This is a genomic window from Candidatus Zixiibacteriota bacterium (genome assembly GCA_040752815.1).
In the GTDB taxonomy this organism is placed as follows: Bacteria; Zixibacteria; MSB-5A5; order GN15; family FEB-12; genus JAGGTI01.
Genome location: JBFMGC010000023.1, coordinates 1 through 44,865 on the forward strand (window position 1 = coordinate 1; position 44,865 = coordinate 44,865).

Below are 44,865 nucleotides of genomic sequence, written 5' to 3' on the forward strand. Positions count from 1 at the left end.
GTCGCGCCGGCCCCCCGGGGCCGTCACCCCTGTGGCGGGGAGTATTGAAAGTTCCTTGGATGCGTCATCGCGAGTCCCGGCCGCACTTCGCGGACGGGACGTGGCGATCTCAACCAGCACCTACGTAACATGTTGAGATTGCCGTGCTGCGATGCGGCCGCTTGGACCCGGCGCATCGTCGCCCGCAATGACCCTGCGATAGGCTCTTCCAACAGGCCCGGCGACAGGGGTCCAGACGAGATGGCCGATCAGCCACGTTTGTTGTGTGGGATATTCTCGCTTCGACGCTATGTTTGATGATGACGTCAATCGGCATAATGACTATGACTATATGCAGATGTCGAAACCGCACCGCGCGCCTACGGCGCCCAGGCACAGGTTCCGACCTACGAGTCTTTTGAGACAACCCCCAAAGGATGGGCCACCAGCTCCAATATCGGCTGTCAAACTCAGCTTTCCGACGCGCTGCGCGCACCGAAGAGCGAATACAGCACCGGCAGCACAAACAGCGTAAGCGCGGTGGAGGTCACGATCCCGCCGATGACCACTGTCGCCAGCGGCCGCTGTACTTCTGCACCAACCCCCTGCGACAGCGCCATCGGTACAAACCCGAACGCAGCCACCAGAGCGGTCATCAGCACCGGGCGCATACGCACTATTCCGGCGCGCTGGACCGCCGCGTCGAGTTCCGTGCCCTCGGATCGCAGCCGCTTGATGTGCGAGACCAGCACCAGCCCGTTCAGAACGGCTATGCCGGAGAGTGCGATAAAGCCCACCGCCGCCGAAATGCTGAACGGCATCCCCCGCAACGCCAGTGCGGCTACGCCGCCGAGCGCCGCCAGCGGAACCCCGGTAAAGATGAGAATAGCGTCGCGGAAGGAACCGTAGGTCCAGTAGAGCAGGCCGAAAATCATGAACAGGGCCAGCGGCACCACCACCGCCAGCCGGGTTCGCGCCCGCTCAAGGTTTTCGAACTGCCCGCCGAACCGCACGAAATAACCGGGATCGAGCGGGACTTGCGCGTCGATTCGCTCCCTGAGATCATTGACGAATGAAAGCACGTCGCGATCGCGCACGTTGCACTGTACAACTACCCGCCGCTTGCCCCATTCGCGAGTGATGGTCGAACGTCCGGAGGCCAGCACCGGTGTGGTGACCCGGTCGAGAGTCAGTTGCGCACCGGTGACCGATTGAATCGGGACGCGTTCGATGTCCTCGGGTACGGACGCATACCCCGGGTCGAGGCGGACCTGCAAATCGAAACGGCGCTGTCCCTCGAAAACCTCGCCCACTTTGATACCGCCGATGCTTTCTATGTAATTGAGTACTTCACGGGCGGGGAGACCGAACCGGGACAGCTTGCCGCGGTCGACTTCGATGAGGAACTCCGGCTGGCCGGTCAATTGCTCCACCGAAACATCGGCGCTGCCCGGAATCCGCTCGGCCAATAAGGCGATCTGTTCGGCTTTCTCCTCGAGAACGTCCAGATCGTCGCCGAAGAGCTTGATGCCGACATCGGTGCGAATTCCCGCGAGCAGTTCATTAATGCGCATTTCAATTGGCTGGGTGAACACTTTGTTCATCCCTGGAAGGTCAGCCAGTTCCCGGTCCATGAGGGCGACCAGCTCCTGCTGGTTGCCGGCGCGGGTCCACTCCGAGCGCGGTTTGAGCGTGGCGTAGACATCGGTAAGTTCGAGACCCATCGGGTCGGTGGCCAGCTCGGCCGTGCCGGTGCGTGACCAGATCTGGTCTATTTCGTCGGGGAAAGCGGCCAGCAGGGCGCGCTCGATGGTCTCGCCCCCCGAGGATGATTGCTCCAGCGAGATTCCGGCGAGACGAATCACGTTGATAGTCACCGTCCCTTCGCTCAAGCGCGGAACGAATTCAGCACCCAGCCGAGTGAAGAGGAGCAGACCGCCCGCCACCATTATGACGGCTGTGCTCAGAACTGCCGGGCGGTGTTTCATGGCGAACCGCAAGGCGGGCTGATACAGGCGCTGCACCCAGCGCACCAGGAACGGTTCGCGCTCGCTTCCGTGACGCTTGAGAAACACCGCCAAAAGCGCGGGGATAACGGTGAACGAGAGCACCAACGAGCCAAGCAGGACGAAAATCACGGTCAGCGCCATCGGGCGGAACATTTTCCCCTCGACACCCTGCAGGGTTAGTATCGGCAGGTAGACGAGCATGATGATCAGCTCGCCGAACAGAGTCGGTTTGCGCACCTCGAGGATGGCATTTCGAAGTATTTCGAGCCGGGACCCATTCGCCTGCGGCTGGGTGAGTCGTCGCACCGAGTTTTCTACCTGGATCACGGCGTTGTCGACCGCGAGTCCGAAATCGATCGCGCCCAGGCTCATGAGGCTGCCGACTATTCCGAATCGGCTCATCATATCAAAGGCAAAGAGCATCGAAAGCGGTATGGCCGAGGCGACAATCAAGCCGGCCCTGATGTTGCCGAGGAACATGAACAGCACGGCGATTACCAACACTGCGCCATAAGTCAGGTTGTGGGTCACGGTCGAAAGCACCTGATCGACCAGGTGAGTGCGGACATACACCGGGCGGGTCTCGACACCGGCGGGAAGTGACTTCTTGATTTCTTCGAGACGTTCGGCCAGCCGGGCCGCTACTTCGTGCGAATTCTGGCCGGAGATCATGAAACCGAGTCCGAGCACAACCTCGCCGGTTCCCATGTAGGTGGCGGCGCCTCGTCGGATCTCGTGGCCGATTAGAACGTCTGCGACATCATCAACATGAATCGGAACATCGTTGCGAGTCTCGACCACGAGGTTTCTGATGTGATCCAGGCGATTGACGACACCGATCCCGGCAACAATTGTCTGCTCGCCGGCGCGTACCATCTGGCCGCCGGGGACATTGCCGATGCTCTCCTGCACGGTCTCGATGAGATCCGTCAGGCTGAGGCGATACTGGGCGAGCCGGTTGGGGTCGACAAGGATATGGTACTGGCGTTCGAAGCCACCCCAACTGTTGATTTCCGCCACGCCGGGGACAGATTGAAGCTGCGGTTTGATGATCCAGTCCTGAATGGTGCGGAGTTCGGTGTGGTCCTCGGTCTTCCCCAGGACGACATAGTGGAAGATTTCTCCGAGACCGGTCGATATCGGTCCCAGCCGGGGCGCCTCGACATCATCGGGGAGATCGATACCCGGCAGCCGTTCGGCGACCTGCTGGCGGGCGCGATAGATATCTACTTCGTCATCAAAAATGAGATTGACCTGCGAGATGCCGTATTTCGAGATCGAGCGGACATCGCTCAGACCGGTCAGGCCGGAGAGTTCGCGCTCGATGGGGAAAGTGATCTGGCGCTCTACTTCTTCCGGCGCCCAGCCGGGAGCCGAGACATTGACCTGCACGAGGACCGGTGTGGTATCCGGGAAGGCGTCGAACGGCAGGTTTACCAGCGCCGTCAGTCCCAGCACGATCAGGAGCAGGGTTAGAGACAGAATCAGCCACCGGCGGCGAATACTGAAGTCGATTAAGCTGGTCAGCATCGGCTGCTCTACTCTCCGGCGCAGCCGGCGCCGAGACTTTCTTTCTTCAGCTCAGTCTTGAGCAGGAAGCTCCCGTCGGTTACCACCAGATCCCCCGCCGCGAGTCCGGAGCGGACCATATAATGGTCACGATCACCGCGATCAATAGCCACTTTGTGCGGGCGATAGCGGTCAACCGCCTCCTGCAAAAACACAATGTGGCAGCAGCCTTCCCACTGCACGGCATCCTTGGAGACCAGCAAGGCCGAGGAACCGCCCGGCTGCTGCAACTGAATGCGTCCGAAGAGATGAGCGCGCAGTTCCGGATCGGGGCGCGTCACCCGGGCCCGAACGATACCGGTGCGCGTGTCCGGTTCGAGATACTGCGACACCCAGATAACCTCGCCCTCGGTGCGAGCGAGCGCTTCACCGTCGACCGAGAATGTCACCTTCTGACCGAGGCGAAAAGCGGTCAGGTCCTGTTCACGGACATGAGCCTGGATCCAGAGGGCGCTCGGTCGGCCCAGCAGTCCGAATGCCGAACCGGCCGGCAGTTGCTCGCCCAGGGGAGCGCGGCGCTCGAGGATAGTACCGGCCATGGCGGCGCGAATAAGCCAGCGGGGGCCGGTATCGCGGGAATCCAGCAGGTTTTGCAGGTCGGATTCGCCCAGACCTGCCGCACGAAGCCGCCCCACCGCGCCGTTGACCTCCGACAAGGCCGCCTTCTCCGACGCCTCAACGTCCTGGAGCTCGGACTGGCTGATGAGATCTTTGAGGGCAAGTTCTCGGGCGCGTGTTAACTGCTGCTGGTCGCGGGTCCAGTCGGCGTGAGCGGTCAGGTAGTCTGACTTTAGCTGCGCCACCTCAGGGGATTCCACATCGGCCAGAGGCTGTCCCTCGCCAACCTGCTGCCCGGGATCTACCAGCCACCGGATGACGGTGGCGGGCACGGTGGTAGTAACCGCCGCAGTTCTGGTTTCGTCAAACACGATCTCCGCCGGAGCCTCAATCATAACCGCCGCCGCCATAGCGGGCATCGCCGGTTCGACCTTGAGGCCAACGCGCTCGGCTGTACGTTGGGAAGCAAAGCGGATCACCGCCTTATCCGACGTGCAGCCCGGTTCGTTGGCGGGGAAGAAAACTGTCGCGGTCACCGGCTCAGCAGTCACGACTTCGACCGGTTCCTGCGGAAACGTCAATGACGGATTGCACTGACGGCAGTGCGACTCGGGCAGATTATGCTCGCCGCACCAGTTGTGGTTCGCTCTGAAAACGTCGACCAGTTGCGGATTACACTTCGTGCACTCAGATTCCGGGACGCGATGCTCGGCGCACCAGTCGGTTCCACGGTCGGCGATGTCCAGCGCAGCCTCCTCGGCCCTGGGCTCTTGCCCGATAGCGCGCGCTTCGCTGATTTCCGGGCGCATGTTAACCGTATTGCCGCGAAACAGCCCGGAAAGGCCCGTGCCGATCACGATTCCGAGCGAAATGAGCGCCAGGTATGCCAATGTTCTTCGCATAGCTTTTGATTCTCCACGCGGGAGTCGGGCCGGGCAACGTAGATGCGCCGGGGCCGATGTACCCGCTACAATTGTTGATTGGGTGTCCGCCGCGAAGGCGGAAATAGAGCTACGCGATCAGACGAGGAGGGTGATCGCGCCCATCGATATGGGGCGGACGCAAGTCGACAAGAATATCGCTGACAAGCCGTTCAGCCTGCAGGAAAATCTCGGACCCGACAGGACTCCCGGGTGAGGTGGCCAGTGGCTGGTAATGGCAGCCACAGCGCCAGTAATCGCTGCATTCGCTTTCGGCGCAGCAATCGTCGGGGTGAGCGAGCGCTCCGAAAGTCGGAGCTACCAGGGTCAGGATGACCAGAACAGCCGCCAGGCGATGGTAGATTATGTTAGTCGGTTTTGCCAAAGTGCTGACTCACTCTCCAATCAAGACTGAATATATATTAATTGTTCAATCAGTCAAGTGTTCCCGTTGAGAGAAGGTGACAGATCCAGCGACGGGCCTGCTTGCGCCAACGAATCTTATTGATGTCCAGTTGGTTACATCCGTAGTGCAGAGGCTCGAGAGCCTGCAAGCCGGCTGGCGACTGCAAGAACAAAGGATGGCTCTCTAATGGCATGATAAAATTTCGCCGACAAATAGGACCGAAAAAAGAAGATTTGTCTTGATTGCGAGTAGCGGCTGAGTTTATATTCGCAGCGATTGTGTCACAGTACTGTCATGATGCGTGCTGTGCTGACTGGTTGGACTAAATGATCACAACTCGACTGACTTCCGCTCGGACCGTGCGCCGCCGTGAACTTACCGCGCACACGGTGACCATCGTTCTTATTACGCTCTTGTCTCTTCCACTTAAGGGCGAGGAACCGGCCGTTGATGACGGCAGCTGTCTTTCCTGCCACGAGGAATATGATGCCGGGTTAGCAAGAACTGCCCATGCACTCGGACCTACGGGCAGCGGCAAAGTCTGGTGTGTATCCTGTCATGAGGGTGGCCAGATACATTTAGAAGATCCGACTAAAGACAATATCACTAATCCGAGCCGGATGGTTGGCGCGGAAGCGCGGGCTGTATGCTCAGCCTGTCACGACGCCCACAAGCAGCTCGATGATTCTGGTTTCGACGTTCACTCCCAGCAGCAGCTTAACTGCGCCAGTTGCCACAAGGTGCATGGCGGATCGGCGGCGCTTCTGCTGAGCGATCGCGCCGAGTTTTGTCGACCCTGCCATGAAGATGTTGTCGGCTCGATGCATCGCCGCTCGCAACACCCGGTGAATCAGCGGGCTGTTACCTGTTTAAGTTGTCATAGCTTTGTCAAGAGGTCAGACCATGGTGTGGCCTATGACCAGGCGCGTGTTTGCCAGAGTTGTCATCCGGTCCAAAGCGGTCCGTTTCCGTACGAACATCCCGCAACGAGCGCGTCTCTGGTCGAAGGGGGCAGTTGCCTTGAGTGTCATGCGCCGCACAGCAGCGAGAATGACCGCTTGCTGCGCCAGCCCGGAGCGGCGCTGTGCAGACAGTGTCACGTCGAACCGCCGGGCCATCGCAATCTACCGGCCCTGCACGGATTCGTGCGCGATATCGAGGACTGTTTCGCATGTCACACCGGCGTACACGGTTCGATGACGAGTCACAAACTGCTTGACCCGATGCTGCAGGCCCGGCTGGGCAGCCCGCAGGATTGCACTCAGTGTCACGAACTATAAGACTGGGGTGCGGAGAGCAATGAACAGGACAGAGTGTCGAACAAGACATAGCATCAGTTGCCTTCCGGTGATCATCATGATCGGCTTGCTGCCATTCAAATCGCTGGCATCGGCAGGCTCGGGCACCGTCAAAGCCGGATACCTATTTACCGATGAAGTGGGTGACCGTGCTCTGAACCAGGAAACATTCAATGTCTATTCCGGAATGGGGCTCTCACTGGAACGGTTTTCATTCCAGTTTCAAAACGGCGTAAGGGTGACATCTGATCTGACGGACCTGACTCTAAACAACCGCAACCTGACATTCGGAATCGAGAAAACCGGCAAGTTCCGCCTGGACCTGCATAACGATCAGTATAGGAGATTCTACGACTTTGAGGGTGGTCGGTTTACAAGGCGACGCACCACGAGCGCACAACTCTCCGTCCGGCCGATCCGCGAAGTGGAGTTGTACGGCGGCGTTTACCTGATTGACCGTCACGGCGACTATCAGGACGCGCTTGCGGTGACCAGAGGCATTGCGCCAATGGACTTCCGCTACTCCACCGTGACCACCGGGGCACACGTCGCCCACCGGGGGAGAAACATCGATGTGTCTTATCAGCGTTTCAAACTGACCCAGGAGATTCAGTCCGACCCGTCGCAGGTTGATCGAACCGCAGACGCTTTCCGTTTCGACGCTTCCACTCCGGTGCCGAAACTTGATCAGGTCTCTCTCTCCGGCGGATATCAATATCGAAAGGACTACGGCGATCTTCCCGGTGAGATAAAGACCAATCTCGGCTGGGGAGCGGCAAGGTGGGACCTCCCCCGCGATTATCAACTCGAGTATCGCCTGGTATTCGCCCGCACCGATCAGACTACTTTGGACAGGGAGACGGACAACGCCACCAACACCGTCACCATCGGTAAACTCTGGCGCACCGGATATGGGATCAGGGTGGGTTACGAAAACCGGATCGCCGATGATCTGACCAATCGAACCGAAGCGCACGGTCTCCTTGTATCTACCTGGGGACGCATTGGCGCCCGCTTCACCGCGAAGGCGTCAGCTTCGTTTCTGGACAAAGATGTGGTCGACGGAACGACTCTTACAGGCGATCAGTCCTCCAGTCGCTTTAAGATCTCCGGACGCTATTCGGTCCCTGAATACGGCGACCTGTGCGTTCAGTGGTCCAGCCGGGTGACCACGCACGATCCGGTGCCGGTTCTACGTGATTCGGCGGGATACGAGAGCACTGAAACCCGCGTTGATTACCAGGTCTGGTCGACGGTGGCCAACATCAAAGTCAAGCGTCTTGGCTCAGTCAATGTGTCGTATGCTTACTATGTAGGGGAATACCAGAACAACAGCCGTGGTGTGAATTATGAGTTCTCAGACCATATAGTTCAGGGATCGGTGCATCCCAGGCGGTACGAGAACATCGAAGTATCGGCGAGGGGTGTCTATTACCGGAGCCGCCGTGATCAGAATGCTGAGAAATTCAGCGTCGGCTTCGACGCCGCCTATTTCCTCAAGGACGACTACGTGTTGGGTGCGTCCTATGACGCCTTCAATGCCGACGATCTGCTGTTTGTCGGCCAGTACTATACCGCAAACATCGTTAGAGTTTATATCGCCAGAAACGTGACGTTTTAAGATAGTGAGGATGATATGCGTACCAAGTTAATCTGGTTGACAGGGCTTCTGCTCGCGGCGCTGCTGATGCAGTTCGGGTGCGAGCGCAAGACGGTCACGACCACTGAAGTGATCAAGGAGGTGAGTCCGCAAGATGCGGCGTATGTCGGCAGCGCCGAATGCGGCACCTCAGGTTGCCATGAGGGTGTGCTCGCGACGTTTCGCAACACCGGGCATCCCTACAAACTGAATGACGCCGACTCGGCCAGGTTGCCGGTCGGCCAATACTACCCGTTCACGTCGGTCCCGAATCCCTCCGATGTCAGTTGGGATAACATCTCGATGGTGATCGGGGGCTTTTGGTGGAAAGCGCGCTATATCGACAATGAGGGGTACATCCTCACCGGCGCTAACCGCCAGTACAACTTTGAAACCCAGCAATTTGTCTCTTACGATGCAGCCACGGCGCCGCGCAAACCGTACGACTGTGGACCGTGCCATATGACCAATTATGTGGATACGGGCCATCAGGGAGGCCTGCCAGGTCTGGTGGGTACCTGGACATTCAACGGGGTTCAGTGCGAGGAATGCCATGGTCCGGGCGAATTCCATGCCGCCGAGCCATATAAGTTTGCGATGGAGATCGATCGATCATCGGAGGCGTGTGGCAAATGCCATATAAGAGGCAGCGTACAGAAGATTCCTGCGAAGAGCGGCTGGGTCGAACATCACGAACAATGGAACGAGATGTTCCGCACCAAGCATGCCGCGCTGGAATGCGTGGACTGCCATAATCCTCATATAGGACTGCATGCCGATAATCCGGAGCGAGAATCCGCGATAAAAGTGGCGTGTGAAAGTTGCCACCTCGCGGAGACCCAGGGCTTTCTGGCCAGTGGGATAGGCCATGCGGCAAGTGAGGCCGGTCCGGATTGTATCGATTGCCACATGGCTAAAACCGGTAAGTCGGCGGTCGCTAATGCTACCACGTTTACTGGCGATGTGCGCAGTCATAGCTGGACGATCAACATGGATCCGAACGCGGCGATGTTCACCCAAGATGGACTTTTCGCCAACGGCTATATCACGCTTGACTTTGCCTGTCTGCAGTGCCACACATCAGAAACCAAGGAGTGGGCTGCGACCTATGCCCCGCTCGTTCACACTCCGATTGGATCTCCGTCTAGTGGCGATTTCTCGCAACTGGCAAGTTCAACCTTGAAGGGTCACTGATAGTCTTTTAGGAATCGAGTCTGAGTTCGGGCCCCGTGAATTCAACGGGGCCTTTTTCTTGCTACCTTACAACGTTTCGCGGCAGCCCGGTTCGAGATTAGCCGCAGTGACCGATTCGTTCAAATACAGCGCAATCGCCTCGGGGGAGATACACGGACTCACCTTGCGGCGGGCGATGCGCTGGATGTTGAGCAGATGCATGGCGCTGATATTGTCGGTCGTGATGTTCTTGCCGCCGGTGCCGCATCCCAGGGTGAGCGACGGCCTCAGCGCGTTGTAGGTCCCGCCGAGCGCGCCGTGTGATGCCGGCGTATTGATTAGAATGCGGCCGGCGTTCATGGTCGAGGCAAAGTACCGTATCCTCTCCTCGTTGGTAGAGAACATGCTGATGGTGTGCCCCAGGCCGCCATTGACGTTGATCTTGCGGCAGAGCTCGATGGCGGTTTCGATATCGTCAGCCCGATAAAACGCCAGAATTGGCGCGAGTATCTCCAGCGAGAGTGGCGATTGCAGGCCGACCTCGTCCAATTCGGCAATTAGCAGCGTGGTATCGGGTGGGACGTTGATACCGGCCATTTCGGCTATCTTAGTTGCGGGCTGGCCGATCACCTCGGGGCGCATGGTCCGATGCTCGACGTTGAAAGCGATCGGTTCGAGACGCTTGATCTCTTCTTGGGTCAGGAAGTACGCCTTGCGCTCGAGTAAAAGCCGCTTGACCTGCTCGACATGGCACCCTCTGACTACGAGCGCCTGTTCGCTTGCGCAGATAGTCCCGTTGTCAAAGGTTTTGGAGAGGAAGATCTGTTCCACCGTAAACGGCACGTCGGCGCTCATACCGATAAACACCGGCACGTTGCCGGGGCCGATACCGATTGCCGGATTGCCGGAACTGTATGCCGCGCGAACGAGCGCAGTCGAGCCGGTGGCCAGAACCATGGCGGTTTTTTTGTGGCTCATCAGGGTCAAAGTCTCCTGCTCGGTTGACCTGGCCACCCATTGGATGCAGTGATCCGGCGCGCCGGCGCTGAGCGCGGCGCCGTAGCAGATTCGGGCCGCCTCGATGGAGCATTTCTTCGCGGCTCCGTGCGGGCGGATGACAATCGGGTTACGCGATTTGAGAGAAATGAGTATTTTGAACAGGACAGTCGAGGTTGGGTTGGTCACGGGCGTGATTGCGAATATCGGACCGATCGGCTGAGCGATCTCCACAATCCCTTTTTCCGCGTCCTCCGATATCACCCCCACCGTCTTCATATCCTTGATGTCCTCGTAGACGATGCGGGTGGCGATGACGTTCTTGATGACTTTATCGCGCCAGATACCGAGCCGGGTCTCGTCGCACGCCATCTTCGCCAACCGGATGCGGTTGTCGAATCCGGCTTCATAGACAGCCCGGACAATCCGGTCGGTCTGCTCCTGGTTGAGTTTTCGGAAGGCGGCCGCGGCCATCGTCGCGCGGTCCAGGATAGCGTCGATATCGAGCCCAGGGGGGCGTTCGTCGGTCATAATCACATACCTCTCCGGCGATAAGCTGGCCAAAAATACGGCATTGCACGAGGGCCGGACAAGCGGAAAGGGGGCGAGCTTTCTGGTTGATTCGGCCGGCGGCAGCGGACTATTATTGGTTGCCCTCGATACCGAACGGTTCCTGCGATACGCGCAGGCTACAAGCGAGGGCAATTCCAATTGGCCGGTCTGAAAACATGTACATTTTGCAGGACCTGGTACTGATCTTCGCCGCGTCGGTGGCCGGCCTGCTGGTGTGCCATCGCCTGAAGCTCCCGCCGATAGTGGGGTTTCTAATTGCCGGGCTGGCTATCGGCCCGCACGGCTTCAGTCTGATTCACTCCCCACACGAAGTCGACATGCTCGCGGAGATCGGGGTCATTCTGCTTTTGTTCGCCATCGGGATCGAGTTCTCCGTCAAGGACCTTCTGCACTCCAGCCGCTCCGCTCTGTTGGGGGGTGGGCTGCAAGTGGTGCTCACGATCGTTGTGGTCACACTGCTGGTGGCCTGGCTCGATTTCACGCTCAGCCAGGCGGTGTTCGCCGGTTTCCTGGTGTCGCTCAGCAGTACCGCTATCGTCCTGAAGGCCCTTCAGGACCGGGCCGAGCTGGACAGCGCCAACGGGCGCGTCACCCTGGCGATATTGATCTTTCAGGACATAATAATCGCTCCGATGATGATCATCACGCCGGTGTTGAGCGGCGCCGACAGCGGTTTGACTGAGTCGTTGTTCAGGCTGCTCTTCAAAGGTCTAATTGTTGTGATCCTGGTGGTGGTACTGGCGCGATATCTCGTGCCGACCGTGCTCTACCAGGTGGCGCGCACACGGAGTCGCGAGCTGTTCCTGCTCAGCGTAGTGCTGATCGGCATGGCGGTGGCGTGGTCTACGTTCGAACTGGGGCTGTCACTCGGATTGGGAGCGTTCTTGGCCGGGCTGATTATCTCCGACTCGGAATACAGCAGTCAGGCGCTCGAGGGAGTTCTGCCGTTCAAGGCGGTGTTCACCGGGTTTTTCTTCGTCTCGATCGGGATGTTGCTGGATACCTCCACGGTTCTGTCCCATCCGGGTGCGGTTTTCGGCGGAGGTCTGCTGGTCATTCTCATCAAGACGATTATCGCCGCAGGCGTGGCGCTGGCCCTGGGGATGTCATCGCGGGCGGCGATCATAATCGGCCTGGCGCTCGGCCAGGTGGGGGAGTTCAGCTTTATTCTCTCCAAAGTTGGATTGTCATCGGGCCTGATTGACTCCGGGCATTACCAGCTCTTTCTGGCGGTCGCCATTCTGACCATGGGCCTGACCCCGTTCCTGATAAGCCTCGCGCCAAGCGTGGCCGCGGCGGTCTCGAGCTGGCCGTTCCTGCGGCGGTTTGAATCGGGATCGTATCGCGGCCTGGCGGGCGGGCGCGAGGGCGATCAGGCGATTGAAAACCACCTGGTGATAATTGGATTCGGGCTGAACGGCCGTAATATCGCCCGCGCGGCCAAGGCGGCGGGGATCAGGTACGTCATTGTGGAAATGAACCCGGACACCGTCCGTGCGGTGAAAGCCGAGGGGGAACCGATCCGCTACGGCGACGCGTCCAGTCGCGAGCTGCTCAAGGAGGTGGCAATCGAACGCGCCCGGATTGTCGTGATCGCGATATCCGATCCGATTACCTCCCGCCGCATCACCCACACCATTCGCGAGCTCAGTCCGCGCGTGTACATTATCGTGAGGACGCGCTTTGTGATCGAAATGGCCGCCCTGTACGAAAACGGCGCCAACGAGGTCATTCCTGAGGAATTTGAGACCTCGGTTGAGATCTTCACCCGCGTTCTGACCAAGTATCTCGTGCCGCGGGACGATATCGAGAAACTGACCGCGGAGCTCCGCTCACACAGTTACGAGATGTTCCGAAGCCTGACTCCGCGGTCGCCGAGCCTGGGTGACCTGCAGGTGCACCTGTCGGAGATTGAAATAAGCGCCGTCAAAGTGGGGTCAACCTGCCCGGCGCTCGGCCAGACACTCGCCGAGGCGCGGCTGCGCAACCGGTTCGGCGTGAACGTGCTGGCGATCATGCGAGGGGCGAAGTTGATCAGCAACCCGGCCGGTGACGTCCGCCTCGAACCAGGCGACCTGCTCTATGTGGTCGGTACGGCCGCGCAGTGCAACGAAGTGGCTTTGGCGCTGGCGGATTGATGTCAGACTTCAGCCCGGGGAGCGCCGGAAGTAGGTTCGATATTCGCCGGCCGAAACCGCGCGCGTCCACGTGTCGAAGCCCTTTGCTCTGGCCTTGTCGATTAGCGGCGCGGGCTCAAAAGGCGTGATCAGTTCGTATATGACGTCGTGGGGTAGACTTTCGAGATCGCCCAGCACCCGCCCGATTGGTTGAAGACCGGCCTCGATAAGCGGGCGGGCATCGTGGCTCTGTTTTATCGGTTCCTGCCTGAACCACTCCGGCGGGGTGCTCGACACGGCGCTCTCCGAAGGCGGCTCCGCTGATACATCGATGTCGGGCTGTCCCACCGCCTGTCTCAACTGCCGGACCAGATCGCCGACCGGCACGCCGCCTACCCGCGCAGCCTGCGCGAGGCTGGTGACTCGGGCCACTGTTCTGAGCAGGATCGGATTGCGCAGCTTCTTGAACTCCGGGGCGATCGCGATAAGTACTTCCTCGATCTCCGGGTACGCTTTCAGTAATTCGCCGACTTTGGTTTGTGGCGTGATCAGCAGTTTCTCGTCGCTCACAAAGACTCTTCCTTCACATACGAAAGCAGCCGCTGCTGGCCGGTCAGTGAACGTTTTTCGGTCAGGTCCTGACTCACCTCAAGCGTCCCCAGGTACTTCCCCTCGCGATCACGAACCGCAAAATACTCTATATGAATGAACTTCCCGTTCAGCGTGATCCAGAACGGCGCCCGATCCTGACGGCCGGCTTTGAAGTCGGCTATGATCTGCTCCACCACATGCACGCTGTTGGGCGGGTGGCACATCTGCACCTGGCGGCCTATGATCGCCCGGTTGCGCGCGAAAATCCGCTCCCGCCCCTGCGTGAAATACTTCACCGTGTCATCGGCGCCGACAAAGGTCAGATCGAACGGAATTGTGTTGAGGATGACCTCCAGTTCGGTCGGAGTCAGGCTGCCGGTGTCAAAACGGACTCCGGCTTCGTCTACCGGTTCGCGCTGAACCTCGGGCACTCCGCCGGGCGACCACGTGGCTGACGGGTCATAGATGCAGTAGCCGATTTCGGGACTCTGGACATAGATTGCGTACCACTCGGCATCGTTCAGCTTATCGAGACACATCGGAAGGAGGATTTCTTCTTCCTTGAAAATCATCTCTTTGATCGCCTCGGTGGTTGGTTTCAGGACCAGCTCGATCACCCCCTGGGCTTCGCCGGCAGCAAAACTGGGCGCGCCGGCCAATGCTTCTATCGCTCCCTTCAGTAGCTCACGGACTTCGTCATCCTTGCCCCACATGACAGTCGGCGGGCCGGTTATCCCCTTCTTCTCGAGAAACGGAAACAACAGGTTCTCTTTGCGACGGTAGTGTTTGTCGATATCGCTGAGGCGACTGAAACGCACGCGAAGCTGCCCCATCGGCTCGGTGGCATCGGCCTGTTCGGGCAGTCCCGCTATTTCCGAAAACAGCTTGTCGGTCAGGGCAAGTTCACCGGCCAGGGCCTGGTTTTCCATCTTGAACGTGTGCACCGGGTGGCCCGGAGGAACGCTTTTGGCCCCGGAGGTATCTATCGCCCCTTTCATAGCGGCGGAGTGCAGATCGCAGAGACTGAGGATCTCCGACGCAGGCATGCCGTCGGATATCAGTTCCTGCTCCACGGCGACTACCTCATCGTAGGGGACCCGCCCCAGCAGGCGGACCAGTTGCGGCCGGACCTGCTCCGGGGCCTGGCCCTGGTGAAGCTGGAGAATCAGATGCTTTAGAACATTGCGTCTGGCGGTAGTATTGTCCAATAATTCACTCATTACTACGTCTCCTGTGTCTGCAAAACCAGTGTGCAAAACTCCCAGGTGCGACCGGCTCGGAGTGGCTCGGGGCTAATTCGTGACTGTTATCGTTGCCAGGCCACGCCTGGTCCCTTTATAGCATTCACAAGGCACGTAGTCAAGGTATGGGGCGGCGCTGACAATTTCGTGGCCCGGCAGACCAATACGCCTTGCTGAACAGTAAAGTTTTAGGGGTCTCGCTACCGAATGATTGGTTTGACAATTAACATTAGTTGGTTATTTTGCCAAACAGCAAATATCGATTTCGGAGGTTCTATGAACGCACGGATGAAAACCACCTACGCGGCTCGCGCCCGGATCATCAAGGCGCTGGCGCACCCGACCCGACTGCTCATTGTCGATCAACTAGCCCGCCAAGAACGCTGTGTCTGCGAGCTGCGGGATATGGTCGGCGACGATGTCTCGACAGTTTCCAAGCACCTGACAGTGCTCAAGCAGGCCGGTGTGGTGGAAGACGAGAAGCGCGGTTTGCAGGTTTGGTATCGCCTCAGGGTGCCGTGTATCCTGAATTTCTTCGGATGTGTCGAGAGCGTGCTGCAGGCCAACGCGCGGCAGGCGGCCGCTGCGGCGAAGCGGTAGCGGGGCAGGCGAGGACCGCCGATCGAGTTGGGGCAGGCTCTGCCGCCCACATTAAGAAGCTTGACTATGACTGACTGGAAGCACGAATGGAAACCACTGGCAGCTATCGCAGCTGTTTTCCTGCTCGTCTATCACTTGCCGAACGAAAGCGCCCGTTTCAACGGCGCGGTCACGGAAGCTCTTGAATTGACGAGATGGTACGCGCGTGAGCATGTGCTGCTCTGCTTGATACCGGCGTTTTTCATCGCCGGGGCGATCGCCGTATTTGTCAGCAAAGCATCCGTTATGAAGTACCTGGGAGCCGGAGCAAACAAAGTTCTGGCGTATGGGGTGGCATCCGTGTCGGGCACGGTGCTGGCGGTCTGCTCCTGCACGGTGTTGCCCTTGTTCGCGGGTGTTTATCGCATGGGCGCCGGGCTCGGTCCGGCCAGTGCGTTTCTCTATTCCGGCCCGGCGATAAACGTGCTCGCGATCATTCTCACAGCGAGGATTCTCGGGCTGGAACTTGGGGCTGCCCGAGCCGTCGGGGCAGTCGTGTTCGCCATTCTGATCGGTCTCCTCATGCATGTCATCTTTCGGAAGGATGACACCGAGCGCGTGAACGCCCAGATGGCGCTGCCCGAAGAGAAGCCGGGACGCCCACTCTGGCAGACTGGTGTGTATTTCGGCCTCATGATTGCCATCCTGGTCTTTGCCAACTGGGCCGAGCCCGAGGCAGGCGCCGGTTTTTGGACGTGGGTCTATTCGTTCAAGTGGTGGATCACCTCGGTTGCGGCTGCACTTCTGGGGCTGGTGCTCGTGCTCTGGTTTGGATTCAGGGTCTGGCGTGTCGTCGCGGTCGGGCTGGCCGCGGCGCTGACGGCGGCAATTTTCCCGGAGACCCGGCTCACTCCCTTTTCTGTGGCGGTGGTCGGTTTGTCAGTCATTTCGGCCCGCAATAAAGGCGAAGGCGGTGAGTGGTTCGACCAGACCTGGGGTTTCGCTAAACAGATTTTGCCGCTGCTCCTCGCCGGAGTGCTGTTGTCAGGTCTGTTCCTGGGAAGGCCTGGCCACGAAGGGTTGATCCCGTCGGAGTGGATCGCCGCCTCCGTGGGCGGCAACTCCCTGGCGTCGAACCTGTTCGCGTCGGTGGTTGGAGCCTTCATGTACTTCGCGACACTGACCGAGGTACCAATCCTGCAGGGGCTGATCGGCAGCGGTATGGGCAAGGGTCCTGCACTGGCGCTGCTGCTCGCGGGACCGGCGCTGTCGCTTCCGAATATGCTCGTTCTTCGGTCGATCATGGGCACAAGAAAGACAATTGTGTATATTGTCCTGGTGGTGGCCATGGCCACTTTCACCGGAGTCGTGTATGGTGCGTTGTTCTGAGGAGATGGTACAATGAAAGACATAAAAGTCCTCGGCCCCGGATGCGCCCGGTGCCAGGAATTGCTCAGCCAGACTGAACGGGCCGCCCGCGAAATCGGCCTGGATTGCCAGGTCCAGAAAGTGACTGACATTCGTGAAATTACAACCTACGGCGTGATGATGACACCGGCGCTGGTGGTCGACGGCCAGGTCAAAGTGTCCGGAAAGGTGCCATCGCTCGACGACTTGAAAAAGTTGCTGAAATAGTTCAATCCCGAACGGCTTTTCGAGGTGATCAAATGAGGAATCGGATGTGGTTGTCGGTTGCGATTATGTTGTCAACAGGCGTGGTGGCTGTCGCTGAACAGCCCGCTGATGACAAGGCGGTGCGTGCGGTGGATACGGCAACTCAGGCACAAGAAGTGAGTACCGATTCCGCGACGGTCGTAAGTATCATCTACGCCACTTACTTTCACGGCGACGTCCGCTGTGCTACCTGCACCAAATTGGAGGCATACTCGCGCGAGGCGATTGAGGTCGGACTCGAGAAAGAGGTCAGGGACAGTCTGGTCGTTTTTCGAACGATCAATTGGGATCGGGAGGAAAACGCACATTATATTGATGATTATCAGCTCTACACCAAGGCGCTGATTCTGTCGCGGGTGGGCGGAGGCAAGGAGATTGCGTGGATAAACCTCGACAGCATCTGGCAGTTGGTGGGCGATAAAGAAGCTTACGTCAATTTCGTACAAAGGCAGACCAGGGCATTTCTGGCGGCGCCGAGCAAGTGATGGACACGCTGCTGCTTGCGGTCGGGTCGGCGTTCACGCTGGGGTTTCTTACATCGATTTCCCCCTGCCCGCTGGCGACCAATGTCGCGGCCATTTCGTATATAGGCAGACAAGTGACCAGCCCGGCTCGGGTGATTGCGACCGGCCTGATGTACACGCTGGGGCGGAGTGCGGTCTATGTGGCGGTAGGTGCGTTGACTGTAGCCGGAACCATGGCGGTGCCGAAGCTGTCGTTCTTCTTGCAGAATCACTTCAACGAATTTCTCGGGCCGATTCTTCTGGTGGCCGGCTTGATCCTGCTCGGCGCACTGCGCTTCAAAGGAACCGGTCCGGCTGTCGCAGAGGGCACGCAGGAGCGACTGGCTCGCCAAGGTCTTTGGGGCGGCGGTTTGCTCGGTGTTCTGTTTGCATTGTCCTTCTGTCCGGTTTCGGCCGCGCTTTACTTTGGCAGCCTGATACCACTGGCCGTGAAAAGCCAATCGACAATTCTGGTGCCCACCGTGTTTGGAATCGGCACGGCTATACCGGTGGTGGCGTTCGCGGTGCTGATTGCCGTCGGAACCCGGTTCATCGGCGGTGTGTTCAACCGCCTGACTGCGCTGGAACGCTGGGCACGCCTCACGACTGGTGTGGTCTTTGTACTGATCGGACTTTACCTTAGTGCGGTCCATATTCTGGGCGTGCAGTTGTTTTGAAATCGACAATAGAGAGCAGTCGGGAGCGATAAGGTCTGTTGTTGCGCTGTGCGTCTTGCGGCGGCGGGCTGCCCGACCAAAGGGGAGGGTCACCGGGGCGAATTTTCCTGTAAACAGTTGGTCGGGAATTCCCGTATTTGGAATGCGTATCAGAACTACGACAAACTACTACCGACAAAAGGAGTTCACTCATGGCTGACAACATGCCCAAGCACGGGACCTTCTGCTGGAACGAACTGGTCACCCGCGACACCGGCGCGGCCGGCAAGTTCTATTCCCAGCTCCTCGGTTGGAAACTGAACGATTCCGGCATGCCCGGTATGAACTACACGATGTTCAAAGTCGACGGGATGGAACAGAGCGCCGGCGGCATGGTGGCCATGCCGGCCCAGGTCCCCAAGGAGGTGCCGTCGCACTGGATGGCGTACATAACCGTGGACGATATCGACGCCACCTGTGCCAAAGTCAAGGAGTTGGGTGGACAAGTGCTGGTCGGCCCGATGCCGGTGCCGAACATGGGGCGGTTTATCACGGTGCTGGATCCCACCGGCGCGGCAGTTTCGTTCTTCCAGTTCGAGTAAGCGCTGAACGAAGGTGACATGGTTGCTGGTGCCCTCCGCGGCGCACGCTGCGCCGGTCACCTGTAAGTCACCCCAGGCCTGCCGAAGAGTGGCTTTGGCTGACGTGCTATCGAGATCCCTTTACGAGGCGTTGTCGCGCGAGAGTTGTCCCAATCCCACCTTAAATGGTGGGCTACCGGGGCGAATTGCGTGGGCGGCGCCCGTAGCCGGCTAGGCCAACCCCTCCATGAAAAGCGCCAGGTACCGATCTCTGAATTCAGATGCCGACATGCTTTCTATTGATGCCGACAGGCGATCCAGTTGACGGCAACGCGCTCGACTTTGCTCCAACACCAGGTGTCGGTGCTCCGAATGAAAGCGCAGCATTTCCCGGCGGCTGAATCGCTTTCGATAAAGCTGCTGCAGTCGATGATAGACTGCCGCGCGGATCAGGAACCTGTCGCGTCGTGCAGGGTAGGCCAGTTCATGTTCTTCCACGACCGGGAGATGCGGGAATCGTTCCGTAAGAGCACGGGCAAATAACCCCACGCCATCCTCTCTTATCCTGTTCCGGGCGCGATAGAGCTTTACGCGCTCGAGACCGCACGATGGCGACCGGCTTTTGAGAATGAAACCGCTCAAATCGGCGATATCGTCGCACCGCACACGCCCGCGGGCATAACGATTCATTTGCACGGTCCAATCGGTACCGCTGAAAACGCTAACCATGCGGGGTTCGTCGGGCGTTCCCTCGAGGCGCACCGGCTCTCTTGGGACGGGCAGCCCCATCTCGACTTCAGGACACACCGCCACGAATTCTACACACGACCTGAGAGTGTCGGTGATGTACGAATTCCGCTTGTCGCCGCCGTCAAAACGTACCGCGTGGCCCAGCAGGCAGGAACTGACGCCGATTTTGATGGTCGAGTTCTGGGGGGATCGCTTGCTGACTGTGGTCCATGTTGTCTGTTTGTTGGCCATGGTACGGTACGAAATATACAGATTTCCGCAGAGACAGCCAAGATGACGTTTCGTGGATGACAGTTTGGCGGAGGGGGTATGCCTGGTGCCCGGCAGATGCCCTCGTCTGCCGGCGGAGGGCAGGACCTCACGCGAGAGGCTTATCCACTTTGTGCGAGGGTCGTTTCAATCCCACCCGCAAGCTGGCGGGGCACAGTGGCGACCGGGGGCGCCCGAGTCGTCTGGCATCATGAAGGTGAATTCCACGGCCCAAAATGCCGATAATAACGTAAAGTATTCCCCGATGCCAGATTATTGCGTCTCGTGTTGGTGCTTCAAGACGGGCCGTACATGAGCTCCGGGGTCAACAGGTTTCGATTTGTCTGAGCAGAAATCAAAACAGAACCCGCTGGTGGCCGAGTTAGATCGGCTACGGTCGCGGCTCGCCGCATTACAAAATGCGATAGGTTGCCAACTGTCCGCGTCGCACTCTTGCGCGATCGACCCTCCTCCCGCCACATATACGTCCGGACGCTGTATCGGCCATTCGATAGTCGATCTCAGCTACGAGGAACTGTTCAACGCCATAGAGGAGGGAATTGGGATCGTTGACGAGAATGAAGTATTCATATTTGTCAATCCGGCATGCGCCGCCATTTTCGACCAGCCATACTGCGATGCGGTTCTGGGAACAACGGTTTTCGACTACATCAACGACGATTATAGGCCGGTAATCGATCAGCAAACCGCCCTTCGCAAAAGCAACCACGCCACTCGCTACGAGCTACCCATTATCTCCAGGAAAGGCGTGCACAAGCACGTTCTCGTGTCTGCGACCCCCAGGTTCGGTCGGGACGGAGAGTATCTCGGCGCTATTGGCGCGCTGCTTGATATCACCGCGCGGAAGAAGATGGAAGGTTCCGTTCGGAAGGCGGAGGAACGGTACCGCCTGTTATTCGAGGGAGCGGAAGAGGGGATCGTGGTGGCGCAGGGGAGCGCCGTGCGTCTGGCCAACCCGGCGTTTACAAAACTAATCGGGTACAGCCTCGAGGAATTGATGTCCTTGCCGTTTGCGGCTGTTATTCACCCGGACGATCGAGACATGGTTATCGATCGCTACCGGAGGCGGCTGGCAGGCCAACAAGTACCCACCGGCTACGATTTCCGGATTATCACCCGATACGGCGAGACGAGATGGGTGAGAATTCATGCAAGTCTGATCAGGTGGGAAGGTGAAGACGCTATTCTGTGTTTTCTGGCCGATGTCACCGAGTTGAAGAGGTTACAGGAGCAGGCCGAGCGCGCCCAGCGGCTGGAAGCTGCGGGCCGAATTGCCGGCCAGGTGGCTCATGACTTCAACAATCTACTCGGCCCACTGGTGGCCTATCCGCAGATTGTCAGGGAGGAACTGGGAAAAGACCATCCGGCGACGGTCTACCTTGATACCATCGAGTCGGCGGCCGAGCAGATGGCCGAGATCAACCAGCAGCTCCTTGCACTCGGAAGGCGCGGCCATTACGACCTGGAACCCGTTAACATCAATGACGTGATCAGGCTGGTGCTCGACCAGATAGGCCCACGGAGCGCGAGTCTTGTGATAGATACCAGGCTTGCCGATGATCTGCTCGCCATCAAAGCCGGCGCCTCACAGATGATGCGCGTGCTTTTGAATGTGGCAACCAACGCGATCGACGCCATGCCCGAGGCCGGCCTCCTCACAATCTCGACAGAAAACTGGTGCGTGAATAATGCCATTGACTCCCAACTTCAGATTGAGCCGGGGGAGTATGTCAAAGTGACTATCTCTGATACCGGCCCCGGCATTCCCGAATATATATTGGACCGGGTGTTCGAACCCTTCTTTACAACTAAGAAAGCCGATAAGAAGCGCGGCTCGGGACTGGGGCTGAGTGTGGTTCACGCCATTGTGCAGGATCACAAGGGGTACATCGACATCGCCGGCACGCCCGGCGAAGGCACCTCGGTGCATCTGTACTTTCCAGCGACACGGGAAGCAGTCGCCGGACCTGACGAGACAATGATAGTCGGTGGCACAGAGTCTGTGCTGGTGATCGATGATGATGCACTGCAGCGAGAGGTGGTGCAGAATCTGCTTGACCGGCTCGGGTATCGTGCGGAAGCCGTGAGATCCGGCGAAATAGCCGCAACTCTGCTTGGGTCGAGGAAATTCGACCTGCTCCTCATCGATATGACCATGCCGTCGGGAATGGACGGGGTGGATGTCTTCCGACGTGCCGTGCAGTTGAATCCGGAACAAAAGGCGATCATCATATCCGGCTTTGCCGAATCCGAGCGCGTAGAAGAAGCCAGACGCCTGGGGGTGGGCGCGTTTGTAAAGAAACCGCTCACGCTCCGATCGCTCGCTACGGCAGTACGTCGAGAGCTTGATTGCGTGATCGGGAAAACCGAAATCACAGCGACGCCATAATTCATCATTCAGTAGTGGAGTGGGGATCAAAACCCAAGTCGGGTTCCACGCCTGAAAAGTGCCCGGCCCCGCGCAGAAGCGCGGGGTCTTCATGTGCCGGTGGCCTTATAACCGTGCCCGGCAGATGCCCTCATCTGCCGGCGGAGGGCAGTTCTTCGCGCGAGAGGCATCTCAACCCTGCCATAAATGGTGGGCCACCGGGGTCGGTTTTGTAAAAGAGGCTTGTCCATCCCCCTCCAAGGGTGGGGCATCGGGGCAGGAGCCGACAGCGTTGTTCACTTGTAGTTTTCGCTCTCTTGAGTGTGGGAAGGTGCCCATAGTCTCTGTGTACGGTTTAGCGGCGGTACGGGGCGGTCACCGTGATAACCCTGAACCAGAACGACTTGAGGAATCTTTGGGGCACCACCCGATCGGCACGCCTTTTGTCACTACAGGCTTGACCGGCATACTGAATAAGGCTGGAGATATGTATGAAAAATGAACATGGCTTATCGCTTATCGAGGTTTTGGTGTCGATGATCATCCTGGCTGTCGGACTCTTGGGACTGGCGCCGCTGGTGGTTATGTCTATCGAGTCCAACAGCATGTCGCAGGACGCGATGACGGTCAGCAACCTGGCCAAGGAGACGATCGAGACCTACGAAAACGCCCCGTCGCTGCCCCTCCTGCCGTTCGAGAACGAGGAGACCGGCCTGGAGGGCTGCTATAATCGCGCCACTCGCATTTGGGACAACACAGTCGATACGCTGGTGCCGTCGGGCCTGTGTCGCGTGGAAGTGGTGATCTCCTGGGAGGACAAGATGGGCGTGTCGCGCTCGGCGACCTACTCGACTCTGCTTGATAAAGATTAGTCGGAGGTTTACAGATGTTCAGCAAAAAGCTTCGAAATACGGCGGGTGTCTCACTCATAGAAGTGATGATATCCCTTATTCTGACCGGCCTCCTGGCGACCGCGTCGTTTCAGTTCTACTCGTCTATGAACGGCAGCACGCTGACCCAGCAAAACGTCTCCGATCTGCAGCATATCTGCCGCACGACGGTGTACGAGCTGAAGAAGTGCCTGCGCATGGCCGGCTACAAGATCGGCGCCCACGTGCCGTACCAGGTTTCCGGCGATACTCTCTTCGTATATCAGCAGGGCACCCAGCCGGTAGATACGATTAGCTACTTTCTGGTTCCCGCAGCCGTTCCTGACCTGGAAGGCGAACGGGGGCGGCAGTTGTACCGTCTCGTGCGGAGGGTCAACGGCGCGAGCCCCGCGGTGATGTCCGACCAGTTGGTGGGGATTGACTATCAAATAGTCGACTCCGCGAACGTGAATATCACCGTGACCGCGGAGTCGGTGCGCCGCGACCACGAGTATACGGAAAACGACGGTTACAAGAGATACTCGCTCGTGGAGCGGGTGAAAATCAGGAATGTCAATTAACCCGGAGTGACTGCCATGGCAGGCTTGAAGAATTCGCAGGGATCCGCGCTGCTGGTAGTGCTGGCGTTGATACTGCTGGCATCGGTGGCCGCGATGATTTCATTCGATGCGGCCAGTACGGAGATAGAGTTGTCATACAATCAGATACATGAAGACCAGGCGTTCTATGTCGCCGAATCGGGCGCGATCAAGGCCTTCTCGGCGGTCAATGTCGACTCGTCGTGGCGCGCTGGGTTCGAAAATGAGCCGTTCAGCGAGGGGATCTTCACGGTCACGTTGAGAGACTCTGTTGACGACCCTGCCCTGGCGGACACGGTAATTGTTCTCTCAACGGCCGAAGTGGACGGCTGCCGCTCGACGGTCGAATTGACTTTAATTCCCGACATCATATATCCATTCTCGTACGCTCTGTTCGCGGACAGTGCGATAGACATCAAGAACAGCTTCGTGACCGACTCTTACAATTCGGATTCCGGCAAGTACGCCACGACCTATCTCAATGAAGGCGGCGACGTGGGGTCTAATGGCACGATAAGTGTCAACCTGGGCGCGTCTATCGGCGGGGACGTGGCTACGTCGCTCACCGGCGGAGCGCAGGTTCAGTCCGGAGCCACTGTCACCGGTACGGTGACCGATGCCGCGCCGGAAGTCGAACTACCGCGTATATCAGACGAAGAGTTTACCTGGGCGGAATCCGTCAATGCCGCCAAGACCGGTTTGTCCGGCAACTGCACCTACAAATCGGGGACCAACGAGCTTCAGGCAACGGGTCCGTTCACCCTTAAGTCTGGCGTGTACTTTTTCTCAAGCATTACGCTCTGGAACTCGGCTTCGCTGCATCTGGCGCCCGGGGCCGAGGTGACCATCTACGTCACCGGCAATATCGAAGTGAAGAACTCGGGAGAGATCAATCCCGGCGGCGATGCCGGCGACCTGATGATCTATTCCCGCGGAGATCTGATTCTGAAGAACAGCGGCAATATAAGCTGCGTCTTTTACAACCCCGACGGGACCGCCGATCTCCGGAACACCGGTGAATTGTACGGTTCCATTGTGGCCGGTGATATCGTTGCGCACAACAGCGCGGAGTTTCATTACGATCGCAGCCTGGCGACAATCAAGAGAAAAGGCATAGACAACTACGACATGGTAGCCTGGCGCGAGGTTCTGTAAAGCATGTCCACATGTCCTGGTGACATTGAATGGAGATACTACTATGAAGAGGTTAAGAAGTAACAGCGGTTCGGCGCTCCTGGTAGTGCTGGCTCTGATGTTGCTGGTGTCGGCGGTGGGTATCATCACGATCGACACTGCCAATACCGATATTGAGCTGTCCTACAACCAACTCCACGAGGACCAGGCCTTCTATGTCGCCGAGGCAGGCGCCAAGCAGGCACTCTGGGCGATCAACGACAGCAACGCCTGGCGCGACGGCTATGCGGAAAAATCTTTCGGCTCGGGCGTGTACTCTGTGACTCTTACCGATTCGCTGGTAGACACCCTGCTGTTCGATACGGTGATTATACGATCCACCGGTGAAGTCCAGGGTTCGCGAACGACTATCGAATTGACGACCGTGCCGGTATACCGGTACCCGTTCCGGTATGCCATGTTTGCCGACGCCGGAATTGTCCTGGACCGCGAGACCTGCACGGACTCGTACGACTCGGATTCCGGAACCTATGCGGCGACCGTGATGGACTCGCTGGGTGATATCGGCTCAAATGGTACCATCACTTCAGCGCAGCTGGTCGAATTCGGTGGAAACGTATCGGTTGCTACTCCGGGCGGAATCACGCTGGGAGCCGGCAACACCGTCCACGGCGACACGACCTCGACAGCGGATTCGGTAGCTCTCGATCCGGTCCCGTCGACGGAAATGGACTGGGCGCGATCTAACAGCATCGCCCAGTCCGGCCTGAGCGGCGTGGGCTATACTTATAATAACGGTACCAAAACGCTCACCACCGGCCAGAGCGGTACCATAACAATGCAGAGCGGAGTGTACTACTTCTCCAGCATTACCCTGGGGAAGAACTCGAGCATCACTCTTGCACCGGGGGCAAATGTAAGAATCTATGTGGCAGGTAATATTCTGTTCAACCAGGGTTCTGTATTCAATGCCACTGGAACGCCGTCCGACGCTTTGATTTTCTCGACCGGCACCTCGCTTACCTTCAACCAGGACAACGTTTTCAACGGAGCCTTCTACGGACCGGACGCTCACATACAGTATGACCAGACGACCCAGGTCTTCGGAGCCCTCGTGGGCAACACGATCAAACTGGACCGGTTCGCCTGCTTCCACTATGACCGCAGTCTCGCCAAGGTGACCTACGGTACCACCGGTGAGATGATTGCCGTCGCGTGGGGGGAGACTTACTAACTCGGCGCGCAAAACCAGACTGCCATAGCAGGGGCAGAGCCGAATTGGGGCTCTGCCCTTTTTATTGTCGCAAAGCTGCACCGTGAGTGGGGACCCCTGTGGTTTCGACAACCCATCTTGCCGAAAAGTGATTCCTTCCTCCCTGTGGATTCATTATTAATAATGCGAAACGCGGCTAGGGATCAGTGTGATCCAGTCAACCAGAGTGACCATCGGAGAATGTACTACTTATGACCCCCAATCATTTTATTATCGTGTATCGACCACCAAGGCCGACCTTTGCCGAAGATGCAACCGAAAAGGAATCGGCTATAATCGGTGAGCATTTCGAGTTTCTCAAAAGGCTGCTGGCCGACAAAGTGCTTTTGATCGCCGGCCGCACCGACGATGCCAGCATGGGGATTGCGGTTTTTCAAGCTCCTGATCGCCCGGCGGCGGAGAAGATCATGCGGGCCGATCCGGCCGTGAAGGCCGGGGTGTTCAGCGCCGAGCTGCATCGGTATCGGCTGGCTCTGTTTGCGGGGAAGTAGGGCTGGACGACCGAGGCCGGACGAATTCCTGTCATCATCACGCGTCGAGTCCGCGTGACCTACTAAATCGTCTGCGTCACGCGGGCGATTGCCAGGCGACCCAGTTCCGGCGCGCCGACAAACTCGATATGGCGATTGTCCAGGACGTTCTGTACAGTCAGCGTGAAGCGCGTATCCGCCAGCAGGTCGATACCGGATGTCAAATCCACCAGAACATACGAATCCACCCGGCTGCCGATAAACGGGCTGATCATGTTGAAGGCGTCAACATAGCGCAACCGCGCCTGAGCCTCAAATTGCCGCTTCGGACTATTGTACTGCAATGACAGGCCGAACTTGTTCCGCGGAGAGTTCAGGTAGATGTCATGCACCTGTTCGGCGTCTTTGGCGAAAAAGTTCTTGCTGATATACGAATAGCTCCCGCCGATGTCCCAATGGCGATTCAGATGGTAGGCGAAAGAGAGATCGACACCGTAAAGGGTCACGTCGCCGAAGTTGCGATAAGTGACGAGCAGGTCGGTCGGATCGAGCGACTCTTCGGGGCTGACCGTGCCGAACGGGATACGCGCCGCGCCGGAGGTAAACATAGTAGTCAACTCATCGACCGGCGTGCCATTGCCGTTGCCGCCGAAGGAGGGATTGTCTAATTGGTCCAGGGTGGCGCGTGTGGTGGGATCTTCAGCCATGTAGTTGTTCAGGAATTGCGGGCCAAGGTATCCTCCCAGCGTAGTCGGATCAAGAAAGACGTTGGGTGTTTCGACAGTCAGCGGCCCTACAAAACTGTGTTTCTTTGTGCGGTAGGCATCGACAGAAAATCGCAGTCGGTCGCGCAGCACACCTTTATAGCCAATTTCAAAAGTCTGGGTAAACGACGGTTCAAGGGGATCGATATCACCAATATCGCTGACATCCGAGGGATCAAACGTCCGCGTATCGGGATTGAATGTCATCATCGTATTGTTGACACCGGCCACGCTGGCTGGGGTTACACTGTCAACGGCTGCCATCATGGCACCGACCGTGACGGGATCGAGACCGGCCGCGGTCAGGCGCTGCTGCAGACCGGCCCTGACCGCGCCACGCCCAGCCGACCACATAACGTTGGTGAAAACAGGGTCGTCAAATTCGATGTAGTCACTCGTGGTGAGTTCACGCGGATCGAGCGGTGCAAATGGAGAGCGAAACAGGGGGCCGTTTTCGTCTATCCGCCAGTGGAACCCGGTTTCAGGCACGCCATGCACGCGCACGTTTATGTCCGGCCGAAACCCGAGGGCGGGTTCGAAACTTGCGCCTATCCCAAACGGGTCGTATGACTGCATGATATCCAGGTACAGATTGTTAATATCCGGCGTGGCATAGGCGCGGTTGTAAGTAAACCGTAGGCTGTTGTTTTCATCGGGTTGGTAGACGACCGCCGCGCGCGGCGAGAAGACCAGGTCCTTCAGGCGGTTGTGATCGTCTACACGAGCCGCGCCCAGCAGTTTGACATGATCCGAAAGCCGGTGCTCGGCCTGAACGTACGCGCCGACTTCGTCGACATTGTCGTTATCCTCGTTGCGGCCATTGATCGTGTAATCGGTATTGGGGCGGGTGAAGATACCATCCGCGCCATAGGTCAGGCTCCACCGCTCATCGGGTTGATAGCTGTGTTGTACCTGGGCGACCCAGGTGCGCGAGCGATCGACAATCAACTGCCCGGTGTTCAGAAGATAGGTATCACCGGCGTCGCTGGCGTTAACATACCCCTGCACGAACAGATCTTTGTAGCGAAATCGTGTCTGAAAATAGGTATAGGCCCAGTCGATCGCCTGCGCCGCGCTAACGCCGGTCAGCTCGATGCCGTCGCCGCGATTGTAGCCGCCGTTGACAATCAACGATGTGTTCTCGTTGATAAGGAAATCCACCCGCGCCTCGCCGGCCAGCTTCTTGATCTTGAAATCACGCGCGTTGCTCACCAGTCCGCTAACCGTGTCGGGTCCCTGCGGGGTGGGGCGGAACTTGGCGACCTGGTCCGGCTCGGACGGCTCATGGTGTTTCCAGTCGAGTCCCTCGTAGTACTGGCCGCTGAACTTGTAGCCGACCCGGTTATTCACGTTGCCGGCGTGGCGAAACGACCCGAGCATCAGCTCGCGCTCGCCGCCGCCGAGACTGACCGTGGTTCCCTCCGACTCGAACGGCGATTTTGTGATCATGTGCATCACTCCGGCGGCGGAATTCGGCCCGTAAAGGGCCGAGCCCGGACCGGAGACCATTTCGATGCGTTCGATATCGGCATCGACAGTCGGGATGAAATTGTAGGCGTTGTAACGCAGCGATGGCACCCGCGCGAAACGGTTGTCCACCAGCACGAGCAGCGCCGTGGAGAAGATGTTGTTGAATCCGCGCGTGACCATGTTGGTCTGGTTCAGGCCGGTGCGAGCCATGTCCACACCGGGCAAGTTGGAGACATGGTCGGTGGGGGTAAGCGTAGTGCGCTCCTGGATGGTTTCGGCGCCAACCACGCTGACCGCGGCGGGAGCATCGTTAAGCTTCTCGGGTCGGCGCGACGCCGTCACTGAGATGGTATGCAGGTCGATCGCCCGAGGCGTGAGGCCGATCTCACGGCGAATCTGCTCGGAGTCGCTGCTGAACGTCAGCTGAATCGTTGCTGTAGAATATCCCACAAAAGAAATACTGACCAGATATTCGCCCGGCGGAATATTCTCTATATCGAATGAGCCGTCATCGGCCGTGGCCATACCGAGAGTCTTACCGGCCATGCGCACGGGGTGCAGACTCACGGTGGCGCCCAGCAATGGCCGGCCATCGGTTTCGTCAGAGACCACGCCGCTGAACCCGGCGCACAGCGCGCTCAGGGGCGCCGCGACCACCGCCGCAGTGAGAATGGCCACGCACGAGGATTCGAAGGAAGGGAAAGAGAACATCATAACAGCATCTCCTGAAAGTGGGACCTACCTTTACAGACGACAGACTGCACGGCAGAACGTGAAACCGGCTTCGTGCGATCATCAGTCAGGCTGGTAGGTTGTTTTGATAGAAGAGAATATCAGTTAAGGCGAGGACAGGCGCAAGCGGTTTTGCATGGACCAGAATGGGGCGAAAACGCCCTTTCTCGTGGGCCGTTGAATGGGGCGTGTCAAGACGAAGGGCGGCGCTTCCGAGAATGCTCGGGCGGCGCCGCCCATGGGGTAGAAGGGCGCCTTGTGAAGAGCACCTTTACATCATAAGGGCGCGAAACACGACATCATGTACCCCGCCGATCACAACGTCGCGATTATGGTGCTCCATTAGCTGCGCCAACTGACGCTTGCAATTCGAACAGGGGGCGGCGCAGAATTTCGCGCCGGTGTCATCGATCTGTTTCAGTTTCATCTTGCCCGATACTTCCATCCGAAAAGCCTTGATTTCGTCCATGGCCGACAGGCCGCCACCCCCGCCGCAACACCAGTTCAAGTGGCGGTTGGGGGTCATCTCGCGGAAATCGGCGCAGGCCGCTCTCATGATGATTCGCGGCTCTTCCACAATTCCACAGCTGCGGCCGAAGTTGCAGGGATCGTGATAAGTAACCGGTTCGGGATTCGCGCTCCGGTCGAACCGGAGGGCGCCCCGCTTCACCATGTCGGCCGTGTACTGAAGGACATTGGTGATCTCGAAAGGCAAATCGCCCCACCATTTCCCCTTTTCCATCATGAATTTCATGATCCGGTGAGCATGCCCGCATTCGCCCATCATGAGGGTGTTGCAGCCGAGCCGCTTAGCCTCGTCGATGTACAGCTTGTTGTCCTCTTTCATCGACTTGTCGTCGCCCGTGAACAGGCCGTAGTTGGCTCCGTCAAAGGCTCTCGAACTAAGCGTCCAACTCTGTCCCAGCTTGTGAAAAACTTTGGCGATGCCCATGACCGCCTCGGGATTTACGAGGAGATCGCCCGACGGCGGCACGAAGAAGATTTCCGCGCCCATCTCGTCGTACGGTATGCGGACGTCTATGCTGCACTGGTCCTTGATTTCTTCTTCGAGAAAACGCACGGTATCTTTCAGCGCGGCCTCATTGGCGCCATCGGTATTTCCGGTTTCCAGCGATATTTTGACCACTCTTTGCAATCGTTCCGGGGTCCAGCCCAGGCCATCGGCGATCGCCCTGCCCTTGCGCGTGATCACCGAGTTGTCGATACCCATGGGGCAGAAGGTGGCGCAGCGGCGGCATCCCGTACACTCGTAGAAAGCAGTGACAAAGCGCTCCATATCGCCGTTGAAATCCTGAGCGCCGACTGCAGAACCAAAGAGCTTTCCTGAGGTTGTGCAGTGTCGCTTGTAGACGCCGCGCACCAGGTCGGAGCGCCTAACCGGGTTGCGCAATTCGGTCGGCTCACCGTGATAGACCGGACACACCTCGGCGCACGTACCGCAGCGAATGCAGGTTTCCATGTAGAGCCGAAGAGCTTTTGGCCCTCCGCGGATCGCCCGGCAGGCGGCGGTGACGGACTGTTTGAGTGCCTCGCCCTGCACTTTGGGGCGGAGGAGCGGCTCGCTTCTTAGCGTTGATACCGGAACTTCCGAGTGTGACATCACGCACCTGCCTTTCTAAGCTCTCTGAATCAAGGTTTGAGTGAAGAAGATTCCTCCCAGATGCAGAATCTTGCTGAACGGGAGAAACACGAACAGGAGCTGGGCCAGCAGGAAGTGCAGCGTGAACATCGGGCTGCCCGGCAGCGACTCTGCGCTTAGCGAGAACCCGGCCAGTTGCGAGAAGTACCGGCGGGTCAGCTCCAGGTTGAAGTGTTCGCCGAAGCGCAAGGCGTTGCCGGTAACGAGTACGGCAATTATGAGCAGCAGAACCAGCGTGTCGGCAAAATTGGTAACCTCCCTTACGCGTCGAATCGCCAGGCGCCGGGCCAGGAGGACAAGGGCCATGGCCAGGATTAGCAGCCCGGCGGTTCCACCGCTTATTGCGCTCATGCGGTCGGCGTTGATTCCGAGTGCCGCCCACAGGCCGGGGAAATCTGTGAACACGCGTATGTGGCCTACGACGATCAGCGCGAGCGTGGCATGAAATATCCACGCCGACGCCCAGAGAAACTTGTCACCGAGGAACAAACCGGGGAAGAACAAGGACTCCCTGAACACTCCCCAGAACGTAGCCGCCTTTCCGACCGGGGCGGGGAAGAGGGTGATCGCGGCGGGTTGGGGCGTTTTGATCCAGACGCGGATGCGATAAGCCATCGCCGGGATGAAAACCAGTAATGTCAAATAGGGTAAGAACCCGAGGATAAAGAATTCCACAATCAGTTTTCCTTTCTACGGCCCTCAGAAGCGGCCGGCCATTTAGCGGCCGCCGCCGGCCTGTTGGTCAATATGTCTCCAGCCGCGCTCTCAAAGACAACCGTGTGGTCTTGGCAAGCCCGCCAGGCGATACGCCCCCCGGGCGACTCCGCACGGGAACATCTGGCAGACATAGCGGGAACTGAAGCCGGTTGCCTTGCAGATGCGCACGATCGGCGGCCCTTCGCCGGTTTCGACGTAGTAGCTTCTCACGAAGTCGATCACTTTCCAGTGGTCCTCGGTCAAGGGATCGATGTCGTTCTTGCGTGCCAGCTCCTCGGCCACCTCACGTGTCCAGAGCGACATCTGTTTAAGAAAGCCGTCGTTGTCCTCGATGCTTCCCGACGGCATAGCGGCTTGTACCATGACAACTCCTGTTATAGAGGCGTTAGCTATCGTCCGCGCTGAAACCCGGGCGGCAGCAAATGGATTCGCGATTGGCGATCTTGCGATGGGCGCCGGCGCCCCGCGCACCGGGGCGGGAGTTGACCGGCAAGGCAAAAGACGTATATTATGGACCAAGAAGAGCGGCCGCCGGGCCGAGGCCCGGCCGGTTGCTGCTTCGCGACGCGACTTGGCGGGTCGGTTTTAAGCTGCTGATCCCGCCGAGTTGCGTTCTTTTTCTTTCGTCTGTGTCCTGCCGGCTCCTGCGTCCGGCTGCCCTCGAATCCTCCTTTCTGTCCTCGCTTCAGTGCGTGGACAGGTGGCTATCGCCCGACGAGCTTTGTGCCTGACGCCGGGATCCGGCTATCAGCGCCATCAATGTCGAGGCGTCAAAACTCGAATCGACCACCGCGAATACAAGACGATCGCATTCATCCGGCAAATCGCTACGTTTGCCGACCAGTATAATTCTGACGAACGGGATGCGGGGGTCCTCATATATGAGCCGGGCAAACTCCAGACTTCGCTCCGCACCCAGGGAGCAGTCGATCACCATGTAATCGGGCCGGAATTCCTCGACACACATCGAGCAACGGTATTCGCAATCGGTCACTTTCAGGTTGAATCGCGAGGGGTCTATCCCCTCGCGCATTCGTGTGGTAAAGGCGTCGCGGTTCGACACGACCAACACATTCGGCCGCTGGCCGACTACACGTGCGTAGTAGTCGCACTCCTGACACGATCCTTTGCAGAACAAACCGACATACCCGGCCTGCGCGGGAAGATCGTGCAACTCGTAACAGCGGAGCGTGCCCGAGCGATATACGATACACTCGCGGCAGCCGTCGGGGATGCGGCCATCGGTGGAATTGAACTCCCAGCAATACTGAAATCGCGCCGGGCTGTCAGGCGTGGGTAAGGTCACCGGCCGGCCCTCGAGAACCGGCGCCAATGCCGAGCGCGGCACGCGATGGTGCCCGCCCGGCGTGCGCAGCGCTTCGATTTTGCCTGATCTTATCCACTTTAAGACCGTGTCCGAGGTCACCCGGCAAAGGGCCGCTGCTTCGCCGGTCGAGAGCAAGTCGGAGCGCGCTTCAGCTATAGGGGATCTTCTATTGATGCTGGGTCGTGACATCGGTATCGACTTTATCGGTTTTATTGATTCTATCGGATAACCTATGCTGGTTGCTTGCTGCTGTCAAGAAGAAAATGGGCAATTAAGTCTTTGTATGTCTGTTTAGTCTATGATTGCCGAGTTGGTGGCAGAGGCTGGTGTTCCGTAAAGTATATGTATAATCGGCACTTAGCTAAGGCGTAAAGGGTGCCCGCCAGCCTCGTTTCTTCCTGTCAATAAACGAGTTATCAAGTTCACCGGCGGACGGGCTACTGATTTTATGTGAAAAAAATAACAAACAACCTTGACAGGACTCTCCATCGCCGCTATTATCATATCAAGTTGCCTCAGGGTCTTTTGAGAGAGACACCAGGTGGTGTCGACCCGCGCTGCGGCGGGCTGGCGAGCTCCGTAACGTGCAGCGCCGTCGGGCACGGTAGCCCGTCGGCACACGAGGAGTCGGGCGGAGTCGCCCGACAGAATGTTAGGCGACGGGCTTTTTCGACAGACCCCTTGATACGGACTGTTGTGCGAACGATGTGGTGATATAGGGAGTTTCCAGATGGCCTACTTTGAACCTTCGGTCGGCACCGACGAGCATATCAAAGCGGACACGCTGGTGGTAGGCGGCGGTATCGCCGGCATGACCACGGCAATCGAAACCGCCGAGCTCGGTCGGCATGTCGTGCTCGTCGAACGGGAACCGTCGATAGGCGGCCGGGTAGCCGCTATGAATCAGTATTTTCCCAAGCTCTGCCCACCGCAATGTGGTATTGAGATTAACCTCAAACGGATGCGCATCAATCCGTTCATCCGCGTGCTTACCCTTGCCGATATCGAAAGCGTCTCCGGCAAACCCGGCGATTTCGATATCCGCCTGCGTCTGAAGCCGCGCTTCGTAAACGAGCGGTGCAACGCCTGCGGCGATTGCGAGAAGGTGTGCGAGATCGAGCGCGAAGACACCTTCAACTACGGCTTGAAGAACACCAAGGCGATTTACCTTCCGCACCAGTTGGCGTATCCGTACCGATATGTGGTCGATCCGCAATACGTGTCAGACGACCGCATGAAAAAGTGTGTGGAGGCCTGCCAATACGGGGCGATTGATCTCGGTATGAAGGCCCGCACCGTGACGGTCAAGGCCAAGGCGGTAGTGTGGGCGACCGGGTGGCGGCCCTACGATGCCGCCCGGCTGGACAATCTCGGATTCGGCAAATTCCGCAATGTGGTCACGAATGTCATGATGGAGCGGATTGCATCGCCGACCGGTCCAACCGAAGGGAGAGTAGTGCGGCCCTCGGACGGAGCTAATATCGCCAGGATCGGTTTCGTGCAGTGCGCCGGATCGCGCGACGAAAAACACCTGCCGTACTGTTCGGCGGTTTGCTGTCTGGCGTCGATGAAACAAGCCACTTACGTGAGAGCGCAGTACCCCGAGGCGGAGATACATATGTTCTATATCGATGTCCGCTCGCCGGGACGCATGGAAGATTTCTACACGAAAATGCAGCAGGACCAGAAGTTCTACTTCCATCGAGGCAAGGTGGCGAAAGTCACGGAGAACCCGGCCAACGGAAATGTTATCCTCGAGGCGGAAAACACGCTTACTGGTCAAATAACCAGTACCGAAGTTGAAATGGCGGTGCTGGCGGTAGGGATGGTGCCGAACAGCGCCGACAATCCACCGCCGCTCGATACAACGCGTGACGAATTCGGCTTCGTAGTAAATGATCATGGGCGCGGCGTAATCGGCGCCGGCACGACTGTGCGGCCGTTCGATGTCGCCTGTTCAGTGCAGGATGCCACCGGCGCGGCCCTGAAGGCGATTAACGCGGGCGGAGGGAGGTAAGAGCGATGGAACCGAAAACCGGTGTTTATATCTGCAGGGGATGTGATATCGCCAAATCGATAGATTGCGACAAACTGGTTAAAGTCGCCACCGAAGAGGCCAAGGCTGAAGTGGTCAAGGTCTGCGACATTCTGTGCGGACAAGAGGGCATCAATCTCATTAGAGGCGATATCAAAAACCAGGGAATCAATCGTGTGGTAGTGGCGGCCTGTTCGACGAGGGTTTTCCCGGAGCTGTTTGATTTCGGTAAGGACGTGCTGGTCGACCGCACCCCCCTGCGCGAGCAAGTGGCGTGGTGTCACCCGCCAAATCACGAAGACACCCAGATGCTGGCGGAGGACTACGTCCGCATGGGTGTAGCTAAAGTCAAAGCAACCGAGCCGCCTGAGCCGCTGATCGAGAAGACAAGCAAGGACGTACTGGTTATCGGCGGCGGAATGACCGGACTGACCGCGGCGAAGGCGGCCGCCGATGCCGGATACATAGTCACGTTGGTCGAGAGAGAGGCGAATCTCGGCGGCTGGGCCAACCGGTTCAAGAAGATCTTCCCCAAGCAACCGCCGTATCGTGAACTGGAAGACATCGGACTTCCGGAATTGATCGAACAGGTCGAGCATCACCAGAACATCACGGTGCGGAAGTCGACGGAAGTCGCGAAAACAGCCGGCCAGCCGGGGAAGTTCACGGTCGCGCTCCAGAACGGAGGTCAGGCCGAAGAGCTCACAGTCGGTTCGATCATACTCGCCACTGGATGGAAACCGTACGAAGCGGAGAAGCTGGTGCATCTTGGGTATGGGTCATCTCCCAATATCATTACCAATGTCGCGATGGAGGAGATGGCTGCCAACGGCGGAATCAAACGGCCGTCTGATGGTAAGCCGATCGATAGCATCGCGTTCATCCAATGCGCCGGTTCGCGCGATCGAGATCATCTGCCATACTGCTCGGCGGTGTGCTGCCGTGTCTCGCTAAAGCAGGCACTCTACGTCCGGGAGCAGTATCCCAACGCGAAGATCTACATTATTTACAAAGACCTCCGCTCGCCCGCTCAGTACGAACGATTTTATGCACGGGTGCAGGACGACGACGCGGTGTTCTTCACCAAGGGTGAGATTGCGTCGGTGTCCTCAGACGCGGACGGCAAAATCGCCGTTGACGTGAAAGAGACTCTTCTCGGCGAGGATATTCGCATCAAGGCGGACATGGTCGTGCTGGCAGCAGGCATGGTGCCGTCGACCAAGGTCCCTGATGAGTTAGTAGAGGCCGCCAAGCGGGCTGCCGAACCACAGCAGCAAGGAGCCGAACAGCCGCAAACGGCCACCACTGCTGACGGCAAAAAAGAAGCAGCCGGGGCCGAGCTTGGGGCGAAGATACTCAATCTGGCCTATCGCCAGGGAACCGACCTACCGACTCTCAAATACGGCTTTCCGGATTCGCATTTTATCTGTTTCCCATACGAAACCCGTCGCACGGCTATCTATGCCGCGGGTGCAGTAAGAGCGCCAATGGATTTCTCTTCGGGAGCGAATGACGCTTACGGCGCCGCCATGAAGGCGATCCAGGCGGTCGAGGCGATCTCCCAGGGGCGATCGCTGCATCCCAGGGCAGGTGATCTGAGTTATCCGGACTTCTTCCTACAACGCTGCACGCAGTGCAAACGGTGCACGGAGGAGTGCCCGTTCGGAGCGCTCGACGAGGACGACAAGGGTACACCCAAGCCCAATCCACTCAGGTGCCGCCGCTGCGGTGTCTGTATGGGCGCCTGCCCGGAGCGGATTGTCTCGTTCAAGAACTACAACATTAACATGGTCTCACAGATTATCAAGGCAATTAACATCCCGGACGAATTCGAAGAAAAACCGCGCATTCTCGCGTTCGTGTGCGAGAACGACGCCATGCCGGCGCTTGACGCCGCCGCCATGAAGCGGCTGCAGTACAACGCCATGCTGCGCATTATTCCGCTGCGGTGTCTCGGTTCCATGAACACGGTGTGGATCAGCGACGCGCTGGCGTCGGGATTCGACGGCGTGATTCTGCTCGGCTGCCGCAAGGGTGACGAGTACCAGTGCCATTTCATCCGCGGCTCCGAACTGGCCGAATACCGTATGGGGAACGTGCGCGAGAAGTTGAAGCAACTGGTTCTCGAAGAAGAGCGGGTGTTGGTGCAGGAAGTTTCGATTGTTGATGGGGACAAGATCCCGAAGATATTCGATGATTTCCTGGCGACAATAGAGTCGGTCGGCCCGAATCCGTACAAGGGAATGTAGCCGGGATAATCAGACAAGTCCTATCCTCTCTAAGCCCCCGATGAGGGGGCTTATTTTTTGCCGCCGCCTGCTGGAGCCAGCACCCTGCGCTTTTTCGCTTTACACGTCGTGGGATATGATGTACTGTGTGATCAGATCAAGCAACTTGGCAGGACAAGCGAGAATGAGCACTCACCAGTGTGACTGGTAACCGTCAGGATATGGGTGTGAGCTTCGCGGCTGAAGTGATTCATGGATTGGTGCGGGCGACTCTGTCGTGCTACTCTGCCGGCTCGGTCGGTATAGGCAGCTGCTGTGTTCCACATCCCTCGCGGCCGCCTCCGCAGCGACCCTCTCAACGGCCCTTACAATCTGTCTTCTAAACAAGAGCAAACTAGCTGCGAATAAGGAGGCAACTATGTACATACTGCGAATGCGCGCGGCACACTTAGTCATACCGTGCTTCGCCGTACTGCTTCTCGCCGGACCGGTGTTGGCGGGCGCGGAGAATCTAGTCGCTGACCAGGTGAGGTTCACACTAACATATGACTGGGTTGAGATTGACTCGACTACTGACAATCGGAACGAACAGATCGGAACTGTCAGCTTCCAAGTTCGGTTTGACCAGGCCAGGGCGGGCTATTTGCAGGGAGCAACGATCCGACTGCTGTATAACCCTGCTTACTTGGATCTGGTCGATGCCCGTCCTGTCCCCGGTTGGGGCAGTGTGGTTCCGCCGGATCCAATTGAGGAGGCAATCGGTGAACTGATGCAGGTTACTTACCTAATCGATCCTGCTCCCGGCGCCTCTACGATTCCCATACTTACCACACCCACCGATCTGGCCGAGTTCGATTTTGTCGCAAAGTGCCAACCCGGTGCACAAACGAATGCGGTGCAAATTGTCTATTCGTCGGTAATGACCACTGTAGACGATGGGACCGACGTGCATCATGTCACCACACTATCACGTATTACCCATGGCTGGATCAGGACCCGGTCCGATTTGGTCTGGCAATTCAACATTGCTGCTGTCGACTCCAACCGGATTGTCTGTCCTGGCGCCCTTGGGACGGAAATCCCGGTGCCGATCTATGCCCTCACCAATTTCAGGCTGGGTGATATCGAAATGTATATCTCATTTGATAACACCAAACTCACCTTCCTCGGACTGGCGAACTGGGAAGGTTATTTCTCAGATGCTCAGTATGGCTTGGTGGAACCTGGGCTGCTCCAAGTAATACTAAACACCGATGAGGCAGTGCATGCGCGCCATGAGTTTGCCGGCGGCACCAAGATGCTCGACATGCTCTTCTACGTGCTTGGGAACTGGCAAGGATCTTCGGCCAATGTGATATTCTCCACCGTCCCGGACGTTATGATAGCTCAGGGCTCTGGCTATTGCACCGAGATGGAGTTCGGGGGTGTCTACCCCTTTAGCGGCCAAGTGCACATCCCGGCCTACCATGCTACATTCTCCACCGAATTCACCGACGGCGGGACATTGTCGCTGGTCGACGATGAAGTATCGATGATGATCAATCTGACCAACAACTTCCCGGCGGGAGGTGCATGGCACTCGATCATCGCGAACCTGTGCCTGGGTCTGAATCTTGAGAAATCCGGTCTGCTCACTTACGAGGCGATCAACTTCGGACCGACGACCTACGATGGTGAGCTCGGGCAGGAGTTATCGCTGTGGGCCGAGTACAATCCGGGTTTCCTTGGTATGACCGAGACTCCTCAGGATATGGTTTCGTTCAATATCAGGACTGTTTCCGGCTTTACCCCGCCGACCAGCTATGATAACCGGTTTTACCCAATCGTGTATCAAACGGTTTGGGACTCGGACCCGAACTACAATGCCCGCGTGACAGATACAACTGGGCGGGTTACCTTGAACAACTCTGCAGGTACCCTAACGTGGGACAATCCCCAGGTCGAGTACCTCATGGGCGAATACTACTGCAATCCTGTGCAAGTGGGATCGGGTTATATAACCCAGGACTACTTCACCCGCAGTGCTTTCGCGCTTCATGACTTCAGAGTGAAGATCACCGTGACCGGCGATCACCACATGTGGGATATCGCGCCCCAACCCGGGGTAATGGTCGAGAGCTTTGACAATGTCAATTTCAAGTGGGCGATCCTGAAAGCCGGCCCCGAGTGGGCCGATCAGGCGCCGACAAGCACACGCACCAAGTTCGCCAGCATCACTTACGCGTACTGGGGCGGAAGCAACCTAGTGATGGCGCTGGCAGGTCCGCCTCCGCAGGGGCATTGGGTAACCAAGGTCTCGACTGTCGCATTTCAGTTCGATGCCGCATCGGGATACTACATGAAAGACCCGGACTTGGTGGATCAGCACGAGGTGGCGATCGGCAATTCGATTGTCAACCGGTGGTGGGTCAACAACGACGATCCGCCATACGACAACATGACACGTCTGGGTGAATTCGGCACTCCGGTGGCTTATGAGCTGGAGCAGAACTACCCGAATCCTTTCAATCCGTCGACCGAATTCTGGTACGGTCTGCCGGAAGGCGCTTTCGTCGAATTGTGCGTCTACAACATCACCGGCCAAAAGGTGGCCACGTTGGTGAGCGGCTGGCAGGACGCCGGCTATTATCACCAGGTCTGGGACGGCACCGATCTCGCGAGCGGCGTATATTTTTACCGGTTGCAGGCCAACAGCTACGTCCAGACCCGGAAGATGATCTTGCTCAAGTAGACATCACGTCTTGCGTCGGCATCCGTCCGGGCACGGCTGACTGACGGCATGACCACGCAATTGTGATTAGACCCTCCAATTGGGGGGTCTTTTCATATGGTCAATACGCAAAATAGGATAAAAATAGCCATATCTTCTTACAAGATATAGCTAACTTTTCATCGAAGCGACGGCACTAAGCAGTCGGATTTTGTGCAATTCCAGTTGGACACATATAAGTACTATATTATGTGTCAATACGTTACGGAGGGACTTAAGGTATATCGGGGAATTGACGATACACTTAATACGGATTGGGAGCAAATTATTTTTTTCACATTTTCGCCTTGACAGAATCACGAGATTGTGTTACCAAGATAGTGCGATAGTGAAAAATGTAACTAACTTCGGCCGACGGCTCGTCCGCTTCTGACAGGTGGTTGTCAGGCCTCACGGGAGCGCCGACCGCAGCCTTTTCCGGCGATGTGGATAACTAAGCGACTCTAAGATACTCAATCAGATTCAGGAGCTATGATGGCAAACGCATTTCCGAAAACTCCCAAGCTCGACGAGCTTGAGAAGGGTAAATGGCCAAGCTTCGTAACCGAGATCAAAATGGCGGCCAGAAAGAACCCGATGAGTCGGGACCTTCTGGGGCTGCTGGAACGGTCATACGACGAAAAGCTCGGCCACTGGAAACATGGGGGGATTGTCGGGGTGATGGGATATGGTGGCGGCGTTATCGGCCGGTACTCCGACCTGCCGGACGAGTACCCGAATATATCGCACTTTCATACGATGCGTATCAATCAGCCCGCCGGCTGGTTTTACACCAGCGATGCCCTGCGCAAGATCTGTGACATTTGGGAGAAGCACGGTTCGGGTCTTACCAACATGCACGGCTCGACCGGCGACATAATTCTGCTGGGGACCAGCACCGATCATCTCGAGCCGGTCTTCTCCGAACTGCAGAAAATCGATTTCGATATCGGCGGTTCCGGGTCGGATGTACGTACGCCGAGCTGCTGCTGCGGCATGGCGCGGTGCGAGTGGGCCTGCTATGACACGATGGCTGCCTGCTATGACTTTACCATGGCGTTCCAGGACGAAATCCACCGCCCGGCGTTCCCGTACAAATTCAAGTTCAAATTCTCCGGATGCCCGAACGACTGTGTGGCGTCGATTGCGCGTGCCGACATGTCAATTATCGGCACCTGGCGCGACAACATCCAGGTCGACCAGGCGGCAGTCAAAGAATACGCCGACAAAGGCATGAACATCCAACGCGACGTAGTGGGCAATTGTCCTGCCAAGTGCATGGACTGGGACGGCAAGCAGCTCAAGATCGAGAACGCTTATTGCCGTCGCTGCATGCATTGTATCAATGCTCTGCCCAAGGCTCTGGCTCCCGGTAAGGACCGTGGTGCCACCGTACTACTCGGTTCAAAGGCGCCGATTGTCGAAGGCGCATTGCTGTCTTCGGTGCTCATACCGTTCGTGAAGATGGAGCCACCCTACCAGGAGATCAAGGATGTGATTGAGAACATCTGGGAAATCTGGTGCGAGGAAGGCAAGAACCGCGAGCGCGTGGGTGAGTTCATCCAGCGCGTGGGCATGGGCAATTTCCTCGAAGCGATCGGCCTGGAGCCGACGCCCGAGATGGTGGCGCATCCGCGCGAGAACCCCTACGTCTTCTATGAAGAGTATTTCGAGGAAGATGAGGGCGAGACGGAAGCCGCCAAGGCCTGAACCTGAACCCGGAAACGAAGAAAAGCAAAGGATACCATATGGCTGATGTGATGCAAGACCGGCGGACCGACTACGGACCGCCTCATTACGAGCAGTTCCTGCCGCCGATCATCAAGGAAAACTACGGCAAGTGGAAGTACCACGAAGTGCTCAAGCCGGGCGTGATGGTGCACGTGTCGCATTCCGGCGCGAAGCTCTACACCGTCCGGGCGGCGTCGAGTCGACTGCTCAGTATCGACAAGATCAGGATGTATTGTGACCTGGCCGACAAATACTGCGGCGGCCATTTGAGATTTACCAGCCGCCACAATGTCGAGTTTCTCACGGACAAGTTTGAAAATATCGAACCGCTTATCAAAGACCTGAAAGCGATCGGTCACCCGGTGGGCGGGATCGGCAACTCGATCTCGGCGATTGTCCACACCCAGGGCTGGATTCACTGCCACTCGGCGGCCACCGATGCGTCGGGGATTGTCAAGGCGGTCATGGATGATGTGATCGATCACTTCGAGAACATGAAACTGCCGGGCAAGCTGCGGATTGCTCTCGCCTGCTGCCTGAATATGTGCGGTGCGGTGCACTGTTCCGATATCGCCATTCTCGGTATCCACCGCCGTCCGCCGCGCATTCAGCACGACAAGGTCAAGAAGATGTGCGAGATACCGAACGTGAGCGCCTCCTGCCCGACCGCAGCGATTCGGCCGGCGCGGGTTGGCGGTCACGAGTCGATCGAGATTATCGAAGAACAGTGCATGTTCTGTGCGAACTGCTTTACGGTCTGTCCGGCGCTGCCGATTGCCGACCCGCTGAACGATGGTGTATCGATCTGGGTGGGCGGCAAGGTGTCGAATGCGCGGCACGAGCCGATGTTCTCCAAGCTGGCGATTCCGTTCCTGCCGAACAATCCGCCGCGCTGGCCCGAGGTGACGACGGCCATTTCCAATCTGGTCGAACTGTGGGCGGCCAACGCTCGCAAGTATGAGCGGATGGGCGAGTGGATCGAGCGCATCGGCTGGCCGAAGTTCTTCAAGATGGCCGGAATCGAGTTCCAGAAGGAGCATATCGACGACTTCAAGCATGCCGGCTTGACCTATAAGCGCTCAACGCATCTAACTTTCTAAGGAGTGTCAGATGGCAAAAACGGCCCAGGAAGTTGCCGAGACCATGTACAAGATGGTCAAAGAGGCTCAGGGCGTGAAGAAACTCAAGGCCATGGACCTCACCAAGGCTGTAACCCAGCTTTTCGGCGATGATGTTGACAAGGCGACCTGCAAGGAAGCGATCAAAGAGCTGATCAACTCCGGTCGCTGCGTCTACACCTATTTCGGCGGCAGCTATATCGAGCTGCCCCACAAAGAGGGCGCGGCCAACTGAGCGAGCGGGGTTTTCGCGCATGACGCTGAGTTGTCCAAGGCTGGTTATCGCCGGGCTCTCCGGAGATTCGGGCAAGACGATAGCCAGCCTCAGCCTTGTGCTGGCCTTAAGACAGCGAGGCCTGCGCCTCTCTGTTTTCAAGAAAGGGCCGGACTATATCGATGCTGCCTGGCTTGCTTGGGCGGCCGGTTCGGTTTGTCGCAACCTTGACACTTACATGGTGGCGGCTGAAAGAGTGTCGGCGTCTTTTGCAGCGGCGGCCGGGAACTCGGACCTTGCCATCATTGAAGGCAACCGCGGACTGTTCGACGGCAAAGACAACGAGGGAACACACAGCACCGCCAACCTGGCGAAGCTGCTCAGGGCTCCGGTTGTTTTGGTTGTCAATTGCACCAAGACCACCCGCACGGTCGCGGCGATCGTGAAGGGCTGTCAGGTGTTCGACGCCGATCTGCGCCTGGCAGGAATCATTCTCAATCAAGTGGCGGGGAAGCGGCACAGGCAGGTCATCACCGATGCCATCGAGCAGACCTGCCGGATACCGGTACTCGGTGAGATCCCTCGTCTGTCGGCGAGCGATACGCTGATCCCGGGGCGGCACCTTGGACTGGTAACGCCGGCTGAGTTCGGCGAGAGTGATTCGCTTGCGGGGCAACTGAGAACGCTGGGCGAGCGGCATCTCGATCTCGATCGACTGCTCCAGATCGCTCGGAACGTCGAACCGCTGCCGGCGCCTGACGTCAGTGAGACCGCACCGTCGCCCTCGCGGGTTCGAATCGGATATTTCCGTGACCCGGTGTATACGTTCTACTATCCGGAAAATCTGGAAGCGATCGAGCACGCCGGTGCCGAGCTGGTCACGATATCATCGTTTGCCGACACGCACCTGCCGGATATCGCTGGCCTTTATATTGGCGGCGGGTTTCCTGAGACTCAGGCTGACAAGATCTCCAAGAACCAGACGCTGCTTCGGGCTGTGCGGTCGGCGATCAACAACGGTCTTCCGGTCTACGCCGAGTGCGGCGGTTTGATCTACCTGTGTCGTACTCTGCGGAGCGGCTGTGTGATCTATCCGATGGCCGATGTTTTCCCGGTGGATCTTGTCATGGCAGGGTCGCCGGTGGGTCATGGATACACTGAATCGACGGTTGATCGACCCAATCCGTTTTTCGAGATCGGCGCGGTGCTGCGCGGCCACGAGTTTCATTACTCGGGACCGGACCGCCCGCTCCCGGAGAAGGTTGGCTGCCTGGTCATGCAGACGGGCACCGGTCTCGGCAATGGCCGGGACGGGCTGGTCTACA

The 44,865-nt window shown here is 58.0% G+C and carries 35 protein-coding genes; 23 read left to right on the plus strand and 12 right to left on the minus strand.

Going from position 1 to position 44,865, the window contains the following annotated elements:
- Positions 1-449: 449 nt before the first annotated feature.
- The 3 genes from AB1772_07370 to AB1772_07380 form a co-directional block, all read right to left on the minus strand.
- Complete coding sequence (locus AB1772_07370) at positions 450-3,518, minus strand: CusA/CzcA family heavy metal efflux RND transporter (GenBank protein MEW5796166.1); 3,069 nt, start codon at positions 3,516-3,518, stop codon at positions 450-452.
- A gap of 8 nt (positions 3,519-3,526) precedes the next feature.
- Positions 3,527-5,017: an efflux RND transporter periplasmic adaptor subunit gene (locus tag AB1772_07375; GenBank protein ID MEW5796167.1), complete on the minus strand. Its 1,491-nt coding sequence runs from the start codon at positions 5,015-5,017 to the stop codon at positions 3,527-3,529.
- A 109-nt stretch (positions 5,018-5,126) separates the two neighbouring features.
- The gene (locus AB1772_07380) at positions 5,127-5,420 is read right to left on the minus strand and encodes a hypothetical protein (GenBank protein ID MEW5796168.1); all 294 of its coding nucleotides are present in this window, start codon (positions 5,418-5,420) and stop codon (positions 5,127-5,129) included.
- A 347-nt stretch (positions 5,421-5,767) separates the two neighbouring features.
- Here AB1772_07380 and AB1772_07385 point away from each other — a divergent pair, with 347 nt between their 5' ends.
- From AB1772_07385 to AB1772_07395, 3 genes are all read left to right on the plus strand, one after another.
- Positions 5,768-6,721 (plus strand): cytochrome c3 family protein, encoded by a 954-nt coding sequence (locus AB1772_07385; protein ID MEW5796169.1) that lies wholly within the window; start codon positions 5,768-5,770, stop codon positions 6,719-6,721.
- Between the two features lie 76 nt (positions 6,722-6,797).
- The gene (locus AB1772_07390; protein ID MEW5796170.1) at positions 6,798-8,360 is read left to right on the plus strand and encodes a hypothetical protein; all 1,563 of its coding nucleotides are present in this window, start codon (positions 6,798-6,800) and stop codon (positions 8,358-8,360) included.
- A 15-nt stretch (positions 8,361-8,375) separates the two neighbouring features.
- Positions 8,376-9,572: a multiheme c-type cytochrome gene (locus AB1772_07395; GenBank protein ID MEW5796171.1), complete on the plus strand. Its 1,197-nt coding sequence runs from the start codon at positions 8,376-8,378 to the stop codon at positions 9,570-9,572.
- Positions 9,573-9,638: 66 nt separating this feature from the next.
- Here AB1772_07395 and AB1772_07400 read toward each other — a convergent pair whose 3' ends face one another.
- Positions 9,639-11,078: an aldehyde dehydrogenase family protein gene (locus AB1772_07400; protein MEW5796172.1), complete on the minus strand. Its 1,440-nt coding sequence runs from the start codon at positions 11,076-11,078 to the stop codon at positions 9,639-9,641.
- 197 nt (positions 11,079-11,275) lie between these two features.
- Between AB1772_07400 and AB1772_07405 the strand changes: the two genes are divergently transcribed.
- Positions 11,276-13,258 carry a cation:proton antiporter gene (locus tag AB1772_07405; GenBank protein ID MEW5796173.1) on the plus strand — a complete coding sequence of 661 codons (1,983 nt, stop codon included), beginning with the start codon at positions 11,276-11,278 and terminating at the stop codon, positions 13,256-13,258.
- A gap of 9 nt (positions 13,259-13,267) precedes the next feature.
- On the opposite strand, the gene AB1772_07410 is transcribed toward AB1772_07405, so the two are convergent.
- On the minus strand, positions 13,268-13,807 hold the full coding sequence (locus AB1772_07410; GenBank protein ID MEW5796174.1) for a DUF1858 domain-containing protein: 540 nt from the start codon (positions 13,805-13,807) through the stop codon (positions 13,268-13,270).
- The gene (locus AB1772_07415) at positions 13,804-15,048 is read right to left on the minus strand and encodes a DUF438 domain-containing protein (GenBank protein MEW5796175.1); all 1,245 of its coding nucleotides are present in this window, start codon (positions 15,046-15,048) and stop codon (positions 13,804-13,806) included. The genes AB1772_07410 and AB1772_07415 overlap by 4 nt, the downstream gene beginning before the upstream one ends.
- A 297-nt stretch (positions 15,049-15,345) precedes the next feature.
- Here AB1772_07415 and AB1772_07420 point away from each other — a divergent pair, with 297 nt between their 5' ends.
- From AB1772_07420 to AB1772_07445, 6 genes are all read left to right on the plus strand, one after another.
- Positions 15,346-15,669 carry a metalloregulator ArsR/SmtB family transcription factor gene (locus AB1772_07420; GenBank protein ID MEW5796176.1) on the plus strand — a complete coding sequence of 108 codons (324 nt, stop codon included), beginning with the start codon at positions 15,346-15,348 and terminating at the stop codon, positions 15,667-15,669.
- Between the two features lie 66 nt (positions 15,670-15,735).
- Complete coding sequence (locus AB1772_07425; GenBank protein MEW5796177.1) at positions 15,736-17,037, plus strand: permease; 1,302 nt, start codon at positions 15,736-15,738, stop codon at positions 17,035-17,037.
- Positions 17,038-17,049: 12 nt separating this feature from the next.
- A complete protein-coding gene (locus AB1772_07430) occupies positions 17,050-17,283 on the plus strand; it encodes a thioredoxin family protein (GenBank protein ID MEW5796178.1) in 234 nt (77 codons plus the stop codon).
- Between the two features lie 44 nt (positions 17,284-17,327).
- A complete protein-coding gene (locus AB1772_07435) occupies positions 17,328-17,807 on the plus strand; it encodes a nitrophenyl compound nitroreductase subunit ArsF family protein (protein ID MEW5796179.1) in 480 nt (159 codons plus the stop codon).
- Positions 17,807-18,502, plus strand: a complete 696-nt coding sequence (locus tag AB1772_07440; protein ID MEW5796180.1) for an aromatic aminobenezylarsenical efflux permease ArsG family transporter — start codon at positions 17,807-17,809, stop codon at positions 18,500-18,502. Before AB1772_07435 ends, AB1772_07440 begins: the two co-directional genes overlap by 1 nt.
- A gap of 191 nt (positions 18,503-18,693) precedes the next feature.
- Positions 18,694-19,083 carry a VOC family protein gene (locus tag AB1772_07445; GenBank protein MEW5796181.1) on the plus strand — a complete coding sequence of 130 codons (390 nt, stop codon included), beginning with the start codon at positions 18,694-18,696 and terminating at the stop codon, positions 19,081-19,083.
- A gap of 210 nt (positions 19,084-19,293) precedes the next feature.
- Here the strand turns inward: AB1772_07445 and AB1772_07450 are convergent, their stop codons facing one another.
- Positions 19,294-20,043 (minus strand): DUF523 and DUF1722 domain-containing protein, encoded by a 750-nt coding sequence (locus AB1772_07450; GenBank protein ID MEW5796182.1) that lies wholly within the window; start codon positions 20,041-20,043, stop codon positions 19,294-19,296.
- Between the two features lie 358 nt (positions 20,044-20,401).
- Between AB1772_07450 and AB1772_07455 the strand changes: the two genes are divergently transcribed.
- From AB1772_07455 to AB1772_07480, 6 genes are all read left to right on the plus strand, one after another.
- Complete coding sequence (locus AB1772_07455) at positions 20,402-22,471, plus strand: PAS domain S-box protein (protein ID MEW5796183.1); 2,070 nt, start codon at positions 20,402-20,404, stop codon at positions 22,469-22,471.
- 470 nt (positions 22,472-22,941) lie between these two features.
- Positions 22,942-23,322, plus strand: a complete 381-nt coding sequence (locus AB1772_07460; GenBank protein ID MEW5796184.1) for a prepilin-type N-terminal cleavage/methylation domain-containing protein — start codon at positions 22,942-22,944, stop codon at positions 23,320-23,322.
- A 14-nt stretch (positions 23,323-23,336) separates the two neighbouring features.
- Positions 23,337-23,900 carry a prepilin-type N-terminal cleavage/methylation domain-containing protein gene (locus tag AB1772_07465; GenBank protein ID MEW5796185.1) on the plus strand — a complete coding sequence of 188 codons (564 nt, stop codon included), beginning with the start codon at positions 23,337-23,339 and terminating at the stop codon, positions 23,898-23,900.
- Between the two features lie 15 nt (positions 23,901-23,915).
- Positions 23,916-25,073 carry a hypothetical protein gene (locus tag AB1772_07470; GenBank protein MEW5796186.1) on the plus strand — a complete coding sequence of 386 codons (1,158 nt, stop codon included), beginning with the start codon at positions 23,916-23,918 and terminating at the stop codon, positions 25,071-25,073.
- Positions 25,074-25,116: 43 nt separating this feature from the next.
- Positions 25,117-26,286, plus strand: coding sequence for a hypothetical protein (locus tag AB1772_07475; GenBank protein MEW5796187.1), 1,170 nt, complete (start codon positions 25,117-25,119; stop codon positions 26,284-26,286).
- Positions 26,287-26,516: 230 nt separating this feature from the next.
- Positions 26,517-26,816 carry a YciI family protein gene (locus AB1772_07480; protein ID MEW5796188.1) on the plus strand — a complete coding sequence of 100 codons (300 nt, stop codon included), beginning with the start codon at positions 26,517-26,519 and terminating at the stop codon, positions 26,814-26,816.
- Between the two features lie 62 nt (positions 26,817-26,878).
- On the opposite strand, the gene AB1772_07485 is transcribed toward AB1772_07480, so the two are convergent.
- From AB1772_07485 to AB1772_07505, 5 genes are all read right to left on the minus strand, one after another.
- Positions 26,879-29,743, minus strand: a complete 2,865-nt coding sequence (locus AB1772_07485; protein MEW5796189.1) for a TonB-dependent receptor — start codon at positions 29,741-29,743, stop codon at positions 26,879-26,881.
- 289 nt (positions 29,744-30,032) lie between these two features.
- Entirely contained in the window at positions 30,033-31,382 is a 1,350-nt protein-coding gene (locus AB1772_07490) for a (Fe-S)-binding protein (protein MEW5796190.1), read from the minus strand.
- A gap of 15 nt (positions 31,383-31,397) precedes the next feature.
- Positions 31,398-32,096 carry a respiratory nitrate reductase subunit gamma gene (locus AB1772_07495; protein ID MEW5796191.1) on the minus strand — a complete coding sequence of 233 codons (699 nt, stop codon included), beginning with the start codon at positions 32,094-32,096 and terminating at the stop codon, positions 31,398-31,400.
- A 90-nt stretch (positions 32,097-32,186) separates the two neighbouring features.
- Positions 32,187-32,501, minus strand: coding sequence for a TusE/DsrC/DsvC family sulfur relay protein (locus AB1772_07500; GenBank protein MEW5796192.1), 315 nt, complete (start codon positions 32,499-32,501; stop codon positions 32,187-32,189).
- Between the two features lie 322 nt (positions 32,502-32,823).
- Complete coding sequence (locus AB1772_07505; protein ID MEW5796193.1) at positions 32,824-33,654, minus strand: excisionase family DNA-binding protein; 831 nt, start codon at positions 33,652-33,654, stop codon at positions 32,824-32,826.
- Between the two features lie 541 nt (positions 33,655-34,195).
- Between AB1772_07505 and AB1772_07510 the strand changes: the two genes are divergently transcribed.
- From AB1772_07510 to AB1772_07540, 7 genes are all read left to right on the plus strand, one after another.
- Complete coding sequence (locus tag AB1772_07510; GenBank protein ID MEW5796194.1) at positions 34,196-35,482, plus strand: CoB--CoM heterodisulfide reductase iron-sulfur subunit A family protein; 1,287 nt, start codon at positions 34,196-34,198, stop codon at positions 35,480-35,482.
- 5 nt (positions 35,483-35,487) lie between these two features.
- The gene (locus AB1772_07515) at positions 35,488-37,749 is read left to right on the plus strand and encodes an FAD-dependent oxidoreductase (GenBank protein ID MEW5796195.1); all 2,262 of its coding nucleotides are present in this window, start codon (positions 35,488-35,490) and stop codon (positions 37,747-37,749) included.
- A gap of 397 nt (positions 37,750-38,146) precedes the next feature.
- Positions 38,147-40,459: a T9SS type A sorting domain-containing protein gene (locus AB1772_07520; protein ID MEW5796196.1), complete on the plus strand. Its 2,313-nt coding sequence runs from the start codon at positions 38,147-38,149 to the stop codon at positions 40,457-40,459.
- Between the two features lie 513 nt (positions 40,460-40,972).
- Positions 40,973-42,187: a dissimilatory-type sulfite reductase subunit alpha gene (gene dsrA / locus AB1772_07525; protein ID MEW5796197.1), complete on the plus strand. Its 1,215-nt coding sequence runs from the start codon at positions 40,973-40,975 to the stop codon at positions 42,185-42,187.
- A gap of 50 nt (positions 42,188-42,237) precedes the next feature.
- On the plus strand, positions 42,238-43,308 hold the full coding sequence (gene dsrB, locus AB1772_07530; GenBank protein ID MEW5796198.1) for a dissimilatory-type sulfite reductase subunit beta: 1,071 nt from the start codon (positions 42,238-42,240) through the stop codon (positions 43,306-43,308).
- A gap of 10 nt (positions 43,309-43,318) precedes the next feature.
- Entirely contained in the window at positions 43,319-43,561 is a 243-nt protein-coding gene (locus tag AB1772_07535; protein ID MEW5796199.1) for a hypothetical protein, read from the plus strand.
- Between the two features lie 19 nt (positions 43,562-43,580).
- Positions 43,581-44,865: cobyrinate a,c-diamide synthase (locus AB1772_07540; protein ID MEW5796200.1), on the plus strand; the 1,285-nt coding region annotated here is incomplete at its 3' end.

Bases quoted from the DNA above. Each gene is read 5' to 3' on its own strand.
- AB1772_07370 (MEW5796166.1), bottom strand. From the start codon at position 3,518: ATGCTGACCAGCTTAATCGACTTCAGTATTCGCCGCCGGTGGCTGATT.
- AB1772_07375 (MEW5796167.1), bottom strand. From the start codon at position 5,017: ATGCGAAGAACATTGGCATACCTGGCGCTCATTTCGCTCGGAATCGTG.
- AB1772_07385 (MEW5796169.1), top strand. From the start codon at position 5,768: ATGATCACAACTCGACTGACTTCCGCTCGGACCGTGCGCCGCCGTGAA.
- AB1772_07390 (MEW5796170.1), top strand. From the start codon at position 6,798: ATGATCGGCTTGCTGCCATTCAAATCGCTGGCATCGGCAGGCTCGGGC.
- AB1772_07395 (MEW5796171.1), top strand. From the start codon at position 8,376: ATGCGTACCAAGTTAATCTGGTTGACAGGGCTTCTGCTCGCGGCGCTG.
- AB1772_07400 (MEW5796172.1), bottom strand. From the start codon at position 11,078: ATGACCGACGAACGCCCCCCTGGGCTCGATATCGACGCTATCCTGGAC.
- AB1772_07405 (MEW5796173.1), top strand. From the start codon at position 11,276: ATGTACATTTTGCAGGACCTGGTACTGATCTTCGCCGCGTCGGTGGCC.
- AB1772_07415 (MEW5796175.1), bottom strand. From the start codon at position 15,048: ATGAGTGAATTATTGGACAATACTACCGCCAGACGCAATGTTCTAAAG.
- AB1772_07420 (MEW5796176.1), top strand. From the start codon at position 15,346: ATGAACGCACGGATGAAAACCACCTACGCGGCTCGCGCCCGGATCATC.
- AB1772_07425 (MEW5796177.1), top strand. From the start codon at position 15,736: ATGACTGACTGGAAGCACGAATGGAAACCACTGGCAGCTATCGCAGCT.
- AB1772_07430 (MEW5796178.1), top strand. From the start codon at position 17,050: ATGAAAGACATAAAAGTCCTCGGCCCCGGATGCGCCCGGTGCCAGGAA.
- AB1772_07435 (MEW5796179.1), top strand. From the start codon at position 17,328: ATGTGGTTGTCGGTTGCGATTATGTTGTCAACAGGCGTGGTGGCTGTC.
- AB1772_07440 (MEW5796180.1), top strand. From the start codon at position 17,807: ATGGACACGCTGCTGCTTGCGGTCGGGTCGGCGTTCACGCTGGGGTTT.
- AB1772_07445 (MEW5796181.1), top strand. From the start codon at position 18,694: ATGGCTGACAACATGCCCAAGCACGGGACCTTCTGCTGGAACGAACTG.
- AB1772_07450 (MEW5796182.1), bottom strand. From the start codon at position 20,043: ATGGCCAACAAACAGACAACATGGACCACAGTCAGCAAGCGATCCCCC.
- AB1772_07460 (MEW5796184.1), top strand. From the start codon at position 22,942: ATGAAAAATGAACATGGCTTATCGCTTATCGAGGTTTTGGTGTCGATG.
- AB1772_07465 (MEW5796185.1), top strand. From the start codon at position 23,337: ATGTTCAGCAAAAAGCTTCGAAATACGGCGGGTGTCTCACTCATAGAA.
- AB1772_07470 (MEW5796186.1), top strand. From the start codon at position 23,916: ATGGCAGGCTTGAAGAATTCGCAGGGATCCGCGCTGCTGGTAGTGCTG.
- AB1772_07475 (MEW5796187.1), top strand. From the start codon at position 25,117: ATGAAGAGGTTAAGAAGTAACAGCGGTTCGGCGCTCCTGGTAGTGCTG.
- AB1772_07480 (MEW5796188.1), top strand. From the start codon at position 26,517: ATGACCCCCAATCATTTTATTATCGTGTATCGACCACCAAGGCCGACC.
- AB1772_07485 (MEW5796189.1), bottom strand. From the start codon at position 29,743: ATGATGTTCTCTTTCCCTTCCTTCGAATCCTCGTGCGTGGCCATTCTC.
- AB1772_07490 (MEW5796190.1), bottom strand. From the start codon at position 31,382: ATGTCACACTCGGAAGTTCCGGTATCAACGCTAAGAAGCGAGCCGCTC.
- AB1772_07500 (MEW5796192.1), bottom strand. From the start codon at position 32,501: ATGGTACAAGCCGCTATGCCGTCGGGAAGCATCGAGGACAACGACGGC.
- AB1772_07505 (MEW5796193.1), bottom strand. From the start codon at position 33,654: ATGTCACGACCCAGCATCAATAGAAGATCCCCTATAGCTGAAGCGCGC.
- AB1772_07510 (MEW5796194.1), top strand. From the start codon at position 34,196: ATGGCCTACTTTGAACCTTCGGTCGGCACCGACGAGCATATCAAAGCG.
- AB1772_07515 (MEW5796195.1), top strand. From the start codon at position 35,488: ATGGAACCGAAAACCGGTGTTTATATCTGCAGGGGATGTGATATCGCC.
- AB1772_07520 (MEW5796196.1), top strand. From the start codon at position 38,147: ATGTACATACTGCGAATGCGCGCGGCACACTTAGTCATACCGTGCTTC.
- dsrA (MEW5796197.1), top strand. From the start codon at position 40,973: ATGGCAAACGCATTTCCGAAAACTCCCAAGCTCGACGAGCTTGAGAAG.
- dsrB (MEW5796198.1), top strand. From the start codon at position 42,238: ATGCAAGACCGGCGGACCGACTACGGACCGCCTCATTACGAGCAGTTC.
- AB1772_07535 (MEW5796199.1), top strand. From the start codon at position 43,319: ATGGCAAAAACGGCCCAGGAAGTTGCCGAGACCATGTACAAGATGGTC.